Source organism: Alphaproteobacteria bacterium (assembly GCA_030739735.1).
GTDB lineage: Bacteria > Pseudomonadota > Alphaproteobacteria > UBA7887 > UBA7887 > UBA7887.
On sequence record JASLYQ010000010.1, the window covers coordinates 1 to 57,671 of the forward strand.

The 57,671-nt window shown below is 60.5% G+C and carries 55 protein-coding genes and 2 tRNA genes; 10 read left to right on the top strand and 47 right to left on the bottom strand.

Going from position 1 to position 57,671, the window contains the following annotated elements; all coding sequences use genetic code 11:
* The first annotated feature begins 433 nt into the window (after positions 1-433).
* From QF629_06525 to QF629_06535, 3 genes are all read left to right on the top strand, one after another.
* Positions 434-3,223: a calcium-binding protein gene (locus QF629_06525; GenBank protein ID MDP6013185.1), complete on the top strand. Its 2,790-nt coding sequence runs from the start codon at positions 434-436 to the stop codon at positions 3,221-3,223.
* A gap of 178 nt (positions 3,224-3,401) precedes the next feature.
* Positions 3,402-5,105, top strand: coding sequence for a type I secretion system permease/ATPase (locus QF629_06530; GenBank protein ID MDP6013186.1), 1,704 nt, complete (start codon positions 3,402-3,404; stop codon positions 5,103-5,105).
* Between the two features lies 1 nt (position 5,106).
* Positions 5,107-6,432 carry an HlyD family type I secretion periplasmic adaptor subunit gene (locus tag QF629_06535; GenBank protein ID MDP6013187.1) on the top strand — a complete coding sequence of 442 codons (1,326 nt, stop codon included), beginning with the start codon at positions 5,107-5,109 and terminating at the stop codon, positions 6,430-6,432.
* An 88-nt stretch (positions 6,433-6,520) separates the two neighbouring features.
* Here the strand turns inward: QF629_06535 and QF629_06540 are convergent, their stop codons facing one another.
* Genes QF629_06540 through dctP (QF629_06560) form a run of 5 tightly spaced genes read right to left on the bottom strand, consistent with a single transcriptional unit; the run spans position 6,521 to position 11,115 of the window.
* Positions 6,521-7,318 (bottom strand): aldolase/citrate lyase family protein, encoded by a 798-nt coding sequence (locus tag QF629_06540; protein ID MDP6013188.1) that lies wholly within the window; start codon positions 7,316-7,318, stop codon positions 6,521-6,523.
* The gene (locus tag QF629_06545; protein MDP6013189.1) at positions 7,305-8,252 is read right to left on the bottom strand and encodes a sugar kinase; all 948 of its coding nucleotides are present in this window, start codon (positions 8,250-8,252) and stop codon (positions 7,305-7,307) included. The genes QF629_06540 and QF629_06545 overlap by 14 nt, the downstream gene beginning before the upstream one ends.
* Complete coding sequence (locus QF629_06550) at positions 8,249-8,842, bottom strand: bifunctional 4-hydroxy-2-oxoglutarate aldolase/2-dehydro-3-deoxy-phosphogluconate aldolase (protein ID MDP6013190.1); 594 nt, start codon at positions 8,840-8,842, stop codon at positions 8,249-8,251. The genes QF629_06545 and QF629_06550 overlap by 4 nt, the downstream gene beginning before the upstream one ends.
* Before the next feature lie 14 nt (positions 8,843-8,856).
* Positions 8,857-10,008, bottom strand: a complete 1,152-nt coding sequence (locus QF629_06555) for an iron-containing alcohol dehydrogenase (GenBank protein ID MDP6013191.1) — start codon at positions 10,006-10,008, stop codon at positions 8,857-8,859.
* 24 nt (positions 10,009-10,032) lie between these two features.
* Positions 10,033-11,115, bottom strand: a complete 1,083-nt coding sequence (gene dctP / locus QF629_06560; protein ID MDP6013192.1) for a TRAP transporter substrate-binding protein DctP — start codon at positions 11,113-11,115, stop codon at positions 10,033-10,035.
* On the opposite strand from dctP (QF629_06560), the gene QF629_06565 reads away from it, so the two are divergent.
* Positions 11,114-11,395, top strand: a complete 282-nt coding sequence (locus tag QF629_06565) for a hypothetical protein (protein ID MDP6013193.1) — start codon at positions 11,114-11,116, stop codon at positions 11,393-11,395. The genes dctP (QF629_06560) and QF629_06565 overlap by 2 nt on opposite strands.
* A gap of 255 nt (positions 11,396-11,650) precedes the next feature.
* Here the strand turns inward: QF629_06565 and QF629_06570 are convergent, their stop codons facing one another.
* The 10 genes from QF629_06570 to QF629_06615 form a co-directional block, all read right to left on the bottom strand.
* Positions 11,651-12,652, bottom strand: a complete 1,002-nt coding sequence (locus QF629_06570) for an NAD(P)-dependent alcohol dehydrogenase (GenBank protein MDP6013194.1) — start codon at positions 12,650-12,652, stop codon at positions 11,651-11,653.
* A gap of 31 nt (positions 12,653-12,683) precedes the next feature.
* The gene (gene gatB, locus QF629_06575) at positions 12,684-14,129 is read right to left on the bottom strand and encodes an Asp-tRNA(Asn)/Glu-tRNA(Gln) amidotransferase subunit GatB (GenBank protein ID MDP6013195.1); all 1,446 of its coding nucleotides are present in this window, start codon (positions 14,127-14,129) and stop codon (positions 12,684-12,686) included.
* Positions 14,126-15,610, bottom strand: coding sequence for an Asp-tRNA(Asn)/Glu-tRNA(Gln) amidotransferase subunit GatA (gatA, locus tag QF629_06580; GenBank protein ID MDP6013196.1), 1,485 nt, complete (start codon positions 15,608-15,610; stop codon positions 14,126-14,128). The genes gatB and gatA overlap by 4 nt, the downstream gene beginning before the upstream one ends.
* Complete coding sequence (gatC, locus tag QF629_06585; GenBank protein MDP6013197.1) at positions 15,610-15,897, bottom strand: Asp-tRNA(Asn)/Glu-tRNA(Gln) amidotransferase subunit GatC; 288 nt, start codon at positions 15,895-15,897, stop codon at positions 15,610-15,612. The genes gatA and gatC overlap by 1 nt, the downstream gene beginning before the upstream one ends.
* A complete protein-coding gene (locus QF629_06590) occupies positions 15,873-16,181 on the bottom strand; it encodes a hypothetical protein (GenBank protein MDP6013198.1) in 309 nt (102 codons plus the stop codon). The genes gatC and QF629_06590 overlap by 25 nt, the downstream gene beginning before the upstream one ends.
* A gap of 149 nt (positions 16,182-16,330) precedes the next feature.
* The gene (locus tag QF629_06595; protein MDP6013199.1) at positions 16,331-17,068 is read right to left on the bottom strand and encodes an ABC transporter ATP-binding protein; all 738 of its coding nucleotides are present in this window, start codon (positions 17,066-17,068) and stop codon (positions 16,331-16,333) included.
* On the bottom strand, positions 17,065-17,829 hold the full coding sequence (locus QF629_06600) for an ABC transporter ATP-binding protein (protein ID MDP6013200.1): 765 nt from the start codon (positions 17,827-17,829) through the stop codon (positions 17,065-17,067). Before QF629_06600 ends, QF629_06595 begins: the two co-directional genes overlap by 4 nt.
* A complete protein-coding gene (locus tag QF629_06605) occupies positions 17,826-18,638 on the bottom strand; it encodes an ABC transporter permease (protein ID MDP6013201.1) in 813 nt (270 codons plus the stop codon). Before QF629_06605 ends, QF629_06600 begins: the two co-directional genes overlap by 4 nt.
* Entirely contained in the window at positions 18,635-19,660 is a 1,026-nt protein-coding gene (locus tag QF629_06610; GenBank protein MDP6013202.1) for an ABC transporter permease, read from the bottom strand. The genes QF629_06605 and QF629_06610 overlap by 4 nt, the downstream gene beginning before the upstream one ends.
* Positions 19,644-21,209: an ABC transporter substrate-binding protein gene (locus QF629_06615; GenBank protein MDP6013203.1), complete on the bottom strand. Its 1,566-nt coding sequence runs from the start codon at positions 21,207-21,209 to the stop codon at positions 19,644-19,646. Before QF629_06615 ends, QF629_06610 begins: the two co-directional genes overlap by 17 nt.
* 63 nt (positions 21,210-21,272) lie before the next feature.
* Between QF629_06615 and argE the strand changes: the two genes are divergently transcribed.
* On the top strand, positions 21,273-22,436 hold the full coding sequence (gene argE / locus QF629_06620) for an acetylornithine deacetylase (GenBank protein ID MDP6013204.1): 1,164 nt from the start codon (positions 21,273-21,275) through the stop codon (positions 22,434-22,436).
* Here the strand turns inward: argE and QF629_06625 are convergent.
* The 4 genes from QF629_06625 to ftsE are packed head-to-tail and all read right to left on the bottom strand — an operon-like array spanning position 22,402 to position 25,240.
* Positions 22,402-23,139 carry a lysophospholipid acyltransferase family protein gene (locus tag QF629_06625; GenBank protein ID MDP6013205.1) on the bottom strand — a complete coding sequence of 246 codons (738 nt, stop codon included), beginning with the start codon at positions 23,137-23,139 and terminating at the stop codon, positions 22,402-22,404. The two genes, argE and QF629_06625, sit on opposite strands and share 35 nt — an antisense overlap.
* Positions 23,139-23,705 (bottom strand): YdcF family protein, encoded by a 567-nt coding sequence (locus tag QF629_06630; protein MDP6013206.1) that lies wholly within the window; start codon positions 23,703-23,705, stop codon positions 23,139-23,141. Before QF629_06630 ends, QF629_06625 begins: the two co-directional genes overlap by 1 nt.
* Positions 23,706-24,575, bottom strand: a complete 870-nt coding sequence (locus QF629_06635; protein MDP6013207.1) for a cell division protein — start codon at positions 24,573-24,575, stop codon at positions 23,706-23,708.
* Positions 24,576-24,577: 2 nt separating this feature from the next.
* On the bottom strand, positions 24,578-25,240 hold the full coding sequence (ftsE, locus tag QF629_06640; protein MDP6013208.1) for a cell division ATP-binding protein FtsE: 663 nt from the start codon (positions 25,238-25,240) through the stop codon (positions 24,578-24,580).
* Between the two features lie 162 nt (positions 25,241-25,402).
* Here ftsE and QF629_06645 point away from each other — a divergent pair, with 162 nt between their 5' ends.
* A complete protein-coding gene (locus QF629_06645) occupies positions 25,403-26,155 on the top strand; it encodes a DUF3426 domain-containing protein (protein MDP6013209.1) in 753 nt (250 codons plus the stop codon).
* Positions 26,156-26,162: 7 nt separating this feature from the next.
* On the opposite strand, the gene QF629_06650 is transcribed toward QF629_06645, so the two are convergent.
* From QF629_06650 to argH, 4 genes are read right to left on the bottom strand one after another with little or no spacing between them, the layout of a single operon-like run.
* Entirely contained in the window at positions 26,163-28,619 is a 2,457-nt protein-coding gene (locus QF629_06650; protein ID MDP6013210.1) for a TIGR02302 family protein, read from the bottom strand.
* Positions 28,616-29,893, bottom strand: coding sequence for a diaminopimelate decarboxylase (gene lysA / locus QF629_06655; protein MDP6013211.1), 1,278 nt, complete (start codon positions 29,891-29,893; stop codon positions 28,616-28,618). The genes QF629_06650 and lysA overlap by 4 nt, the downstream gene beginning before the upstream one ends.
* Entirely contained in the window at positions 29,893-29,997 is a 105-nt protein-coding gene (locus QF629_06660; protein MDP6013212.1) for a lipoprotein, read from the bottom strand. The genes lysA and QF629_06660 overlap by 1 nt, the downstream gene beginning before the upstream one ends.
* Positions 29,994-31,418 carry an argininosuccinate lyase gene (gene argH, locus QF629_06665; protein ID MDP6013213.1) on the bottom strand — a complete coding sequence of 475 codons (1,425 nt, stop codon included), beginning with the start codon at positions 31,416-31,418 and terminating at the stop codon, positions 29,994-29,996. Before argH ends, QF629_06660 begins: the two co-directional genes overlap by 4 nt.
* Before the next feature lie 39 nt (positions 31,419-31,457).
* On the opposite strand from argH, the gene QF629_06670 reads away from it, so the two are divergent.
* Positions 31,458-32,036, top strand: a complete 579-nt coding sequence (locus QF629_06670; GenBank protein ID MDP6013214.1) for a TlpA disulfide reductase family protein — start codon at positions 31,458-31,460, stop codon at positions 32,034-32,036.
* Between the two features lie 41 nt (positions 32,037-32,077).
* Here QF629_06670 and QF629_06675 read toward each other — a convergent pair whose 3' ends face one another.
* The 10 genes from QF629_06675 to QF629_06720 form a co-directional block, all read right to left on the bottom strand.
* Positions 32,078-32,707 (bottom strand): glutathione S-transferase, encoded by a 630-nt coding sequence (locus QF629_06675; protein MDP6013215.1) that lies wholly within the window; start codon positions 32,705-32,707, stop codon positions 32,078-32,080.
* The gene (thrH, locus tag QF629_06680) at positions 32,707-33,351 is read right to left on the bottom strand and encodes a bifunctional phosphoserine phosphatase/homoserine phosphotransferase ThrH (protein ID MDP6013216.1); all 645 of its coding nucleotides are present in this window, start codon (positions 33,349-33,351) and stop codon (positions 32,707-32,709) included. The genes QF629_06675 and thrH overlap by 1 nt, the downstream gene beginning before the upstream one ends.
* A 37-nt stretch (positions 33,352-33,388) precedes the next feature.
* Complete coding sequence (locus tag QF629_06685) at positions 33,389-34,297, bottom strand: SAM-dependent methyltransferase (protein MDP6013217.1); 909 nt, start codon at positions 34,295-34,297, stop codon at positions 33,389-33,391.
* Between the two features lie 18 nt (positions 34,298-34,315).
* Complete coding sequence (locus QF629_06690) at positions 34,316-34,495, bottom strand: hypothetical protein (GenBank protein ID MDP6013218.1); 180 nt, start codon at positions 34,493-34,495, stop codon at positions 34,316-34,318.
* Between the two features lie 195 nt (positions 34,496-34,690).
* On the bottom strand, positions 34,691-35,977 hold the full coding sequence (locus QF629_06695; protein MDP6013219.1) for a TRAP transporter large permease: 1,287 nt from the start codon (positions 35,975-35,977) through the stop codon (positions 34,691-34,693).
* Complete coding sequence (locus QF629_06700) at positions 35,974-36,408, bottom strand: TRAP transporter small permease subunit (GenBank protein MDP6013220.1); 435 nt, start codon at positions 36,406-36,408, stop codon at positions 35,974-35,976. The genes QF629_06695 and QF629_06700 overlap by 4 nt, the downstream gene beginning before the upstream one ends.
* A gap of 50 nt (positions 36,409-36,458) precedes the next feature.
* The gene (dctP, locus tag QF629_06705; GenBank protein ID MDP6013221.1) at positions 36,459-37,526 is read right to left on the bottom strand and encodes a TRAP transporter substrate-binding protein DctP; all 1,068 of its coding nucleotides are present in this window, start codon (positions 37,524-37,526) and stop codon (positions 36,459-36,461) included.
* A 291-nt stretch (positions 37,527-37,817) separates the two neighbouring features.
* Complete coding sequence (locus QF629_06710; protein ID MDP6013222.1) at positions 37,818-38,156, bottom strand: DUF1491 family protein; 339 nt, start codon at positions 38,154-38,156, stop codon at positions 37,818-37,820.
* Position 38,157: 1 nt separating this feature from the next.
* Positions 38,158-38,313 (bottom strand): hypothetical protein, encoded by a 156-nt coding sequence (locus QF629_06715; protein MDP6013223.1) that lies wholly within the window; start codon positions 38,311-38,313, stop codon positions 38,158-38,160.
* 579 nt (positions 38,314-38,892) lie between these two features.
* Positions 38,893-39,804, bottom strand: a complete 912-nt coding sequence (locus QF629_06720; protein ID MDP6013224.1) for an SDR family oxidoreductase — start codon at positions 39,802-39,804, stop codon at positions 38,893-38,895.
* Positions 39,805-40,244: 440 nt separating this feature from the next.
* Between QF629_06720 and QF629_06725 the strand changes: the two genes are divergently transcribed.
* Positions 40,245-41,315, top strand: coding sequence for an LLM class flavin-dependent oxidoreductase (locus tag QF629_06725; GenBank protein ID MDP6013225.1), 1,071 nt, complete (start codon positions 40,245-40,247; stop codon positions 41,313-41,315).
* Between the two features lie 404 nt (positions 41,316-41,719).
* Here QF629_06725 and QF629_06730 read toward each other — a convergent pair whose 3' ends face one another.
* The 9 genes from QF629_06730 to QF629_06770 all read right to left on the bottom strand — a co-directional run bounded on the left by QF629_06730 (position 41,720) and on the right by QF629_06770 (position 51,734).
* Positions 41,720-42,139 carry a DUF995 domain-containing protein gene (locus QF629_06730; GenBank protein ID MDP6013226.1) on the bottom strand — a complete coding sequence of 140 codons (420 nt, stop codon included), beginning with the start codon at positions 42,137-42,139 and terminating at the stop codon, positions 41,720-41,722.
* A 477-nt stretch (positions 42,140-42,616) separates the two neighbouring features.
* A tRNA-Val gene (locus QF629_06735) sits at positions 42,617-42,692 on the bottom strand.
* A gap of 92 nt (positions 42,693-42,784) precedes the next feature.
* Entirely contained in the window at positions 42,785-43,057 is a 273-nt protein-coding gene (locus QF629_06740; protein ID MDP6013227.1) for an HU family DNA-binding protein, read from the bottom strand.
* A gap of 138 nt (positions 43,058-43,195) precedes the next feature.
* Positions 43,196-45,640 (bottom strand): endopeptidase La, encoded by a 2,445-nt coding sequence (lon, locus tag QF629_06745; GenBank protein MDP6013228.1) that lies wholly within the window; start codon positions 45,638-45,640, stop codon positions 43,196-43,198.
* A gap of 120 nt (positions 45,641-45,760) precedes the next feature.
* Positions 45,761-47,029 (bottom strand): ATP-dependent Clp protease ATP-binding subunit ClpX, encoded by a 1,269-nt coding sequence (gene clpX, locus QF629_06750; protein MDP6013229.1) that lies wholly within the window; start codon positions 47,027-47,029, stop codon positions 45,761-45,763.
* Positions 47,030-47,162: 133 nt separating this feature from the next.
* Positions 47,163-47,801: an ATP-dependent Clp endopeptidase proteolytic subunit ClpP gene (clpP, locus tag QF629_06755; GenBank protein ID MDP6013230.1), complete on the bottom strand. Its 639-nt coding sequence runs from the start codon at positions 47,799-47,801 to the stop codon at positions 47,163-47,165.
* A gap of 5 nt (positions 47,802-47,806) precedes the next feature.
* Positions 47,807-49,147 (bottom strand): trigger factor, encoded by a 1,341-nt coding sequence (gene tig, locus QF629_06760; protein MDP6013231.1) that lies wholly within the window; start codon positions 49,145-49,147, stop codon positions 47,807-47,809.
* 44 nt (positions 49,148-49,191) lie between these two features.
* Positions 49,192-49,278, bottom strand: a tRNA-Leu gene (locus QF629_06765).
* An 83-nt stretch (positions 49,279-49,361) separates the two neighbouring features.
* Entirely contained in the window at positions 49,362-51,734 is a 2,373-nt protein-coding gene (locus QF629_06770; protein MDP6013232.1) for a transketolase, read from the bottom strand.
* Positions 51,735-51,884: 150 nt separating this feature from the next.
* Here QF629_06770 and QF629_06775 point away from each other — a divergent pair, with 150 nt between their 5' ends.
* Entirely contained in the window at positions 51,885-52,364 is a 480-nt protein-coding gene (locus QF629_06775; protein MDP6013233.1) for an Lrp/AsnC family transcriptional regulator, read from the top strand.
* A 517-nt stretch (positions 52,365-52,881) separates the two neighbouring features.
* Positions 52,882-53,610 carry an HAD-IA family hydrolase gene (locus QF629_06780; GenBank protein MDP6013234.1) on the top strand — a complete coding sequence of 243 codons (729 nt, stop codon included), beginning with the start codon at positions 52,882-52,884 and terminating at the stop codon, positions 53,608-53,610.
* Here QF629_06780 and QF629_06785 read toward each other — a convergent pair.
* The 5 genes from QF629_06785 to QF629_06805 all read right to left on the bottom strand — a co-directional run bounded on the left by QF629_06785 (position 53,607) and on the right by QF629_06805 (position 57,565).
* Entirely contained in the window at positions 53,607-54,503 is an 897-nt protein-coding gene (locus QF629_06785) for an aldo/keto reductase (protein MDP6013235.1), read from the bottom strand. The two genes, QF629_06780 and QF629_06785, sit on opposite strands and share 4 nt — an antisense overlap.
* Before the next feature lies 1 nt (position 54,504).
* Positions 54,505-55,233, bottom strand: a complete 729-nt coding sequence (locus tag QF629_06790) for a transporter substrate-binding domain-containing protein (protein ID MDP6013236.1) — start codon at positions 55,231-55,233, stop codon at positions 54,505-54,507.
* 58 nt (positions 55,234-55,291) lie between these two features.
* Positions 55,292-55,447 carry a hypothetical protein gene (locus QF629_06795; protein MDP6013237.1) on the bottom strand — a complete coding sequence of 52 codons (156 nt, stop codon included), beginning with the start codon at positions 55,445-55,447 and terminating at the stop codon, positions 55,292-55,294.
* Between the two features lie 88 nt (positions 55,448-55,535).
* Complete coding sequence (locus QF629_06800; protein ID MDP6013238.1) at positions 55,536-56,306, bottom strand: enoyl-CoA hydratase/isomerase family protein; 771 nt, start codon at positions 56,304-56,306, stop codon at positions 55,536-55,538.
* Positions 56,303-57,565, bottom strand: coding sequence for a malonyl-CoA decarboxylase family protein (locus tag QF629_06805; GenBank protein ID MDP6013239.1), 1,263 nt, complete (start codon positions 57,563-57,565; stop codon positions 56,303-56,305). The genes QF629_06800 and QF629_06805 overlap by 4 nt, the downstream gene beginning before the upstream one ends.
* Between the last annotated feature and the right edge of the window lie 106 nt (positions 57,566-57,671).

Sequence of the window (57,671 nt, forward strand, 5' to 3'; positions counted from 1 at the left end):
AGTGGCGCAAATATTACATCACTAAGTGGCCGTGTTCTTTCCTTGCGTACCGGCCGCTCGTCCCAGAATCTATCATTTGAAAAAATAAAACACAGCTTCTGAACTAATAATCAGTATGAAACAGTCCATCGGAACTTAACGCTAGCATGGATTAGGCGGTACCCTGGCGACGAAGTTCTGCGTGTCTTCAAAAGCGAGCACGTCGGAGTCAGATAAGGAGGTTAAATAAGGAGCTGAAACTGAGTGGATTAATAATTGTAACTAATTGATATTATGTAGAAAATATTTCATATATTCTTCTAAAAAATTTTAACAAATGTGACCACCATCACAGATAAAAACTACTTAGCTCTCCACGCTACAACTTAGAAAAATCACCTTTTTTGGATACGAAGGCGACGACTATGACTGAAATTAATGCTGGAGAATTACGATGTATATTAAAGGTACAATAAATTCTGACGTTCTTCATGGTACGGATGAGAGTGACCGCATTCGCGGTTTAAATAGAGACGACTTACTCTATGGATATCTGGGTAACGATTTGCTGTTCGGCGGTAGCGGAAACGACACGTTGTCCGGCGGTGCCGGTGCAGATGTGCTCGACGGCGGCGCGGACAACGACACCGCATCGTATCTAAGTTCTGCCACTGGGGTCATGGTTAACCTCACAAACGGAACCGGATTGGGTGGTGACGCCGAGGGGGACACACTGATCGACATCGAGAACCTCATAGGCTCGGACCGCGACGACATCCTGATCGGTGACGGGGGTAGCAACCGCCTCGAGGGTCGCGGCGGCGACGACACCTTGCTTGGCCGCACCGGCAACGACAATCTCTTTGGCGGCGACGGTGACGACCAGCTATACGGCGGCGTCGGTGACGACTGGTTAATCGGCGGCGCCGGTGCAGATGTGCTCGACGGCGGCGCGGATGAGGACGCCGTGTCATATATAAACTCGGCCTCCGGGGTCAAGGTCAGGCTCTCAGAAGGGGTCGGGTTCGGTGGTGATGCCGAGGGGGACACACTGATCAACATCGAGCACGTTCTCGGCTCACACCACGACGACATCCTGATAGGGGACACGGGCGACAACGCGATAGCTGGAGCCCAAGGCGACGACGATCTCTATGGTGGCGATGGCGACGACACGCTGCACGGCGGCGAATTCAATGGCGATCCAGTTACCAACTGCGGTCTAGGAATATGGTTCAACGGATGGTTTGAAGGATCGGGCGACGACACTCTCTGGGGTGGAAAGGGCGACGACACGCTCTATGGCGCCGACGGTAACGACCACCTTTATGGTGGCAGCAGCGACGACAAGCTCTATGGCCATACCGGCAGCGATCATCTCTATGGCGGCGCCGGCAACGATCTGCTGAAAGGCCAGTCCTCTGTCGACGAACTCTATGGCGGCAGTGGCGACGACAAGCTCTATGGCGACTGGGGCTGGGCAAGTCCTGGCAACTGGGGCTTTGCGGAACAGACTTTTCCGACCGGGCAAGAAGAGTGCGTGCCCATTCCCCCGGAGCATTGGCCCGATGCGCCGCCGTGCGGATGGGCACCAGATGGCGCCCCGGACTTTCTGGACGGCGGTCCTGGCAACGACTACCTCTCCGGTGGATGGAGGCAAGATCGGCTGTACGGTCGCAGCGGCAACGATTTTCTCGATGGTGGCACGGGAACAGACTTTCTCTCCGGCGGTCAGGGCGACGACGTACTGGTCGGCGGCCAACCAAATAAGTGGAACTGCTCCGATGCTAGCGACTTTCTCTTCGGTGACGCCGGCCGCGATACCCTCTATGGCGGCGGCGAGGCGGACTATCTCTTTGGCGGCGATGGCGGCGATGAGATTTGGGGCGGAACCGTCAACACCGCGGGAGACGAATACCACGGGCCTAGCGGCAATGACTGGCTGGTTGGTGGCCGCGGCGATGACTGGCTCAATGGTGGTGATGGCAACGACCGGCTATACGGCGGTCTTCTGCCTAGTTGGCATAAGAGCTTGGTCTACAGCATGGCGCCATGTGACCAATACTTTTTTGCGACGAAGGGAATTTTGACCTGGGCCACCGAATTCTGGCTCAAAACTCCCCAAGGCCAGTGGTGGAGCAATAGCACCGACCCGCAAACTATCGAGTTGCTCGAATCCGTAGAGGCGGGCGAGATGGGGCTTTCCAACTTCGGCTACGATTTCTTTTCCAAGCTAAAGGATGAAACTCAGCAGTACGAGTACGCCCTCAACGCTGATACTGGCACCTACGTAATCGAGACGAGCGATGAGTTGGATGGCGACGACACCCTCCTTGGCGGCACCGGCAACGACACCCTCTATGGCGGCAGCGGCAATGACGATCTCCATGGCGGCGCCGACGACGACACCCTCTATGGCGGCAGCGGCAGCGACTATCTCTATGGTAGCGATGGCAACGATTTTCTAAGGGGCGAGGCGGGTGCGGATATACTCGACGGCGGCGCGGATTTCGATGCCGCGTCGTATCTTTGGTCGCCCTCTGGGGTCACGGTTAACCTCACAAACGGGACCGGGTTCGGTGGTGACGCAGAGGGGGACACACTGATCAACATCGAGGAATTCTTCGGCTCGGCCCACGACGACTTTCTGTTCGGGGACGCAGGCGACAATATTCTCCATGGCGGCGGCGGCGATGACTGGTTGGTCGGAGGCGCGGGTGCAGATGTGCTCTATGGCAACGGCGGTACCGACGCCGCGTCGTATCTAGGTTCAGCCTCCGGGGTCAAGGTCGAGCTCTCAGGGACCGGGTTCGGTGGTGACGCAGAGGGGGACATACTGAACACCATCGAGAACCTCATCGGCTCGGACCACGACGACAGCCTGCTAGGGGACGAGGGTAGCAACCGTCTCGAAGGCCGCATCGGCGACGACACCCTGCTTGGCGGCGACGGCAACGATCGGTTAATCGGCGGCGTGGGTGCAGATGTGCTCGATGGCGGCATCGGCAATGACCTGTTCGTGTTCGCCGACGGCGACGGTCAAGACACGATCTACGGCTTCGTCACGGGCGCGCAAAGCGATGATGTCATAGATCTCTCCAGCCACTCAGGTGCGAATGACTTCGGCGATATCGTCGCGACCCAGGTCGGGTCCGATACCTTGATCAACCTCGGTGCCGATTCGATCACGCTCATCGGCGTCAGCGCCGACGATCTACACGCCAGCGATTTCGGTTTTGCGTAGGCGTTGTCGCGGCCGTGGCCGCGGCTCTTAGGGAAATCGGCGTCTCGCCACCCTAATAAGACTGCTTTGTGACAGCCGTCACTCCTCCATCACGCCTTTTGGCATATCTACTGGTTGGTCAAGACAACAAGGCGCCGCACGGGGCGGTGTCAGAATGTTCTACAATACGAGTGACACTATGATTAAATCGGCAAACCCAATTCTGAAACAAGCGTTGTCGGCATGCTACAGCGGGTTCGCGGCGGTGGTCGTATTCAGCCTGTTCATCAACGTCCTCATGCTGACAGCGCCATTGTACATGCTTCAAATCTTCGACCGAGTGATTGCAGCTAGGAGCGAAGATACGCTGCTGTACCTGACGCTGATCGCGGGGGTCGCACTACTGACGCTGGCGGCGCTCGAGATGAGCCGCACGCGGATTATGGTGGGTTTGGGCACGTGGCTCGATCAACGCCTCAGTGGTACGGTGCTGGAGGGCAGTATCGGGAAGAGCGTGGCGGCAGCCGGTACACCATCGATCCAAGGGTTGCGCGATTTGTCCACTATTCGCACATTCCTGACCGGCTCTGAGATGTTCCCAATTCTAGACTCTCCATGGACGCCCATTTTCATCGCCGCGATCTTCATGATGCACCCGATTCTTGGTTGGCTATCACTCGGCGGCGCAATCGTCTTGTTTGGGCTCGCTATCGCCAACGATTTGGCAACACGGAATCTGCTGCGTCGCTCTGGTGGCGCCTCGTTCACGGCGCTGCGCCAGGCTGAGTCGGCAGTGCGCAACGCGCACGTGATCGAAGCAATGGGGATGATGCCCAACCTGGTCGGACGTTGGCACGCCAAGAACACCGAAATGCTCGACCTCCAGGCACGAGCGAGCAGGCGCGCAGGCGCTATCACGGCGACGTCGAAGTTCATCCGCCAGTGCCTACAAATCAGCGTCCTAGGGACCGGCGCGTGGCTGATGCTGGGAGGCGAGATCACCGCAGGCATAATGATTGCCAGCTCTATCCTGATGGCGCGCGCGTTGGCGCCGATCGAGCAAGCAATCGGGTCATGGAGGTCGGCGATCGCCGCACGCGGCGCTTACGAGCGGGTGCGCGATCAGCTGGCCACGACACGGGTACGCGGAGCCAAGATAACGCTGCCACGCCCAGAGGGACGCCTCAAGGTCGAGGGGGTGACGTTCTTCCACCCGGATGGAGTGGCACCCACACTCGGGGGTGTCTCGTTCGAGCTTGAGCCGGGCGAAGCTTTAGGTCTAGTGGGGTCGACGGCAGCAGGTAAGTCGACGCTGGCGGCCTTGTTGGTCGGGATCGCCAAGCCGCGCCTCGGCCACGTCCGGCTCGACGGAGCGGACATGGCTGACTGGGCGGCCGAGGACCTCGGGCGTCACATCGGCTATTTACCGCAGGACATCGAGCTTTTCGCCGGCACGGTGCGCGATAACATCGCGCGTATGGGCGAGGCGGACCCGGAATCGGTGATCTCGGCGGCCCAGCTCGCAGGTGTCCACGAATTGATCCTGCAGTTGCCGTCGGGCTACGAGACGGAAATCGGCGAAGCCGGAGCCGTGCTATCGGGTGGCCAGCGCCAGCGTATCGCGCTCGCGCGCGCTGTATTCGGCCATCCGCGTTTTGTGGTGCTGGACGAGCCCAACGCTAGCCTAGACGCGGCCGGTGAGGAAGCATTGATCAACGCAATTGCTGCGCTGAAGAAGCGCGGTGCGACGGTGGTCGTGATTGCCCACCGTCCTAGTATTCTGCGCCATGTCGACAAGGCGCTGGTGCTGAGAGCGGGCGCCGTCGAGGCGTTTGGTCCGCCAAGCCAAGTGCTGTCGACGGTCACCCGCGCTCAGCCTGCTACGAGCGCACAGGGAGCATAAGATGTCGGATGTTTTACGAAAGACCGGTTTGCCCGTCGATCAGGGAACAGGCGTTAGGGGAGCAATCCTAGCGGGATCGGCCATCATCGCTTTGTTCTTTGGTGGCCTCGGGATATGGGCGGCGGTGGCACCACTCGAGAGTGCAGCAATTGCACCAGGTTCGGTGTCGGTAGACACTAACCGAAAAACGATCCAGCACCTTGAAGGAGGCATCGTTGGCACGATCTTGGTTCGCGACGGGGAGGTCGTGCGACAGGGGCAGGTGCTAATCCGACTCGATGTGACTAGCCCGCTTGCGACCCTGGATTTACTAAAGGACCGCCGTCTCGCAGCGCAAGCGCTGAAAGCGCGCTTAATTGCAGAACGCGATGGCAGAGCCGAAATCCAGTTCCCAGATAATTTAATGAAACAGATCAGCGAACCCAAAGTGAAAGAAACTTTGGACGGCCAGATCAACATCTTCCAGGCGAGACTAAGAGCGAGCGCGGGCCAGATTAAGATCCAAGAGCAGCGCATCGCACAGATCTTGGAGGTGATCGTGGGGTTACAGGGTCAAATCCGTGCCGAGGACACGCAGCAGAACCTAATCGAGAGCGAGATCACCGATGTGAAGATGCTGTTCGACAAGGGGCTTGTAAGGAAGCCGCGGCTATTGGAGCTGCAGCGCCGTTTCGCCGAGATAGAAGGCAACCGAAATCTCCACCAGGCTGAGATCGCACGCGCCAGGGAGAGAATTGGCGAGGCCCAAACCCAGATCACCGAAATCCGAACGAACTTGCTGAACGAGGTGGCGATCGAGCTACGCCAGGTGCAGACCGAGCTGTTCGACCTCGCCGAGCGTATCCGGACGGCAGATGATGTGCTGGGGCGAACCGACATCCGGGCGCCACTTTCCGGCACGGTCGTCGATCTCCAGGTCCACACGCGGGGTGGCGTGATCGCGCCGGGCGCGGCGCTGATGGACATTGTGCCGTCAAACGAGAAGCTGGTGATCGAGGCCAATGTAGATCCGATCGACATAGACGTGGTGTACCCCGGTCTCGAAGCGCAGGTCATGCTAACAGCGTTCTCTATGCGGAACGCTAAGCCTCTCAAGGGTCTGGTTACATCGGTTTCGGCCGACCGGCTAATCGACGAGCGCACGGGTCAAGCATACTACCGGGCGCGTATTGAGTTGACCGAGGATCCGGCCAAGGCATTTGAAGGGGCAACGCTCTATCCCGGCATGCCGGCCGAGGTCATGATAATCACCGGTGCACGCACAGCACTCGGCTACATCTTCAAGCCGATCTCAACCAGCTTTAATAGGGCCTTCCGGGAGCAGTAGCGCGTTTTGAATACGATGAAAGCAACCAGGGGACACCGAGTTCTGACCAATTCGGTATCCTCAGGAAATTCCGGAGTCATAGCTCAAGTCACAAGGTTTCTATCAACTTGCGCATGTCTTCGCCGATCTTACGCAAGGCCGCCTGGTAGATAAAACGATCCCATCCGATGCAGAAGTGGCGTACTCCGAGGTCAATATACCGCTTTGCTTGCTCGACCGTACCGATTTCAATGCGTGGCGCCACGCCGAATTCCAGCGACTTGGCTATCACTAATTCCTCAAATGGTTTGACCTCTGGAGTTCCCATCATCCCTGGCTGGCCACGCGAAAAGCCGAAGTCGCCTGCGCCCCATTGAGTCATATCGGCACCCTTCTCGCGCGCCATGGCCAACACCTCGTCGATGTTCTGCACGGCCATGTCCTTCTCGATCATGATCAGGAACAGCACCGCCGCCAGCGCATTGGTATAGGCGTTAGGCTGATAGCTGGAGAGAGCTGGCCGACGCAGCTTGAGGCCCATATGGCCGCCAATATCCGGCGTGTCCGCCCGTATGTAGCGGTGGCAGGTGGCAACGTCTTCAGCACTGCGAATATCAGTGAATAGGATAGCCTGAAAGCCGGCGCCGAGCGCGGCCTGAGCCCAAAAGCCCTGTGCCTCCTGGTCGAGCTTTATCATCAGCGGCAGGTTCGCACACTGACCGGCCCGCGCCATGTGATAGAGCGTCTGCATGTCGAATACAGAATATTCGGCACAGTATTCGCCGTAGTCAAACAGCTCAGAATCGCCGATGATTTCTGGAATATCAGGATCGTTGGAAAGGAAATGTGTTCCCATCGTCGGCTCATTGTTATCGAGCTTCTGACGTATTGTGTTAGGTAGCATCATCACCGGATCTCCTTTTCAACATTGCCTCTACTTCGGCACGCCGCGGGATCGGGGCAACCGCACCATATCCCGTGGTCGACAGGGCAGCCGCCGCATTGGCATAGCTCGCCGCAGCCAGGCTGTCCGCTCCCCGCACTGTCTCCGCAAGAAAGGCGCCGTCGAAGGTATCGCCGGCGCCGGATGCATCCACCGCAACGACGGTGCGGCTCGGCAAGTGTCGGCCCCCCTCACCCGTCGCCAGCAGAGCACCGTCCGCACCCATTTTCACCACGACGGTGCTGACCTCCAGGCCGAGATAGAACGCGGCGATGGCCTCGGCGGAACCGGCGCCGGTAAGTTGGCGGCCTTCCTCGAGATTGGTTAGCACGTAGTCCGCTCCGGCAAGGGCTGCGTGGATGACGGTACGGGCACGCGCCAGAGGCCACAGGGACAGGCGCAAATTAGGATCGTAAGAGACCCGCGTCCCGGCCGCCTGCGCGATCTCGATGGCGCGGAAGACCGTATCGCGGGCGCTTTCGCTGATCGCCTGGCTGATACCGGAAACATGCAGGATACTGGCCCCGGCGATGAGGCTGTGCGGCAAATCCTCAGACCCCATGCGGCTCGCCGCCGAGCCCATTCGCAGATAAGTGAAGCGATGGCCATCTGAGCCGTGGTTAATGAAATAGACCGCGGTATGCGCCGTCTCGTCACGCTTGACACCAGTGGTGTCGATCCCTTCGCACTGCCACAGGTCGATGAACGAGTCGCCGAAGGTGTCCGTGCCGAGTGCCGTGATATAGCCGACGGTCGCCCCCTGCCGGGCCGCTGCGATGGCGCAGTTGGAGGTATCACCGCCATGCCCTGCCAGGTAGTGGCCAGGCGGTCCATCGGGAAGCTGGCTAAACTCGGCCATCGGCTCACCAAGACAAACAATGGCGGGTGTCCCGCTCACGGCAGCCTGGCGAGCAGGTCGCGGGCTGCCGCCATCATGTCATCGCGCGCCCCTGCCGTGAGCTTGCCACCAACACCGACAAAGGCCGCCCCGGCCGCCAGCCAATCGGCGATATCCTCCGCACCGATGCCACCGGTCGGCACCATCTGGATTTTCGGAAAGACAGACCGTAGGGCCTTGAAGTGCGAGAGCCCAACGGTCGAGGCCGGAAAGATCTTGACCGCGTCCGCACCCGCATCTAGCGCTGCCTTAACCTCGCTCGGCGTCAAGGCACCCAACAGGCAGGCCGCGCCACGCATATGGCACAAGGCCGGCAACTCCGGCACGACGCAGGGTGAAACCAGAAAGCGCGCGCCGGCGTCAAGGCAGCGTTCCGCATCAGCGACATTCATGACCGTGCCGGCGCCGACCAGTGTCTCACCGCGCTTGGTTAACTGCTCGATTAGGCCCACCGCGCCGGGCACTGTAAGGGTTATCTCGAACACCGACAGCCCAGCCTCGGCCAGCCAGCCCACCGCTCTAGCCGTCGCTTCGGTGCTCGACAGGCGTAGGACAGGAACCAGCCGCGCCTCGCCGAGCGCGAACAGCACTTCTTCGGGTGTCGTCAGAACGCGGCCTGATAGATCTCGAGCGCGTCGTCGTAGCCGACCTCGCGCGGATTGTTGACCAGCAGGCGCTGCTGCTTCATGGCGTCCTCGGCCATCATTGGCAATTGGTTGTGGCTGATGCCCACGTCACGCAAGCAACTTTCGATGGCCAGATCATTAATTAGGATCTCGAAGCCCGCAGCGAGACGCTCGGTCATGGCATCGCCGCTAGCCTCAATGCCAGGAATGGCAATGCCAGCGATCTCGGCATACTGACTTTCAGCGACCGGGGCGTTGAAGCGCAGTACATGCGGCAACACGAGCGAGTTGGAGAGCCCGTGCGGCACGTGGAAATGCCCGCCGATGGGATAGGCCAATGCGTGCACCGCCGCGCACGGTGCGTTGGCGAACGACATGCCGGCGAGCAGTGAGCCGAGCAGCATGGCGGCACGCGCCTCCCGATTGCCGCCATCCTCGCAGGCTGTGCGGATATTGCTGCCGAGCAGCGACAACGCCTCACGCGCGAGAGCATTCGATACGGGGTTCTTCTTGAACTTAGTGGTATAGGCTTCGATGGCGTGCACCATGGCATCGATACCCGTGGCGGCCGTCACCTTGGACGGCAGGCCTAGGGTAAGGTCCGCATCCAGCATGGCATAGTCAGCGTAGAGAATGGGCGAGACAACCCCCATCTTGGTGGCCTCTCCCGTGGTGACGATGGCAATCGGCGTCACCTCTGAACCCGTCCCCGCCGTGGTAGGCACCTGAATTAGTGGTAACCGCTCACCGCGCGCATTATTCACACCATAAGCTTCTGACAAGGGCTGGTCCGAGCGAGCCAGGAAAGACGCAAGCTTGGCCGTATCCATGGAGCTGCCACCGCCGAAGCCGATAACCGCCTCCGCCTCGCTTTCGCATGCCAGAGCGCCCGCTTCCAGCACCGAGGCTTCCGGCGGATCGGCCTCGACCTTATCGTAGAGCGTAACCGTCACACCGGCATCGTCGAGCCCCGACAGCATCGCCTCAAGCAGGCCAAGCCCCTTGATGCCCGGATCCGTCACCACCAGCACGCGCTCGGCACCGATCTCCTTGATCAGTTCGCCAATACGGGCGCTAGAACCCGGCTCCGCCCGAATGGTCTTGATGGTTTGAAACTGGAAGCCTTCCATGCCTCGCCTCTTGTATTCTTGCGCTCAGCCAGCGGCACGCCTGTTGAGATAGCCCATTTCGCTGTATGCCGCATTGCCAATCATGCGACCACGGAACGCATTCCAGCTTTCGAATACCCGTTGGCCGATTTCGGTCTTGGCGGCTGTCTCGCGCAACACATCCTCGGCATTGGAAAGCATCAGAGAGATTACCTCGTCCGGGAAGTGGCGCACGTCCACATCATGCTTCTCGATCAAGGTTTGCAATGCCGTTGCGTTGAAGGCGGTGGTCTCAAAAATCATGCGGCCGTTGTCTTCGGCCGCCGCAGCCTGGACCATGGCCTTCAGGTCGTTCGGTAGTTCTTCGTAGGCCTCGTTGTTCACGAGCAGCGAGATCGCTGGTCCTGGCTCGTGAATGCCGGGGCCGTAATAGTACGGCGCCACCTTGTAGAGACCGAGCGCGAGATCGATGTACGGTCCGGCCCACTCGGTTGCATCGATAGCGCCGGACTGCAATGCCGGCAGCACCTCAGAGCCTGGCATATTGACTGTGATCACGCCGAGACGGCTGAATACCTCGGCACCTAGGCCCGGAATGCGCATGCGCAAGCCGTCGAGGTCGGCCGGTGAATTGATCTCGCGGCGAAACCAGCCGCCCATATTGGGACAGCCCGAGCCGGCAAGAAACGCGCGTACGCCGAAATCCGCATTGAGCTCGTCCCATAAGGCTTGGCCGCCGCCGCTAGTAATCCAGGCGCAATGCTCCTGTGGCGTCAGACCGGCCGGAACTGAGCAGAAAAAGGGGATCGCGGAGTGTTTAGCGATCCAGTAATAGGGCGCGTCATGCCCCGCCTCGGCTATGCCCTCGCGCACGGCATCGAAGACCTCGAAGGCGGGCACCAACTCGCCTGCGGCATAGAGCTTGATCGTCAGACGGCCGCCAGACATCTCGCCAATGCGATCGCAGAGGCGCTGGGCACCGACACCGATAGCCGGCATGTTGCGCGGCCAACAGGTCACCATCTTCCACTGGATGCGGCCTTGAGCAATGGCTGGCGCAGCTAATGGTGACGCCGCCGTGGCAGCGGATCCCACTGCGGCCCCTTTGATGAATGTGCGGCGCTTCATGGCGTGTTCCTCCCTGCTGGCTGCGGTCCCCGCAGACCTGCGATCAGTGATTGCGAAGAGACATCAGATTGGCGACGGCGTTGTCGACCTCCTTGCTGGTCAGCACAAGCCGCTTGCTGGGCCAGTGCAACGTCTCGATACCATCGCAGCTACGTCACAAGGTGTAAGTGTCCTCTTCCTTGGCAATGGTCATGAATTCAGGCACAGCCTCTTCGGCTTTGGCATGACAGCCGGCTCAATTCTTTCCGACGAATTTACTGTCCACCAGCGGATCGCATGACATTAAGGCGGAGACGGCGGCGCCCCCACATCAATGCCAATACTTTCACGGCCACTCTCATCATTGCCGGTCTCCCGATATGCCTGACGGCACGCATCATAGCCGGGCCGGCCGATGCCGCAAAGTTCCCAAAAGCGCCGTGGCGCCGCTATTTCCGCCCACGGGAGAAATGATCATGACCGCAAGCATCCGCACTATTGTCACCGGCTCCCATCCGGTGCCCAACTAGCTGGCCCGACCGGGCCGCGTAAGCTGTCAGAAGCTTATCACGATCTTGCCAAAATGCCCCGCCGCCTGCATGGCGTGGTATGCGGCAGGCGCGTCATCAAAAGCCAGGGTTTGGTCAATCACCGGCTTTAGTTCATGCGCCGCGATCGCCGTGTTCATACGTCGAAACATAGCTTTGCTGCCAACATAGATGCCATGCATTGTCAAAGACTTGCGCATGATGGCAACCGGATTCATTTGGCCGCTCGTGAGAATGCCGATCAGCGCCACATGGCCGTCGACGCGTGTCGCCTCGACCGAGCGCTCGAGCGTACCGGCGCCACCGACCTCGACGACGTGATCGACGCCACCGCCGCTCATCTCCACCACCGTGCTGTGCCATTCCGGCGTCTCGCGATAGTTCAGCGTCTGCCATGCCCCCATCTTGCGGGCATGAGTGAGCTTCTCGTCACTGCTCGATAGCACGATGGCGCGCGCGCCGTACATGACACAGAACTGAAGGGCAAAGATCGAGACCCCGCCGGTGCCGAGCAGTAGCACCGTCTCGCCGGCCGTGACCTGCCCCTTCTCGACCAGCGCATGCCAGGCGGTGAGGGCCGCGCAGGGCAAGGTCGCCGCCTCCTCGTAAGACAGATGATCCGGGATTGGCAGCACGCCATCGGCCGCCAGAACAACCTCCTCCGCCAGCATGCCGTCCACCGCGCCACCCATAGCGCTTGCCATGGCAGTGGCGTTGATCGCACCGTCCACCCAGGCCTGAAAGAAGCAGCCCGCGACACGATCGCCCACGCTAACACCGCCAACACCCTTACCCACCGCCGTGACCTCACCCGCACCATCGGAATTAGGAATGCGCGGAAAAGTCACGCCGCGCGACACGGGATCGCTGACGATCATCAGGTCGCGATAATTGACCGAGTTTGCCCGCACCCGTACCCGCACCTGACCCGGCCCTGGCTTCGGGATCGGCCGCTCGGCAACTGTCAACGCATCTATGCCGTCGCCCGACTGGATCTCATAGGCTCGCATGGAACACTCCCATAGTTGCTGTCTCGACTTCTCACTCGGAGAGTTTGCGCCGCAGAATCTCATTGACCGTACCCGGGTTGGCCTTGCCCTTGGTCGCCTTCATGACCTGCCCCACGAAAAAGCCCATAAGCTTCTCCTTGCCGGCCCTGAACTCAGCTACCTGGCCTGGGTTGGCGGTCAGCACCTTGTCGACCTCGGCTTCGATAACACCGGTATCACTTACCTGCTCCAGGCCTTCCGCGGCGACGATCTCCGCCGCATCGCGACCACTTTCGAACATGATCTCGAAGACCCTCTTGGCAATACTGCCGGATATGGTTTCGGCCGCAACGAGGTCGAGCAGACCGCCCAGGGTGTCAGGCGTGATCTTGGAGTCAGCGATGTCTTGACCCGAGGCGTTCAGCGCGCGGCCAAGCTCAACACGGATCCAGTTGGCCGCTAACCGCGCGTCGCGGCCCGCTGCAACGGCCTCAAAGAAATCCGCTCGCTCGCCATCAGCGACCAGCATCACCGCATCGTCCGGTGCGAGACCGTAGTCGGCCATAAAGCGTGCCTTGCGCGCGTCGGGAAGCTCGGGCAGTTCTGCGGCCAGACGCGCCACGCGCTCCTCGCTGAGCACCAGCGGCAGCAGATCGGGATCGGGAAAATAGCGGTAGTCGTGCGCATCCTCCTTCGAGCGCATGGAGCGCGTCTCGTCGCGGTCGGGGTCGAAGAGCCTTGTCTCCTGCGTAATCGTGCCGCCGTCCTCGAGAATGGCAATCTGCCGTGCCGCCTCGATCTCGATGGCGCGCCTAAGAAAACGGATCGAGTTCAGGTTCTTAATCTCGCAGCGCGTGCCCAGCTCGTCGCCCGGCCGGCGCACTGAGACATTTGCGTCGGCGCGCAGCGAGCCCTCCTCCATGTTGCCGTCGCAGGTGCCAATACTGCGCAGGATGGCGCGCAACTTGGTGACATACAGCCCGGCCTCCTCGGCGCTGCGCATATCCGGTTCCGAGACGATCTCCATAAGCGGCACGCCAGACCTGTTGAGATCGACGCAAGTGCTGTTCGGATGCCTATCATGGATGCTCTTGCCGGCATCCTGCTCAAGATGCAGCCGCGTGATGCCGATGCACCGCTCGCTGCTATCCTTCATATCGATGCCGATCTCGCCGTGGCCAACGATGGGGCGGCTGAATTGGGATATCTGATAGCCCTGTGGCAGATCTGGATAGAAATAGTTCTTGCGGTCAAATATGGAGACACGATGGATCTCGGCACCCAAGGCAAGGCCGGTGCGTACTGCCTGATCGACGACATGATCGTTGATCACCGGCAGCATGCCGGGCATCGCAGCGTCGACTAGCGACACTTGTGAATTTGGCTCGCCGCCAAAGGCGGCCGCTGCGCCGGAAAACAGCTTTGATCCGGAGACCACCTGGGCATGAACCTCGAGCCCGATAACGAGCTCCCATTCACCCGTGCGCCCCTCCATCATGGTGCGCCTCCATCGACGGTGAAACCGGGTGTTGCAGAGAAAGCGGCGCGACTCTCCAGGGCCTCAGCACCGCGCAGCAGCGTCTCTTCCGCAAAGGGCTGGCCGATCAGCTGCAAGGCGAGCGGCAGGCCGTCAGCCGACAGTCCCGCCGGCAGCGATATCGCCGGCAGGCCAGCCAGACTCGATGGGACCGTGAAGACATCATTCAAATACATGGCAAGCGGATCGTCCGCCTTCTCGCCGATAGCAAACGCCGTGAACGGCGTGGTCGGTGTCAGGATAAGATCGACCTTGCCAAAGGCTTTCGTGAAGTCGTGTGCGATGAGGCTACGTACCCGTTGCGCCCGCAAGTAATAGGCGTCGTAATAACCGGCCGACAACACATAAGTACCGATAAGGACGCGGCGGCGCACCTCCGCCCCGAAGCCCTCTCCGCGTGTCCTCTCATATTGGTCTATAAGGTCTTCGCTCTCGACCCTGAGGCCGTATTTAACACCGTCATAGCGTGCCAGATTCGACGACGCTTCGGCGGGTGCAATGATGTAGTAGGCGGGTAACGCATATTTCGTGTGCGGCAGGGAGACATCGACAATTTCCGCCCCGGCATCGCGCAGCCAATCGATTCCATTTTGCCACAGGACATCGATTTCCTCAGCCATGCCGTCGACACGGTATTCCCGTGGCACGCCAATCTTGAGCCCGGCCATACCGCCGCCGAGCGCCGCCTCGTAGTCGGGCACCGGATGATCGACGGAAGTCGAATCCTTCGGATCGTGACCGGCAATGGCACCAAGCGAGATCGCGGCATCGCGCACACTGCGGGTGATCGGTCCTGCCTGGTCGAGGGAGCTGGCAAAGGCGAGGATGCCCCAGCGCGAACAGCGCCCGTACGTGGGCTTGAGCCCAACCACACCACAGAATGCAGCGGGTTGGCGGATCGAGCCGCCGGTATCCGTACCAAGCGCCACCGGAACCGCACGCGCCGCTACCACCGCGGCCGAGCCGCCGGAGCTTCCGCCCGGCACTAGCGCGCGATTATCGCCGGTACGCTGCCAGGGATTCTCGACCGGCCCATGATAGCTCGTGGTGTTCGACGAGCCCATGGCAAATTCGTCGAGATTGGTCTTGCCGACGCTGATCGCCCCGGCAGCAGCAAGATTGGCTGTCACCGTCGACTCATAGGGCGGTACGAAGCCGTCCAGAATATGGGAGCCAGCGGTGGTGGCAACGCCGTCAGTGCAGTACAAATCCTTGATTGCCACCGGCACGCCATCGAGTGGGCGCGCCACACCCGCAGCGCGGCGCGCATCGGCCTGCTCGGCTGCCGCAAGCGCCTGCTCACCCGTTATCGTGACATAGGCGTTGAGCGGCGCGACAGCCGCTGTGGCCTCCACATGCGCCCCCACCAGCTCGGTCGCCGACATGTCGCCCGCGGCAAGACCGTCGCGCATCTCCACCAGACTGAGCCCGACTAGCGCCATTATTCGATGACCTTTGGCACAAGGAAGAAGCCGTCCTGGCTCTGCGGTGCGTTCGCCGTGACGCGCTCGGCGTAGCCACCATCCGTTACCAGGTCTTGGCGAGTCGGAAGAGCCATGTCGACAACACTGGTCATCGGTTCGACGCCTTCGACATTGACTTCCGAAAGCTGCTCGACCCAGCCGATAATGTTGGAAAGCTCGGCCGCCAGGCGGTCGAGCTCATCATCGGCGACACGGATGCGCGCCAATTTTGTAATATGGGTCACGGTCGCCCTGTCGAGCGCCATCGTTTCTCTCCATCTTGAAGATATATGGCCGCAGCTCTATCACCCGTAGCAAGCCGTGGGCAAGCGCGACTATTCGGCACCTTCCAGGCGGCGTGTTTCAGCGGTGGCTTCGGCTCGCTCCGCCAGCGCAGATCATTCTGGATGGCGACCAGCGCCGGTACCACGATCAGCACCAGCATCGTCGTCGCCAAAAGACCGAAAATAATGATCAGCGCCATGGGCTTGAAGAACTCTGCCTGCAGGCTTGTCTCCGATAGCAACGGCAAGAGGCCGCCTATGGTCATCGACGGGGTCAGGATGACTGCGCGCTAGCCCACAGCACCCACTACAGCGACACCGATCAGAATTAGGAGAATGACGATCTTGCGTAATCTATAAATAAAGAAACTCATAACTTTTTCAATCTAGTAAATAGAAGTACTAAGATATTATTTCAATCAAAATTCTCACCGCGACTGGCAGCGAGAAGCGCTTGGGTATACGGCGCAAGCCCTTCTCCAGAACGCAAGGCATCGCAACTCACGCTCTCGATCAAGCGCCCGCCTCGCATCACCGCAACGCGTTCGCACAATTCGGCGACCACTGCTAGGTCATGGCTGACCAGCAGGTAAGTGAGGCCGCGCTCGGACCGCAGGCGCGCTAGCAAGGTTAATATTTCGGCTTGGGTAACCACGTCGAGGGCCGATGTAGGCTCATCTAGCAGAAGTAACGGCGGCTCAAGCATCAAGGCTCTCGCAATGGCGACGCGCTGACGCTGACCGCCCGAGAGCTGGTTGGGGTAGCGCGCGGCAAAGGCCCCATCGAGCCCGACCTGCGCCAGGGCCTCGGCCACCCGCCGTTCACGATCGCCTATGCGATGCACGGCCAGTGGCTCGCCCAAGCACTCGTCGATGCGGTGGCGAGGATTGAGCGAGCCATAGGGATCCTGGAAGACCATTTGTAGTGTGCGCGGCAGCATGCGTGGACGATGGGGATCGCGCTTGCCACCATTGATGACGATGCGACCACGCCAATTGCGTGCCAGCCCAGCCACGGCGCGCAACACAGTGGTCTTGCCGCAGCCGGATTCACCGACCAGCCCCAGGACCTCGCCGCGCGCTACATGGAGCGACAACTCGTGCACAGCCGTCACATCCTGATAGTTGAGCGAGAAGCCCTCGATCTCGATCATGGCGTTGCCAGCAGCTTCGGCGCGGCATCCAGTAGTGCGCGCGTATATGGGTGTGTTGCTTCGTCTAGCTCGGACAGTGTCTCGACCACCTTACCCTCGCGCATGACCAACACGCGGTCGCAGAAACGGCCGACCAGGGACAGGTCGTGACTGATCAGGATCAGACCCATACCGCGGGCCTGGACCTGGCCATCCAGCTCGGCCAGCACGCGCTCGCGGGCGATGATGTCAAGGGCTGAGGTGGGTTCATCAGCTATCAGCAAAGCCGGATCTGGAGCTAGCATCATGGCGATCATGGCGCGCTGGCCGAGCCCGCCCGAGAGTTCGTGCGGATAGGCCTGCCAAACCCGCGCCGCATCGCCCACATGCACGGATTTCAGTAGAGCCAGCCCAGCTACGCGCGCGCCAGAGCCGCGAAGGCCACGATGGCGACGCAGTGTCTCGCCAATTTGCGCACCGACGGTCATGACAGGGTTCAGGGCATGCCGGGCGTCCTGGAGGATCATCGCCAGACGATCGCCGCGCAAGCGAGCAAGCTCAGAAAGCAACATCTCGCGGCCTTGCAAGGCTAGATGCTCGACCGACACTGACGCATGCGACCCGAGCATGCCCATCAGCGCCCGTCCCACGCTCGACTTACCGGCGCCTGATTGCCCAACAATTCCGAGTTTCTCCTGCCCCAAGGAAAAGCTCACATCCGCGACTACGGGCGCTGCGCCATAATCGACGGTGAGCGCTTTAACTTCAAGCAACGTGCTCATGTCCGCGGATCCAGCACATCGCGCAAGCCATCGCCAAGCAGATTGAAGCCGAGGCTGACGAAAACGATGGCAAGTCCCGGTACTGTCGCGACCCACCACTGATCGAATAGATATTCGCGACCCGCTGCGATCATCGCCCCCCACTCTGGCGTTGAAGGCGGAACGCCGAGACCGAGAAAGCCGAAGCCAGCGACAGTGAGAACAATTCCGGCCATGTCGAGCGTTATACGAACGACCAGTGAGTTAACACACATGGGCATAATTTGTCGACGAACGATGCGCCATGTCGAAGCACCTTGTAGGCGCGCTGCAGCAACAAAATCGCTGTCGCGTATACTCAACGTCTCGGCCCGAGCAACGCGGGCGTAAACAGGCCATGCGGTGACAGCGATCGCCAGCACCGCATTCTCTAGCCCGGCGCCGAGTGCTGCTGCCAGCGCCAAGGCCAGAATCAGACGTGGAAAGGCAAGAAAAATATCCGTGAGCCGCATCAGCGCGATATCAGCCCAGCCGCCGAGCATCCCAGCGAGACAGCCGAGAACGAAACCCAGCGGTGCCGCCGTCACAGTCACCAACACGATGATGAGAAGCGTCGTGCGGGCACCCCATAGCATGCGCGAGAGGATGTCGCGACCTAGCTCGTCGGTGCCGAGGGGATGCCCGCCGCCCGCCGCCATCAAACGCGAATCTAGGTTTTGTCCCAAGGGATCATAAGGGGCTAACCAAGGCGCGAACAGCGCTGCCAATACCAATATGCCAACGATGACGATGCCGACCGCAGCTACCGGATTGCTGAACAGCGCCCTCATGACACGCGCGGGTCCAGCAGGGTGTAAAGCAGATCGGCGATCAGGTTGAGACCGAGGAAAACCACGCCGATGACAAGCGTGCTGCCAAGCACCGCGTTCATATCAGCATTGAGCAGAGAGTTAGTCATATAGCTGCCAAGGCCGGGCCATGCGAACACAGTCTCGGTCAAGACCGAACCTTCGAGCAGAGCGCCATAGGAGAGTGCCACCACCGTGACCAATGGAACAGCCGCATTGGCGAGCGCGTGACGCCAGACCACGCGCGCTTCGGACATGCCCTTGGCGCGCGCTGCCAGCACATATTCCTGGCCCAGCTGCTCGACCATCAGGCTGCGGGTCATGCGCGCAATGTAGGCCACGGAAAAACTGCCCAAGACCAGAGCCGGCAAAGCCAGATGCGACAGGGCATTGCCGAGGATAGCCCACTCACCATCGAGCGCAGCATCGAACAGCAGCAGGCCTGTGACCGGTGCAACAATGTCCTCGTAGTAGACATCGATGCGGCCCGGGCCAGCGGCCCAGCCAAGATTGGCATAGAACACCAGCAGCACGATCATGGCGAGCCAGAATGCCGGCGTCGAATAGCCGAGCAGGGAGACCACGCGCACGAGATGGTCAGGCCAACGCCCACGCCGGCTTGCCGCCAATACACCAGCGGGCACGCCGAGCGCGATGCCAATCATGATGGCTACGGTCGCAAGCTCCATCGTGGCGGGAAAATAGCGGACGATATCGTCCACCACCGGACGGGTGGTGACGACGCTTGTACCGAAGTCGCCCGAAAAGATACCTTGCAGGTAGAGCCCGAACTGTATGGCGAGAGAGCGGTCGAGCCCCATCGCCACTTTGGCAGCGGCATAGGTCTCGGGGCTTGCGCGGTCGCCGACCACCGCCAGGACTGGGTCGATTGGGATCACCCGGCCAATGATAAAGGTCACCACAAGGAGCCCGAACAGCGTGAAGGCAACACCGGCAAACTGCTGCGCCGCTGCAGCCAGACGGCGCTTACTTACTGATGCCATGGTACAGCGTCTGGTCGCTGGTGAGACCCGCCGTAAAACCTTTGACGCCAGCCGTAAGCGCGATCAGCTCATTCTCCTGGAACAGCACGATGAAAGGCGAATCCGCCTGGATGCGGCGTTGCAGCTCACCATAAATCTTGGCGCGGCGCGCGGTGTCCCGCTCCAGCACTGCCTGCTCGGCCAACGCCGTTATCTCAGGAATCTCCCAGCCGTTGCGCCAAGCTAGCGTACGCTCGCGCGCGTCGTCGCTGTTGTCGGGATTGCGGGCGAAGGTCGAGGCATTGGTGTGCGGATCGAGATAGTCGGGTCCCCACTGGCCAATAAAAATCTCGTGGCGGCGAGCGCGGTAGCGGGTCAGAACTTGCTTGCCTGTTCCGGGCAGAATCTCCACGGCCACGCCGGCCTCGGCCATCGACGCCTGTATCGCCTGGGCCACCAGCATCATCACCGGGTCGGAACGCACATCCATACCGACACTGAAGCCGTCGGCCAGACCGGCCTCCGCTAACAACGCCTTCGCCTGCGCTGGGCGATAGGCAAAGGGGCGCTCTTCCAACGCCGCGAAAAAGCCCTTCGGCAGAAAACTCTGATGTGCGCTGGCGCGGCCGGCAAGCAGCGTCGCCGCAATAGCTTCGTAGTCGACCAACTGTCGCAAGGCTCGGCGCACCTCCGGGCGGCCGAGCAGAGGATGGCGTTGGTTGAGTGCCATGTAAAATAGGCGCGCCCGTGGCACGGTGAGCACACGAATGTTCTCATCTTTCGCCAGCGCCGCGATCTGGTCAGGCCCCAGATTTCGTGCAGCGTCAATATCGCCGGCTTCCAGCAGCAACCTTTGCGTGGCAGGTTCGCGAATGTCGCGCAGGACCACGCGCTTGAGCGCCGGTTTGCCGCCGGAATACTCAGGATTGGCGTCGAGCAGCAGGTACTCGCCCGGCTGCCAGCGCTTCAGCGTAAAGGGCCCGGAACCCGCGGCGTGACTGCGCAACCAATCCGACTTCCTGCCAGCGACTGCTTCTCGGTCCACCACGGACGCGATCCCCGCAGAGAGCACATTCAATACCAGAGAGGGTGCATAGGCACGGTCCAAGCCGAGCACAAATCGTCGCGCATCGAGCGCCCGAATCCGATCCTGCACCGACGCCGCCGTCAGCCCCAGTTGGGTGAGGATGAAGCTCGGCGCCTTGTTAAGAGTCACCCCGCGCCGCAGGGAAAAGACGGCATCCGCCGCCTCGATGGACCTGTCGCCGGGAAATGTCAGGTCGTCGCGCAGGGTGAACGTGAAGACACGTCCATCATGACTCACCTGCCAACTTTCCACGATCTCGCCGACCGGATTGGCGGGATCGTCCGGGTTGGCACGGAACAGGCGCTGATAGAGGTTGGCGTTGATCTCCATGCCCGAGAACTCGAAAACCTCGGCCGGATCTAGGCTCACCAGATCGTCCAACGCCTTTGCCATAACGAAAACGGAGCGCGGCGTGCCAGCCACCGCAGGAGAGACGGCGGCCAGCAAAGCGAGCACGAAAAGCAGGTGGCGTGACTTGGGCATAGGCCGTCTCTATAGTCTCGCGCTCTCCGCCATCCGGCGCAACACCTGCACCCTTGGACATTGATGACTGGTCAAATCCTCAGCCCCACCGAGATGATCGCCCGCCTGGTGTCGTTCGATACCACCAGCCACAAGTCGAACCTGGCGCTGATCGACTTCGTCGCTAACTATCTGGCCGGCCACGGCATCGAATCGACGCGAATATTTGACGACGAAGGCAGGAAGGCGAATCTGTTCGCTACCATCGGCGACGAAGCCGATGGCGGCATTGTGCTGTCGGGACATACGGACGTGGTACCGGTAGATGACCAGGACTGGACTGACGACCCCTTCATCATGGTTGAACGCAACGATTGCCTGTTCGGGCGCGGCACCGCCGACATGAAGAGCTTCATTGCGGTCGCCCTTACCGCGGTGCCCGATCTCATCGCCGCGCGGCCGCGTATTCCCGTGCATCTTGCGCTCTCCTATGATGAGGAGGTGGGCTGCCTCGGTGCGCCGCGGTTGGTCGAACTGCTCAAGGCGGCACCTTTCACACCCATGGCGGTGATTGTCGGCGAGCCGACCCTGATGAGGGTCGTTGACCGCCATAAGAGTGGCAATCGTTTCGTAACGGAAGTAACTGGGCGCGAGGCCCACTCTGCCCACACCGACAAGGGCGTCAGTGCGAATCTTGTTGCCGGCCGCCTGATCGCCTTCCTCGACGGTCTGATGCGCCAAGCCTGGACCCGCCGGGACGACGGCTTTGACCCCCCTTACGACACCTTGCATGTGGGCGTTGTCGAAGGCGGCACGGCAAGCAACATCCTGGCGCGGCGCTGCCGCTTCATCTGGGAGGTTCGCAGCCTTCCCAGCACGGATCTGGAGCGCGAGTTCCTGGCACCTTTTCAGACCTTCATCAACGACGAAGTGTTGCCGGAAATGCATGCCGTCGCACCCGAGGCGAATATCGTGACGCAAGCGACCGTGTCCATGGAAGCCTTGGCGCCAACGGTCGATTCGCCTGCCGAAGCCCTGGCCCGCAAGCTCGCCGGCTTTAACGGCCCTACCGGTTCCGTGTCTTTCGGCACCGAAGGCGGCCTGTTCGCCGGCGGCGGCGTTCCGACGGTGGTTTGCGGGCCCGGCAGCATCCTGCAGGCGCACAAGGCCGATGAATATATCGATATGTCTCAAGTCGAAGCCTGCATCACGTTTATGGAGCGCCTGGTCGATCACGTTCGGCGCTGAGGGCTTCCTCTTCCAGCGCACGGGTTTCGCCCTCGATCACAGCCTCAAGCCGACTCATAAATGCCGTGCGATCAAGTCCCGGTGGAATCGGCTCGAGTGCGCTAAGAATGAGTCGCCGCGATCGCTTAAGGAAAGCCCGTCTCCCCCAGGTCAGCCCGGAGTTGACCGCCACCGGCACCACGGGCACGCCAAGATGGCGGTAGAGCGCTGCCACGCCTGGATGGTAGGGCTGGCTCTCACCCGGCGGCACGCGCGTCCCTTCCGGGAAAATGACGGGCTGCCGGCCACCTGCCACCGCCGCCTCGACATCGTGCAGCATGGCTTTCAGGGCGCGTGGGCCGGTCGCGCGATCGACCGCCACCTGCCCCGTTTTGACGAGATACCAGCCAAAGAAAGGGATCCAGGTCAGTTCGCGCTTCAGAATGAAGCAGGGATCCGCGATGATGCGGTTGAGCGCGATGGTCTCCCAGGCTGATTGATGCTTGCAAGCTACTAGGCACGGGCCCCGCAAACGCGCCGTGCCGCGCACCTCGATGTTGGCGCCGACAACGTGGCATAGCAGGTAGTCCACAGCCCAGGCCCAAAACCGGACCGTGCGCAGAAAGATCTGCCGCGGCAGCAGCAACGCCGGAAACAGCAAAAGAGCCAGCAGTATCGTGAGGCCGAAGAAGCTGAGATTAAAAAGGAGAGACCGGATAAGCATCAACGAATAACGAAGCGCGACAGCAGATATTTGCCATATTCGGAGACCAGCAGCATCAGCGTGCCGGGATGGCGCCACCAATCGCGAAGGGGCACGCTATCAGGAAACACCGGATGAGCGATAAGGGTAATCTCAGGCATCGCACGGTGAAACTCCAACAGGCTGCGCGGCATGTGATAAGCGGCGGTAACCAGTCTCAGGCTGCCGTAGCTCTGCTTCGACATCCATGCGGCCGTCTCCATGGCATTGCCCCGAGTATCGTCCGCCTCATGGCCCAGAGCGACGCGCGCGACGTTGTCACTGCCACCATCGGCCCGAGCCACGCGCAGTAACTCCTCGACATCGACGCCGCGGTAGACGCCCGAGACGAAGAGTTTATCACCGAGGCCCCGCTCCAGTAGTTCCAGCCCTTCGACAAGGCGTCCACTACCGCCCGTGAGCACAATGATGGCATCGCTCTTTTGATCCGGAATACTTACCGCTGTCGGCAAACCGGTAACGAATCGCGCCAGGCCGATTGTGCCAACCAGTAGTAATGCAAGAATGCTGAGACTAACAAACCGCATTCAAGGCATCCTGGCCAGAGAGCGTAGCACCGTCAGCCGCGCTGAATACATGGCAATGATGCCGGTAAGAAACGGCAACACTACCAGAACGGATAACCCAAAAATACCAAGCGAAAGCTCCGGCAACAACGGCGCATCGATACGACCGCCGACATGGCTGAGGCCGAAGAGTGCGGCAAAGGCGAACAACACGCCGCAAGTGCCACCGCGCAAACCCAACCACAGGGCATGGCGCTGAAAATGGCGCGCGATATAGTGATCGTTGGCGCCCAGAAGATGCAGCAGCTCAATCATGGAGCGCTGCGCCGCCAGGCCCGCACGGGTTGCAAAGATAACCGTGAGCACGCCGACGCCGGCAATCAGTAGCAACATGGCCCCCGCAACCAGCTGGGCCAGACGCGCCAAGTCGATAAGCCTTTCGACCCAGGCCTTGCCGGTATCGAGAGAGGCCTCCGGCACTACGTTGGCAAGCCTGGCACTAACTTCCTGCCAATCAACCAAGGCCCTGGGGACGACGGATACATCAATCAGAACCGGCAACGGCAGATCGGCTGGCAGGTTGTCCTGGCCGATCCAGGGCTCAATAAGTGCGGCAACGCGCGCGGGCGGTATTGGCTCCGCCGTTTCGATACCGATGGTGCGCTGCATCACTTCGAGCGCATCGTTCACCATCGCCGTATCGGCAGTAGCGGGAAGCTCGATCGTGACCACCGCAAAATCGCCTGACTGCCAATATACGATAGCATGCTCGAGTGACATAAGCGCAGCCACAGCCAAGGCCGCGAAGAACGTCTTGAGGCCAATTGTCCAAGGCAAGAAGAGGTTGCTACCTTCGCGGTCAAATGATAGCGGCGGGACCACCTGAGCCATTACTATAACGCCTCACTGACGAGACGCCCGGCAGAGAGGTGCAGCCGCGAATGACCGCGGTCACGCGCCAACGCCTCGTCGTGAGTGGCGATCACGACGGAGGTATCGAGCTCGTTCAGGGCCTCGAAAAGACGCATCAAACGCTCTCCATTGGCCGCATCTACATTGCCAGTAGGCTCGTCCGCCACCAACAGCATGGGCCGTCGCACCACGGCTCTGGCGATGGCCAGGCGCTGCTTCTCGCCGCCCGAGAGGGTTGGCGGGTAAGCCTCCATGCGATCGCCGAGACCGACCCAGTCGAGCAATTCCTCCACCGGCGCAGTAATCTCCGATTCGCGTGTACCCACCACATGCAACGGTAGTGCCACATTGTCGCGCGCCGTGAGATCGTCGAGTAGGCGAAAATCCTGAAAGACTACACCGATCCGCCGCCGCAGGCCGGCAAGCGTATTACGGTCAGCGGAAACCACATCCTCGTCAAAGACGCTTATCAGGCCCCGTGACGGCCGGTGCTCCAGATAGAGCAGGCGAAGCAGTGACGACTTCCCCGCGCCACTGGCGCCCGTAAGAAAATGGAAACTCCCTTGCTCCAGAGTAAAGGAGATGTCCTGCAACACTTCCGGACCAAGACCGTATCGCATGCCGACATTCTCGAAGCGGACCACCTCGCGCGGCCTCCCCCACCGACCAAGCAGAGGGCCAGAGTCGCACACACGCCGGACCCCAGTCCAGAGCTCAGCAGCTGCCATCTATCGGAGCCCAAGAAAAGCGGCTATGATCGCGCTGCTTTATGCCGGCTGAGGAGACAATCTCGCCGGAGAAATGACATGATTCTGAGCTGTCCTTCTTGTTCCACCCGGTTTTTCGTTGTTGACGAGGCGTTCGCCAGCGGCGGTCGCAGGCTGCGCTGCAGCAAATGTAAACACGACTGGTTCGAAGAAGCGCCTGACGCCACCGAAAAGGTTGTGGCCGTGGCTAGCCAGGAGAATGCGAAGGACGATATCGACGCCACGTTTGGCAAGGTGGCCTCTGACGAAGGCTCGGACGACAATATGCCACCGGTTGGAATCATCGGCGGCGGCGCAATTCGCGCAAGCCAAAACGGCGGCGGCTCCTGGATCAGCTGGCCAGCCCTGGTCAGTATGCTCGTCGCCCTGATAGCAGGGTTGGCACTGCTTTCGGATAGCGTTATCGCCACTTGGCCGCCTGCAAAACAGCTTTATGCCATGGTCGGCCTGCCCATCACGGAGCTCGGCGAAGGGTTGGAGATTCGAAATATCGAAGCTCGATTCGAACCCGCTCCCAATGGCTCGCGGCTGATTATCCTCGGCGACGTCGTCAATATCTCAAGCCACGCCCGAACCGTGCCGATGGTCCGCGTGGTACTACGCGACGACCAGGATACGGACCTGGGCGGTTGGCTCTTCCAAGCCACCGATCTCAAGATGATGCCCTCGGAGACGGTCTCCTTCCGCACAATCCACGAATCGCCGCCGAATGCGGCGAGGGATGCGGTCTTGGGCTTTACGGAGACGCCAACCGAAGCGGCGCCATCGCAGGAAAGCTCACCAGCTCAGTAACTTTAGCTCAATACCAGCGCAGCAATCTCTGAATGTAATCACGCTCGTCCTGCGAGCGGCTGCGCTCGCCCGAGCGGCGATATAGCTCGTCGAGGATCTCACGGCTACGCTGCACGTCGGAGGCCTCGGGAATATCGACCCGACCGATAGCATTGCCGCGATTGTTCGGCGGCACGCGGCCGAGGGGATCGCGCCCCCCTTCGTTGGAGCGCTGGTAGCCCTGGTCGCCCGGTTGCCAGCCCTCGCCCTGGCTCATCATGCGCTCGATGATCTCGCCGGCTCCTTCTTGCAATTGCTGCAAGGCCTCGGCCTGGGAGCCGACGGCACGATCCGGGCGCCCGCCACGCAATTGTTCGCGCGCCTCGCGCATGGCGCGCTCGGCCCGGCCGAGGCCACCCGGGATAGAGCCACCTTCCTCACCGACCCCGCGCATGACGTTGCCAAGCTCGCGCCGCAGCGACTCCTGCACTTCGGCGCCGGACTCTCCTCCCCCCTGCCCGTCGTCGTCGCGCCGCCCGCGCCTGCCCGACTGCGCCTGTTCCAAGGTCTCGTTCATCAGCTGGTTCTGATCGGACATGATCTGCTGCAATTCGCGCAGAATCGGATCGCCCTCGCCGTCGCGGACTTGCGGCAGTTGGCTCTGCGATTGCAGGTTCTCAAGCATGCGCTGAAGCTCATTGAGCATTTCCTGTGCGGCTTCTGGCGCGCCGGTAAACGCCATATCACGGGCCTGGTCGATCATAGCGTGCAAGTCCTCACGATCGAGAGCGTTGGCGTTGGGATCGGTCGCCTGCATGCTCGGATCGAGCGGTGACTGGTTTTCGCCAGCCTCCGCGAGAGCCTCGAGGTATTCGTCGAGGGCGTCCTTGAGCCGCTCCATCAGCTCAGCTAGGTCTTTGCCGTCGGCGTCCCCAGCCAGGGCCTCGCGCAATGCCTCCTCCGCATCACGAAGGGCGTCCTCCGCCAGCGACAAGGCCCCGTCCTCTACCCGCAGTGCAATATCCCACAAAAGGTCGACCACCTCGCGCAAACCATCGCCCTCTTGCATCAGAAGCAGGCGCTCTGCGGCCATCGTCAGACCGAGAAAGACCACGGTATCCTCGGCATAACTCAAAGGGTCATTGGCGATATCGCCGAGTCCGATTTGCACGAGCGCGGACTGATCAGGGGATAAAGCCAAAACTCGCCGCTGCTCTACGATCGCCACCGCCACCGGATGACGAAACTCCCGCTCTGGTAGCACCATGTTCCAGACCGGCGCCTCGCCCGTCTGCCCACCAGTATCCTTGGCACGTAGGACAAAGTTGACCGGCATACCGGCCCAAGGATGAGCAGTAAGGTCGTGGTAGCTCGTACCCGCCGCTTCGGCCGGCGCCACCCCTGGAAGCGGCAGGATTAGGCTGACCGCGGTCGCTACAGGAGAGCTTGTTTCTCCGGGCCGGTCGATGTCGGCGATAACCGCCGCCAGACCGAAATCGTCACTTGCCTTATAGGCAAGAGTTAGCACGCTGCGCCGCGTTGCCTCCGGATTATCGGTCATTGTCACCGTCGGTGGCATATCATGAACGATACGTAGGCTCCACTTAGCAAGAAAATGCTTTCCCTGAGTAATCGTCAGTGAGGCATCGTCTTCGAGTGTTACATCAAGAGCGAATTCCGTATCGCTTTCCGCGGCGAACTCCGCTGCAGAACCGCCATGCCACAGCGTGGGAAGATGGCCACCACCATGCACGCGCGCCACCAGCACGCTGCCGGCAACGACGGCAATTGGCGCGCCATCCCCCTGGACCGGAGATTCGTCAACACCGATATCTCGTGCCTCGGTAAGGAAAACGGGTGCGAGACCTGTATAATCCGGCGGATCTATCCATGCAGTCAGTTTGCCCGGTCCGACCGCCGTGAAGACCGACATATCGGGCGTAAGCGCTTCGCCCAAGCGGGCGCTCAAGTGGTCACCGGCGCTCAACACTCCAACCAGCATAAGCAAGACGATGACCGCGCGCAGGGCGAAGGGATCACGCCGCCAGAGCGCGCTTTCTGGCCAGCCGACGTGCAACTTGCTGAGCAGCGTCTCCATGCGCCGGACATGACTGCGCCAGACCGCCCATGTTACTGGATCGTCCGCCTGCGCCGGGCGATCAAGCACGGTCGACAAGGGGCGATGATCGATAACGCTGACGCGCTCAAGACGACGGATGCCGGCTTCACGCGCCGGCAGCAGGAAAGCACCACGCCCGCGCCACAGCGTCCAAACGAGAGCGCCGGCAAAGGCCACGAGACCAAGCGCATGGAGCCAGCCGGGAAGATAGATCCAAAGCCCGAATACGGTAATCACCGCAAAGCCACCGATCACACCGAATCCTGGCAATAGGGCCGGCACAATACGCTCCCACGCCAGTGCGGCACGGCTTAGCGCTACCTTGCGCCGAAGTCCCGGCATGGCCGCTGGGCCACGACGCTTCACGGCGTTGTGCCTTCTTGCAACCAGTCCGGCAAGCAATCCAAGCCAAGAAGTGTCTCATATTTCATGCGCGGACGCACTTCTGCCCAGCGCTCACCGTCGATCAAAACTTCCGGAACCAGCAAACGGCCGTTATAGGTCGAGGCCATGACCGCGCCATAGGCGCCGGCCGAGCGAAAGGCGATCAGATCACCCGCGGAAAGCGGCGGCAAAGGCATCTGCGTGGCAAAGGTATCACCGGATTCACAAACCGGGCCGACCACATCGGCTGGTTCGAAGGGCACATCGGCGGTGGGTTGCGCAACCGCCGCGATGGCGTGTTGAGCGCCGTACATTGCCGGGCGTACGAGATCATTCATAGCCGCATCAACGATGATGAAACGCCGCTCTTCGGTCTCCTTCACGTAAATCACCCGTGCCAGCAAGATGCCCGCATTCCCGACAATCACGCGTCCCGGCTCCAGCACGATGCGGCAATCGAGCCCTTCGGTGAGCGCGAAGACCATCTCAGCATAAGCCGCCGGCGATGGCGGCGTCTCGTCGCCGTAAGGAATGCCAAGGCCACCACCGAGGTCGAGCCGACGAATAACATGGCCGTCGGCGCGTAAGGATTGCACGAGATCTATGGCACACTCAAACGCACGGCGAAATGGCTCAAGATCAGTCAGCTGCGAGCCGATATGCACGTCAACACCATCCACCTCCAGCCCTGGTAATGCTGCTGCAGCAGCATAGAGGGCGGGCGCTTGCCCGATGGCAACACCGAACTTATCACGGCGACGGCCGGTCGAAATCTTGTCGTGCGAGCCGGCGTCCACATCCGGATTAACACGTAGCGCGACCAGCGCCGTCGTCGACAGTGAAGCGGCAGTTTCCGACAAGGCCACCAGCTCGGGCTCGGATTCGACGTTGAAATGCGTCACCCCGGAGGACAAGGCGAAGGCCATTTCCTCGCGCGTCTTGCCGACCCCAGAATAAACGATCTTCTCCAGCGCCACGCCGGCAGCAAGCGCGCGGCGAATTTCGCCTTCCGAAACCACATCCGCGCCGGCGCCAAGCCTTGCCAGAGTGGCGATGACGGCCAAATTTCCGTTCGCCTTAACGGAATAGGCAACCAACGCGTCACGCCCGGCAAAGGCATCGGCTATGACCCGGTAATGGCGGCTGATAGTAGCGGTAGAATAACAATAGCAAGGGGTGCCTAATGCATCGGCAATGGCGGTAAGCGGCACGGATTCGGCGTGCAGCACGCCGTTACGATAGGCGAAATAGTCCACTAACGCTCGTCCTCGTTCGACGGCGACTTGGGATCACCCTTGCGGCCGCAGGCGACGATTAGTGCCGAGGCCAGCAGACCGAGGAGAACGCGGCGGCGGCTCATCGCCAACGCTTCCGCGTCCGCTCAATTGCGCCCCGCACCTGATCAGGCGCCGTGCCGCCATAGCTCACACGGCTCACCACCGACCGCGTGACTCCGAGCACCTCGAACACGCGCTCGTCTATGGCAGCCTCTACACCCTGCATGACGTCCAGGGGCAAGTCTGCAAGGTCACAATCCCGCTCCTCTGCTAGGCGCACCAGGCGTCCGGTCACACCATGGGCCTGACGGAAGGGCATGCCAAGCATCCGCACCAGCCAATCAGCCAGATCGGTCGCGGTGGTGTAGCCGACCCCCGCCATCGCATGCATGCGCGCTTCGTCGATCCGCATATCACCGATCATGCCAGCCGCCGCCCGGGTACAAAGAACAAGCGTATCAAGCGCATCGAAAACCGGCTCCTTGTCCTCCTGCATGTCCTTGGAATAGGCCAAGGGCAAGCCCTTTAGCGCCACCAGTAAAGATGTGAAAGCGCCCAAGATCCGACCGCTCTTGCCGCGCACCAGCTCAGCTGCATCGGGATTGCGCTTTTGCGGCATGATGCTGGAACCCGTGGTGAAGGCCTCACTGAGCTTCACGAAGGCAAAGCCCGGGCTCGACCAAACCACCAACTCCTCTGCCAGGCGCGATAGGTGCATCGCTGCAATGGAGGCAGCCGCCAAGACCTCCAGGGCGAAGTCCCGGTCAGAGACGGAATCGATGGAATTCTCGGTCGGCGCAGCGAAACCGAGCGCCTTCGCCGTCATCTCCCTGTCGATGGGAAACGATGTGCCGGCGAGTGCCGCGGCGCCGAGTGGGCATTGATTTAACCTGGTTCTGGCGTCGGCTAGCCGACCCCGGTCGCGCCCAAACATCTCCACGTAGGCCATCAGATGGTGGCCGAGCGTGACAGGCTGGGCCGGCTGCAAATGAGTGAAGCCGGGCATGACCGAGTCCGCATGCTCTTCCGCTCGCCGCAGCAGCGCGGCTTGCAGGTCGCAGAGCGCAGCATCACAATCTGCAATGGCCTCGCGCACCCAGAGCTTAAAATCGGTCGCCACTTGGTCGTTGCGCGAGCGCGCAGTGTGCAGCCGCTTGCCAGCTTCGCCGATAAGCTCCGTTAGCCGTGCCTCGATATTGAGATGCACGTCCTCGAGAGCAGGATCGAAGGTAAAATCGCCGGCCTCGATCTCCGCCTCGACGCTGTCGAGCCCCTCCTGGATAGCGGCGCCGTCGGCGGCATCGAGAATGCCGACGGCCACCAGCATCTCGGCATGAGCGCGCGAACCGGCGATGTCCTGAGCATAGAGACGCTTGTCGAACGCGACAGACGGGTTTATGCGAGCCATGATGTCGGCTGGCCCGCTTTTGAAGTGGCCGCCCCACATCGTCCGCGCGCTATCGCCAGCGGGCGGCGCCGGGGGGGTGTTGTCATCTTGGCTCATGGCCGGTCTCCGGTCTCGCTGGCGTGGGAGTGAATACCGATGCTAACAGGCAAACGCACAGCCCTTGCAGCACTCGCGGTCGTCGCCATCGCGGTGACAGCCATTCTCGCCGGAAAGTTCGAGGGATCAACCCCTGTGACAAGCGAATTGTTCCCGCGCCCAGCCGGGAGATTGCTCCCGTTCATCTGGCACGACGCGCCAAAACCCTTGCCCGAGATCGCCTTTGCGGCGCCTGACAAGACACCGGCAAGCTTCGGCGACTTCACAGGCGGCATAACGCTGGTCAATCTCTGGGCCACCTGGTGCGCTCCGTGCCTGCGCGAGATGCCTATGCTCGATGCGCTTGCGGGCACCGTAGAGGACCTCAAAGTCGTGGCTCTTAACCAGAACCGTGGTGGCATGGCGGTGGCCGGCCCCTTCTGGGAGGAAAAGGGCTTCGCCAATCTCGCCCTCTACCTCGACCCTACCTTCAGCGCAGCCGGAATGCTGGTTGAGCGCGGCCTGCCCCTCACTATTCTGCTCGATCGCGACGGTCAGGAAATCGCCCGCCTCGAAGGAATCGCCGAATGGGATGCCCCTGAGGTAATCGCCTATTTCCAAGTTCTAACAGCGAAGTAGTCGCAAATCTAAAATCCGATTTTAAATTTGTATGTTCCGGATCAAGCCGAAGCGGAGGGGCGAGATGAGACGCGGCCGTACCAGCCGGCGATATTGACCAACGACTCGGCGGGCTGAATCTTGATCCAGCCCGCAAAGTCGATGGCCACTAGTGCCGTAATGTCGGCAATCGAATAGCTCTCGCCAGCCACATAGGGGGTCTTGGCCAAAACCTCGTCAAGTCTCTCATAGAAACGGGACAAGCGCTCCTTGCCACGTTGGGCCAGATCCGGAATCTGCGCCACCGGATCGATACCAGGCAACGCCCGATCAGCAAAAGCTGGCACCGAGTTGCGAAAAGCCTCGCCAGCCGCGGCCATGCCGTCAAGCTCCATGCGGCGATTCCACATCTCAATGCGCGCGGCCTCCTCCGGCATGGCCCCCATCAGACACGGCTCGGGCTGCAGTCCCTCGAAATAGCGGCAGATGGCAACGGATTCAGAGATATGGCCGCCGTCATCAAGCTCAAGACAAGGCACGCCGCCCATGGGATTGCGTGCCAGAAATTCAGGCGTGTGCTGCTCGCGGTTCTGCAAGTCAATCTGCACTGTCGGCACATCGATGCCCTTCTCCGCAAGAAAGATGCGAACCCGGCGCGGATTGGGCGCCGCCTTGAATTCGTAAAGCTTCATCACTCGGTCCCCGTTCTTGCCAATGACGCCGCCGCCTCGTCGTCCCTCAGCGCCTTTTCAATCTCAGCTTTCAGGCCATCGTAGTCCTCGTGGGCCGGAAAGTGTGGAAATTCACTTCTCACTATCTCTGGCGCACGGAACAGGATACCCGTATCCGCTTGCCGTAGCATGGCGGTGTCATTGTAGGAATCACCGACGGCGACGGTACGAAAGTTCAGCGTCTGAAAGGCCTGCACCGCCTGACGCTTGGGGTCAACCTGGCGCAGCCGGTAGCCGTCGAGGGCGCCAACATTGTCGAAGGTCAGGTGGTGGCACATGAGCATGGGATGGCCGAGCTTAGCCACCAGCGGCTGCGCCAACTCGTAGAAAGTGTCCGACAGCACGGTCACCTGGCAGCGCCCATGCAACCAGTCGACAAACTCGCAAGCACCAGCCAAGGGATCGAGTGAAGCCGCGACGCTACGCAAATCCTCAAAGCCCAGGCCATTCTCACGCAACACCGAGAAACGGTACCGCATCAACACATCGTAATCGGGCTCGTCACGTGTCGTGCGGCACAGGGCTTCGATGCCGGTGCGCTTGGCCAGACCAACCCAGATCTCGGGCGTCAACACGCCCTCCATGTCGAGACAGGCTACGAACAACGATAAATCCCTTTGCAGATGAGACCGCGGAGTTCTATCAGGCCGAAACGGTTTCGACAGCCACGAAATGAAAGCCGGGGATGACACCAACCGGGACGTTGAGGTTTCGGCGCATCTTCTCGTCAAGGCTTTCTGGCGTGTCGAATGCCAGGCGACGCATCCCGTATGCCGCCAGGAAATCGTCGAGCTGCTCCGGCATGAGACCAAACTGCAGGGTCTCACCGCCGCGATCGAGCTCCGCCCGCAGTGAATCGAAGCTCTCATCCGCGTAGACGGAACGCGCCAGAAAAGTAAAGGCGAAGCGGCTGCCTATCGGCGCGTGATCGCGAACCAAGGCGAAGATAGACTCGACCTCGTGCGGGGTCAGATATTCCATCACACCCTCCGCCACAAAAATCGTCGGCAAAGTGCGATGGTAGCCCGCGCCGTAGAGACCCTCGCACACAGTTTGACGCCTGAAATCTATGCCGACGCGGCATACGCCAGTAGGCACTCCGTCGCCATCGGCGAGTACGCGGTCGCGAAAGGTAATAACGTCCTGTTGGTCAACCTCGAACACGGGCAAATCCGCGAGCTCATCGGCAAGGCGGAGTGACAGCGTGTCGCAACCGGCCCCGAAGATCACCAATTGCCGCATGCCGTCCGCCAAGGCGTCACGTACGGCTCCTTCGATCCAGGGCTTGCGGTACACGACATGGGTGATCAGGCCGTCCATGCCCTCTTCCCACTCGGCGATGAAGGTGGCACGCGCCTTGGCATCGTCGAGTGTTGCGAGCACGGGCCCAGCCTCGGCCGAAATCGCTGTGGCGAAGCGCTCAGCAAAGGGGTCCCGGAACATCTCAGCGTAAACCGGATCCTTACTGACCACGGCACAGGCCGTGGATATGAGCATGGCGCTCTTGCTGATCGGACTGTCGTCCGGTTGTCCGATTCCCCGAATAGTCATCACTCTACTCCCCGCCTTCTACCCCCCACCTACCGTGACGATCATCTGCTGTGGCGGCAAGACATAGAAGTGGTGGCTCGATCCCATGACGTACACATGACGGAACAGAAACCTGGCAAGACGCAGTTCGACACGCCCGAGGTCCGGCAGCAGCGCGCGCCTCGTCTCATCCGCTGACGACGAAAGCAGAAAATCCATGGCCAGCATCGGCCTATATTGAAAAAGCGTATCCTGCGTCAGCTTTGGTTCGTAGTCGGAAAATATCTCCTCCGGCGCCGGTGCCGCCGGGCCTCGTCAGTCGCATGGCCGGTAGGATGGCAAAGAGACAGGCGGCGATGATCGCGAGGCTACGCATAACATTCTCCATACGCCTTATGTGGTTTTACAATGCGGTTATGCGATCGCGCCTATCAACCGTGGAAACCACAGAACGAGCGCAGGGCTGAGGCTCGCTAGCACGATGACCACCAGGTGGCTGGCGAGAAACGGGGCCGATTCTTTGATCACCGCCTCGTAAGGCACTTCGGCGATGCGCGTCGCTGTCATCAGCGTCATGCCCACTGGCGGCGTGATATTGCCGAGATTCAGCGCCAGCAGCATGACCATGCCGAAATGCAGCGGATCGAATCCGAGACTGACCATCGCCGGGGCCAGCACCGGCGCGGCCACGACCACCGCCGGCAACACGTCGATGACCATGCCAAGCGCGATCAGCAAGAGATCAACGACCAGGATCTGCACAACGGGATCGGTGCTGACGAGTCGAATGGCCTCGGCCGCCTCGCGGGCCACGCCGGAGCGCGTCACGGCCCAGCCGAGCACGGTCGAGGCGCCGAGCAGCAGGAACACCACGCCAGAGAAGCTCACCGTGTTCACCAGAGCCTCGCGCAAGGCAGCGCGATCGAGGCTGCGATAGGCGAAGAGGCCAAGCGCTAGAGAATAGGCTGCTCCCAGCGCTCCGGCCTCGGTCAGGGTCGTGAGGCCGCCAAGAATGCCACCAACGATTATAATCGGAATGCCGAAGGCGGGCAGCGTAGCAATCCCCGTAACTAGGATGCGCCGTATGCGGATCTCCTCATGGCCGGCATAGCCGCGCCGCCACGACACCCAACCGCTGGCCACCAGCAGCGCGGCCGCCATCAGCAGTCCCGGCACGATGCCCGCCGCGAAGAGCTGTAACACCGAGATGTCGCGCAGCGTCGTCGCATAGACGATCATGATCACGCTCGGTGGGATAATCGGCCCGATAATCGACGAGCAGGCCGTGACCGCAGCACTGTAGGCGGCACCATAGCCCTCGCGCTTCATGGTCGGGATCAGGGTCTTGCCGATGGCAACCGTGTCGGTAACAGCCGCACCGGTGATGCCTGCGAAAAAGACGCTAACCACGATATTGACGTGGCTGAGCGCGCCGGGGAGCTTCCCAAACAGGCTGTTAGCGAAGGCAACCATGCGCTCGGTCAGTCCCGAACGATTCATAATCTCGGCCGTGAAGACGAAGTAGGGCACGGCAATCAGCACGAAGCCCGAGACCCCGGAAAAGAAGCGGTCGGCCACGATCTCGAGATAGCCTAGGCCACCGATCGAGACAGCCCCAACCAGACCGGAAACGACCATCACCAGCCCGATCGGCACGCCGACGACAAGCAGGCCCACGAAAACGCCGAGCGCCCAGCTCACAGATCAGCTCCCAGAAGCAACGAGCCTTGCACCAGGTGCACGAACAGCACCAGTCCCGCCACCGGCACCGAAGCCGTGACCCATCGCGCCGGCACCTGCAGAAAGTCTGAGACCATAATCAGTTCGTTGGAATCGACGAAGAAGCCAAAGCCGTACCAAACCAATGCCAGGCAGAAGCCGGCAACCAGAAGCAGCCCGATCGCCGAAAACTGACGTCGCACAGGCATCGGTAGTCGCGCAGCAAACATTACCATGGCAATATGCTCGCCACGCTTGAAGGCAACGGTGACGCTTAGCATCGCGATCCAGGGTAGGATCAGGCGCGCCAGAGACGTGCCCCAGGTCAGGGCGTGGCCGGTCACGATCTGCCAAGCGATGCCGTACAGCGATATGGAGAACATGATCGCGATCAGCACGCCACACAGCACCATCACCGCCCTATCCAGGCGGTCGCTGAACAATCTCAGGCGGGCGAACACGACTAGCGCAGATAAGTGTCGACACTCTGGCTTCTTAACTCGGCCCCGACGCGTTCGACTTCCGACCAAAGCGCCTCGACCTCGGCCGCAGAAATGCCAAAACCCTCGGTGATCCAGCTCTTAAAAGCGGGGCGGGTGATATCGCGCATACGCCCGCGCTCGGCGTCATCAAGCACGTGACAGGCTTCGAACTCGCGGCACGACACAGCCCAGCCCAACACCGCCTGGTGCGCGGCGATGCCATGGGCGATGGCAATCGATTCCCGTGCCGATTCGACGACGGCGTGACGGTGCTGGACGGGCAACTCGTTGAGCCAGGCCTCACTGACCATCCAGGTAATCGTGTTGTACACATGTCCGGTCCAGGTAGTGTAGTCGTTGACCTCCCACAGATTGAAGCCCAACGAGACCACCGGCGCATTGAACTGACCGTCAGCGAGCCCTGTGGTGAGCGCGGTAATCACCTCGCCCCAGGGCAGCGGCGTGGCCGAGGCCCCTAAGGCACGCATGGTGGCGATATGTGCCGGATTCTCCTCGACACGAATATTGAGGCCGGCGAAGTCCTCGACGCTGGTGATCAGGCGCTTGTTATTGGTCATGGCGACAAACCCGCCACCGTCGTCGAAGGTGCCAAGATAGCGCAGGCCGGTGTCGGCAACGCTCGGACGCATGAAGTCGGCGAACCATGCGGAATCAAAAAAGCCCCAAGCTTGGGCGTAGGAATCAAACAAGAACGGTGTGGCAACAATTTGGTAGCGCTTGTAGAACGACGACATGGCGCCGGACGAGAGCAGCGCCGACTGCACGATGCGCCCCTTCTGAGCCTGCTTGCCGGTTTCAACCTCGGAACCGAGCGCGCCGCTGCCGAATATCTCTACTATCACCTCGCCGCCCGTGCGCTCGCCCACCAAGCGGGCAAAGTGGTGCAAGGCGGGCGCGACCTCATTGTTTTCCAGGCTATCCGGGTAGAGGTGCGCGATCGTCATGGTTTGAGCGGCCTCGGCCACCTGAGCCGATACGGCGCTGCAAAGCACGGCTACGGCCGCGACGTGAATAAGGCTGCGCGACATTTTGTCCTCCATTGATGATCTGTCCGGCCACGCTAAAGTATTACAATGGCGCCGTTGGCGGCAAAGGGCGTTTTGACCCACGTAGACACTTCCGGCACCATAGCCCGCATACTGCCAGACGCCTGGCCCGGCGGGGAAAGAGAATAGCAGTAGCATGACTTGTCGCGGATACCAGCCGGCCGCCAGCCAAAACCGAGGCTAGAGCTGGGTTCGACTGCGCGAAAAGGCCGCCTCAGGAGATTGGATCCAAAACGCTGCTGGGGAGTGGATCCGCAAGCTGCAATCCGTGGCTCAAAGCAACTTTCCCTCGAACGGGTGCCAACCCTTTGCGTGCACTATCTCCACCACCCACAGATCCGGGTCGCGGTCAATAGCGCGCGCGATATACGCGTCAGCCTCTTCCTCGGTGACGCTCTCTCCGGATAGTGCCGCAATCCAGGCCCGCGCACCATCAACATCGCGCGTTTGAGAGAGCACGCGGCAACCGTTTGCACCTTGGTTGAGCTTGAGAAGCAGCATGCCACCGTGGGGGTCCCCCTTGCGCAGGACGTAGACCGGAACGGCCTCGGCCATACAGCGGCGCAAATGGGCCTGCATCCACAGCTCCGTCGGCAGGCGGGCCTCCTCCATTTTAGTTAGTGATGGCTGCCATCCAGCCGATGTTGGAGATCGGCTCGTGGGTGATGTTGACGCTGCGGGCCACAACATAGACGCCGCTCATCACACCGAGGACGACCACCGACGCATTAGTATTAGCTTGCTTAGCCAAGAAGAACGATACGGCCACACACAGAGCTCTGACAGACAATCGCGTCACGGCGTTCCTAACATTCTAATGTAGCTTAAGATGCCACCACCAGTTCGCGTCGAAAAACAAAATTAAAAATCCCGCAACGGCCGTCACCATGAAACTGCGCAGTCAATTCTCGCTTCGTTGCGGATTGTTGGCGATCTCACAGAAAGCGGGTAGGCCTACTAACCACACATTCACCTGATTATCCCTCACAACGTGGCATTCGACACAGATGTCGTCGCCGATTAAGCCACCATTCTATGGGGTTTCGATTTCCGTATTGCCGGCATGTTGAACACACCACCACCTAGGCTACGACAATTGCCGCCGTTCTCGTTCGTACGCTCCCGCTATTTTCCAAATAACTTTATCTGAGGTGTGTCGTCAATGCCTCAACTTGGATCAGATACCCCGCCTCAAACGCCCTTGTATTGCGCGCTTCCAATGCGTCGAAATGGGCTGCAACCCTCATGACAGGGCGCGCAGAAGGAAGCAATTTTCACCTATAAGACCGGACCGCCGGCAATTGCATTTTCCGGATGACAGAAGGCGACTGCTAAGGCGCCATCCCACTCAAATAGGGTCCCAACCGAAGACATTGGTTGTCACATCGAGACCATGGAACGAGGCCGAAAGCGCCGGCATCGCGTGCTCAGCGACACTCGCGGGGGTCCAGCCCTCACCACGATGGACGGAGCGCACGGGGCGCGGCTGGCTCATGAGGAAGATCTCGTTGTTGCGCACGGCAAAAATCTGACCACTGACCCCCTCTTCGCTCGCCCGGTCGCTAACCAGATAGGTGGCGAGAGGTGCGATTTTGTCCGGAGTCATCGCCTTCAGACGCGCGATTCTGGCGGCCTGGGAGTCGTCAGTGATGGGGATGGTGCCGATCATGCGGCTCCAAGCGAAGGGCGATATGCAGTTCGAGCGCACACCGAAGCGCGCCATATCCAGCGCGATCGACTTCGATAGCCCGACGATACCAAGCTTTGCCGCAGAGTAGTTAGCCTGTCCGACATTTCCGATCAGACCAGAAGTCGATGTCATAAAGACGAAAGCGCCGCCGCCTTGCTCTCGAAAACGTGTCGCCGCGGCACGGCTGACATTAAAGCTACCCTTGAGATGAACCGAGATTACGGCATCCCAGTCCGCCTCGCTCATCTTGTGAAAAATACCGTCGCGCAGAATGCCGGCATTGCTGACTACCGCATCGAGCCCCCCGAAGGAATCGACAGCTTGGGCAACCATGGCTTCGGCAGCCTCTGGATCGGTGACGCTGTCGAAATTGGCCACGGCCTCACCACCAGCAACGGCAATCTCGTCGACCACCTCAAGCGCCGGCACTTTATCCTCGCCCTCGCCCTTCTCGGTGCCGCCGAGATCATTAACGACCACACGCGCACCCTCACCTGCCATCATGATAGCCATGGCGCGGCCGATACCCCGGCCTGCGCCCGAAATTAATACCCTCTTGCCTGCCAGCATGCCGCCTTTAGCCATCGTCCTCTCCCTTGCGCAACAGCCACAGAAATCCAGCCGCAGCATTGATCCTAGTTGGCTCCGCTAACGAGTGCCAGTCGCGGGTTACGGAATATAAAATGAGGCTTTGGAGCGCTTCAGGTCGAGATCGTGGCAATCCTCGTAACCGGAGGCTATCGGCCTGCCCAAGGCGCACCTCGATTCTGTGTAGAAGCAAACAGGCTGCCGTCCACTGACAGCCACCCGCTATCGAAACGAATGAGGACCTCCTTATCACAAACGGCTGACAGGCCGACAACCGAGGGGCTAAGCTGGTACACAACGAACCGGGGATCTTCATATTGCCGTAGGAACCCGTCTCAAAACCGAATCCGTATGGATGCCCAACAGGTTGATCCACGCTCATCCAGGACCGTCGTGAATAATCCAGGCTAAGAGGGAACGTCATGCAATTCGGAATAATGTATCTGTTCAGCGAGTTTGGCAAAAAGCCGCAGGCCCAGGTATTCAAGGAATTTCTCGAAGAAGTGGAACTGGCGGAGGAGTTGGGATTCGATTCAGTCTGGCTGCCAGAGCACCATTTCTCGGTTTACGGCATGCTGGGCGATACCCTAACCCTAGCCGCCGCCATCGCCCAGCGCACCAAACGGATTAAGATCGGCACCGCCGTCGTTCTTTTATCTCTACAGCACCCGGTACGGGTGGCCGAGCAGGCCGCTCTGGTGGATTGCCTGAGCGAGGGCCGGCTGTTGCTGGGCGTTGGTCGGGCTTACCAGCCGGGCGAATTCGCTGGTTTTGGCTTGGATCCGTCTGACTCCCGCGAACGTTTCTTCGAAGCCATGGAGATCCTGCTGAAATGCTTCAGCAGCGAGACCTTCTCGCACCAAGGACAGTTCTGGTCCTGCAACGACGTGCAACTATTTCCCAAACCGGTGCAACAGCCCCATCCGCCTATGTACATGGCCGCCGTGTCGCCGCCGTCGTACCAGTTAGCGGCGCAGAGAGGCCTGTCGATCCTGCGAGCGCCCCGCTTTACTTCATTGGAATTAGTGCAGGAGCAATGGGGCGAGTACACCAAATATATGAATGACGCTGGTCGCGACCCGATGAACCAGGATCAACCAATGTTGATGCAGACCTTCGTCGCCGAGACAGAAGCCGAGGCCAAGGACACGGCCGAGCCCCATGCCATGTGGTACCATGAACTGTTTCAGAAGGTACTGCCGGGCGCGCCGGGCAAAAAGATCCACTCCAGTTACGAGATTTACGACAAAGTGCGCCAAGCCCACGCCAAGGTCACATACGAGGACCTTGCTAGTTGGGGCAGCGCCTTTGGCACTCCGCAACAGGTGGCCGAGCGTATTCTCACTTATGCTACCGAGGCCGGCGTCAATCATTGGATGGCGGAGATGAAGTTCGGTGGCATGGGTCATGAGGAGACCAAACGGTCGATGCGGTTGTTCGCGGCAGAGGTCATGCCCAGGGTGCGCGAGGTGCTGGCCGCGCAAGCAGTCTGACAATGCACCGCGTGGTTCGACCACGGTCTGATGTGCGCCATGGGCTAAGGTATTTTTCGGGAACCACGGGCAAGCCATGCCTGGGCTGGCATCGCCGCTCTTAAAGGCGACGCTCACCGTGGTGGTGGCAGTGCTCGCTGGTCAGGGCCGTCAAATGTTCGGGATCCAGCTGCGGTACGGCTGTGGCACGCTCGCAGTATGCACCGTGGCGGTGGGGGCCTCAGATTCATCGTTCTCCCTATTGAGTCCTACCGCAAGCGCTGCTGATCGGCAGCCTGTTCCAAACGCCAGACGCGAGTTCTACGAAGTCATAAAAACGGTGGCGGAAACTGGCCGCGGACCACGGAGGCAAACCCCGAGCATAGGCTGCTGGATCAAAATGGCAGAACGCGGCTTGTCGCCTGTCAAATACCGTCGGGATTTCCGACTTCTATCTCGCCAAAGGAAATGATGCGTCCGTTGTCATCGGTAAAGGTGATGACGCCCTCATTCTCGTTGACAGTAGCACACGAGCTGATCCAACGAAAATTTTCCCACTCGACGCAAAGCTGACCCAGATCGTTGACCCACCAGCGGCCATCAGATTTCGAAACGGTGCTACCAATACCGCTCAGCTCCGCCCTCACCCGGCCGTTCACCGCGTGAAACATGACATAACTGGTTTCGTCGTTAGGATTGAAGCCATAGACGGTATTGCCACGCAGCAAAGCAGTCACCTCGTCAGAGCTCAAGCGCTTCGGCCGCGCTTCGGCATTGGAGACGATGCTCGATAGTGCGACGGCCAGCAAGAGCGCTACGGTCGAAAGTTTGCTCAAGAATTTCATTATCACCGCCGTTTCCGGCCATGTGCACTGGCTCTACAATATGGCCGCGGCAGGTACGAGTTCAAGAAGCCCCGTGGACGGTGGAACCCCGCCCCACAGACCGCGACACTATATTCCCATGGCATCGTGGGAGGTCATCCGAGCCATGAGCCCGAGGTAAGATCACAGGACCGCGAACGCAGGCGCCAACCCTGGCAGGCGCGCCACGCTTTTGGGCACAACAACTTTGATCGCGTCGACCACCTTGCTCAAAACCGCCTAGCCCACAATGCCTAACCGCGCAAAACTATCTCGAACGAGAAGTAAATGACTTGCAGCACAAAAATGGTGCGCCGATTTCCACAAATGCATCCCCTATTCAAGAGAGCGCTTGAGGTGCGGCACATGTATCACCGTCTGCCCCTATACGCGACCTCTCGTCGCACCACAACTGATCGAAAGGTGACCCGAAGACGTGCGCCACCGCCGCTCACGGGGTGGTGGGCGATGACGGGATCGAACCGCCGACCTCCTCGGTGTAAACGAGGCGCTCTCCCAGCTGAGCTAATCGCCCGGCAATCAACGGGCCGCGACCGGACCCAGAAAAAATAATGCCGGCCTCCGCGAAGAGGCCGGCATGTTTCTTCTTACCGTCTCTTTTCTCAGCTAGTTGACCGCACTCTTCAGGCCTTTGCCGGCCCTAAACTTTGGCTGGTTTGAAGCTGCAATCAAGATCTTGTCACCGGTGCGAGGATTCCTACCTTGCGACGCCGCGCGACGAGTAACGCTGAACGTGCCGAAGCCGACCAAGCGTACATCTTCCTTTCTTTTTAGCGCCGCAGTAATTGTATCCAATATCGCATCAACTGCCCCTGACGCATCAGATTTCGACAGATTGGCCGCGTCGGCAACTGCCCCGATGAGTTCGTTTTTGTTCACAAGCGGGCCCCCCTATTGCTGAAACTAGACTCTCGGAAACTTGGCGGCTACAGACCGCTATCCCATTGATCACACTCTACGGCGAGCCCAACAATGCGTCAATTCAAACATCCCCTAAAACTCCTGCTAAATCCGGTTTTAATGTGTTAGGACAGAATCGTCCCCACCCTCGTCGTTATCGATCGCCACTGATGCGGCCTCCGCCTCGTCCCATTCGACGGGAACAGGCCGGCCGGTCAACGCATGCTCAAGTACTTCGCCGACCATCACCACAGGAATGATCGTGAGCTTCCGCTTCACGTTTTCCGGGATATCGGCCAAATCTTTCTCGTTTTCCTTGGGGATCAGCACAGTCGTCATTCCGCCACGTAAGGCAGCGAGCAGCTTCTCCTTCAAACCGCCGATCGGAAGCACCCGCCCGCGCAAAGTCACCTCCCCTGTCATGGCGATATCATGGCGCACACTGATTCCGGTGAGGGCCGAGACGATGGACGTAGCAATCGCGATACCCGCTGACGGACCGTCCTTGGGAATCGCACCCTCCGGCACGTGGACGTGCAAATCGCGCTTCTCAAACAAAGGCGGCTCGATGCCGAACTCGGTGGCACGCGAGCGCACATAGGAAACCGCCGCCTGCACCGATTCCTGCATCACATCACCAAGCTGGCCGGTGATCGTGCGCCGCCCCTTACCTGGCATAACCGCCGTTTCGATCGATAACAGTTCACCGCCCGTATCCGTGTAAGCAAGCCCCGTCACCACGCCGGTAAGCGGCTCGCTATCCGCCTCTCCGTGCCGGTACTTCGGCACACCGGCGTACTTCGCAAGGTTGCGCCGGGTGACCTTGACCTTATGCTCCTCACCTTCCTTGCGCGTCTCAACCGATTTGCCGTCGGCCACGGCGAGCAGGATCTCCTTCACCGCCTTGCGGGTCAGATTGGCGATCTCACGCTCGAGATTGCGCACCCCGGCCTCACGCGTATAAAGGCGAACAATATCGCGCAGCGCCTCGTCAGAGATGGACCATTCGCCGTCCTTAAGGCCGTGGCGCTCGACCTGCTTCGGGATCAGGTGGCGCCTGGCGATCTCGATCTTCTCTTCCTCCGTATAGCCGCCAAGCCGAATGGTCTCCATGCGGTCGAGCAAGGCCGGCGGAATGCGCAGCGTGTTCGCCGTGGTGATGAACATGACCTCGCTGAGATCGTAGTCGACCTCTAGATAATGGTCGTTGAAGGCCAGGTTCTGCTCCGGATCCAACACCTCCAGCAGCGCCGCTGCCGGATCGCCGCGAAAATCTGCCCCTATCTTGTCAATCTCGTCGAGTAGGAACAGGGGGTTGGAGGACTTCACCTTCTTCATGCCCTGGATGATCTTGCCGGGCAAAGAACCGATATAGGTCCGGCGATGGCCGCGGATCTCAGCCTCGTCGCGCACGCCACCCAGACTGATGCGCACGAAGTTGCGCGCCGTGGCGCGCGCGATCGATTTGCCGAGCGAGGTTTTACCGACGCCCGGCGGTCCCACCAGGCATAGAATGGGTCCGCGCATCTTCTTGGCCCTGAGCTGAACTGCCAGATATTCGACGATGCGCTCTTTCACTCGCACCAGTCCATAATGATCCTCGTCCAGGATTGCCTGGGCGCGCACCAGATCCTTCTTGATACGTGTGCGTTTCTTCCAGGGGATCGACAGCATCCAGTCGAGGTAATTGCGCACGACCGTAGCTTCTGCTGACATCGGGCTCATATTGCGCAGCTTATTGAGTTCGCTGAGCGATTTCTCTCGCGCCTCGGCACTGAGCTTAGTCTTTTCAATCGCCTCTTCCAGCTCGGCGATCTCGTCCTTGCCGTCCTCGCCCTCGCCGAGTTCTTTCTGGATCGCCTTCATCTGCTCGTTGAGGTAATACTCGCGCTGGGTCTTCTCCATTTGCCGCTTGACCCGCGAGCGGATGCGCTTCTCGACTTGCATGACGCCGATCTCGCCTTCGATCATGGCGTAGACGCGCTCCAGGCGCTCGCGTACGGATTCTATCTCAAGCAGTTCCTGCTTCTCAGCAATCTTGATCGCGAGATGCGAGGCGATAGTGTCGATCAGCCGGCTAGGCTCCTCGATCTGATTGAGCGAGACCAGAACCTCCGGCGGCACCTTCTTGTTGAGCTTGACATAATTCTCAAACTGCGAGGTGACCGCGCGTGCCAGGGCTTCGATCTCGGCCGGATCCTCCTCGTGCTCGTCCATGAGCACGGCGAGGGCCTCGAAATAGTCGTCGATACGAGTATAGCGCTCGATCGTCGCGCGAGAGCCGCCTTCGACCAGGACCTTGACCGTACCGTCTGGCAGCTTTAGCAGCTGCAGCACCGTGCCGACGGTGCCGACCGCAAAAATTTCATCGGTCGATGGATCGTCCATGCCGGCATCGCGTTGGGTGACGAGCAGAATTTGCTTGTCGTTCTTCATAACCTCTTCCAGCGCGCGCACAGATTTGTCACGGCCCACGAAGAGCGGCACGATCATGTGAGGAAACACCACGATATCGCGCAGGGGAAGAACGGGATAGAGGGTCGCAGGAGATGGTTTTGTCATCAGTCTCGCACCGTCACTGGCCCCGGCGGACACCGGAGCAATGCCGCCGACCGGTCGGCCGTGCGGGATACACTTAGGTGGCGGTAACGAGCCGATTCGTCAAGTCCGCTGCGGACTTGATTACGATGCGGTGGACTTTACATCTTCCGTGCGATCGGCATAAATCTGCAGCGGGCTCGCGCGACCCTCAACCACCTTGCGATTGATCACCACCTCCTCAACCCCGTCGAGGTCAGGCAGATCGTACATGGTATCGAGCAGAATGCTCTCCAGAATAGAGCGCAAGCCCCTGGCACCGGTCTTGAGCGCAATCGCCTTTTGCGCGATGCCGCCGAGGGCATCATCGGAGAAGGCGAGCTGCACGCTCTCCATATCGAACAAGCGTTGATACTGTTTGATCAGGGCGTTCTTGGGTAGCGTCAGGATCTTCACCAGCGCATCCTCGTCGAGATCCTCGAGGGTCGCGATAACCGGCAGGCGGCCGACAAATTCTGGGATCAAGCCAAACTTGAGCAGATCCTCAGGCTCGATACGACGCAGAATCTCGCCCGTTTTGGCTTCCTCCTTGGCGCGCACATCAGCGCCGAAGCCGATTGAGGTGCCGCGGCCGCGCTGTGAGATGATTTTGTCAAGGCCCGAGAAGGCACCACCGCAGATGAACAGAATATTGGTAGTATCGACCTGCAGGAACTCCTGCTGAGGGTGCTTGCGGCCGCCCTGCGGCGGCACGCTGGCGATAGTTCCTTCCATGATCTTGAGCAGGGCCTGCTGCACGCCTTCGCCCGAGACGTCGCGGGTGATCGACGGATTGTCGGACTTGCGGCTGATCTTGTCGATCTCGTCGATATAGACGATGCCGCGCTGTGCCCGCTCGACGTTGTAGTCGGCGGATTGCAGCAGCTTGAGGATGATGTTCTCGACATCCTCGCCGACATAGCCGGCCTCGGTCAGCGTCGTTGCGTCGGCCATAGTGAAGGGCACGTCGAGGATGCGCGCCAGCGTTTGTGCCAGCAGCGTCTTGCCGCAGCCGGTCGGACCGATCAGCAGAATGTTCGACTTGGCTAGCTCAACATCGTTGTTCTTCGCGCCATGGGCCAGGCGCTTGTAGTGGTTATGCACAGCCACCGAGAGCACGCGCTTGGCATGGTTCTGGCCGATCACGTAGTCGTCGAGGATAGTGCAGATATCGATCGGCGTCGGCACGCCGTCACGCGTCTTGACGAGGTTGTTCTTGTGCTCCTCACGGATAATGTCCATGCAAAGCTCGACGCATTCGTCGCAGATGAACACGGTCGGTCCCGCGATGAGCTTGCGCACCTCATGCTGGCTCTTACCGCAGAAAGAGCAGTAAAGCGTGTTCTTCGATTCGGCGTCGGTTGGCTTGTTCATATAGATCTCAACGCTAGTCGCGTGCGCGAATCGCCGATGCTAGACGCGGCATACACCAAACAACAACCATAGACTGAGTGCACGGTGCCGCAAATGCAAAATCGTACTGGAGTGGTTGCGTCCAAGCCACACCTCAGCTCCCAGAATCCTCTTCTTCCGGCGTCGGGCGGCTGGTGACGACTTCGTCGATGAGCCCGAACTCCTTCGCCGCCTCTGGCATCAGGAAGCGGTCGCGCTCCATCGCTTTTTCGATGTCCGTGAGCTTCTGGCCGGTATGGCGGGCGTAAATCTCGTTGAGTCGGCTACGCAGCGCCAAGATCTCCTTGGCATGTATTTCGATATCTGTGGCCTGACCCTGAAAGCCGCCGGAAGGCTGGTGAATCAAGATACGCGCGTTTGGCAGTGAGTGGCGCATGCCAGGAGTTCCGGCGGCCAGCAGCAATGACCCCATGGACGCAGCCTGGCCAATGCACAGGGTCGAGACAGCCGGGCGGATGTATTGCATGGTGTCGTAAATCGCCAGGCCCGAGGTGACGACGCCACCCGGCGAGTTGATATAGAGGGCGATGTCCTTGGTTGGGTTCTCCGATTCAAGATAGAGCAGCTGCGCCGTGACCAATGATGCCACCAGATCATCAACCGCGCCCGTAACAAAGATGATGCGCTCCTTGAGCAGGCGCGAATAGATATCATAGGCCCGCTCGCCACGGTTGGTCTGCTCCACCACCATGGGCACCAGCGCGTTCATAGTGGTCTCGATGGGATCCCTCATCGTCTCTACTCCGCTTTCGCGTCAGCGTCCTCTGGATCGGCAAAGAGTTCTTCCCCAGTCGCCGCCTTTTCCTCGACATTGGCCATCTCGATAATGAAGTCGATCACCTTGTCCTCATAGAGCGGCGCCTGCAACTCACTCATGGCCTGCTGATTGCTGCGGAAATAGTCGAAGACCTGCTGCTCTTGGCCAGGATGGCGGCGGGCCTGGTCCATGACCGCGCGGTTGAGTTCTTCCTGGGGCACGACAATCTCGTTGCGCTGGCCAATCTCAGACAGCAGCAGGCCCAGACGGATGCGGCGCTCAGCGATGTGGCGGTATTCCTCGCGCGCTTCCTCCTCGGTCTCGTCCATGTCGTCCCAGGTCTTGTTCTCGTGCTCCATGTCGTGGGTGATCTGTTGCCAGATCGACTCGAACTCCCGCTCCAGCATGCCCGGCGGGACTTCGAAGTCGTGCTCCGCGGCAAGCTTGTCAAGGATGTCCCGCTTGAGGCGCGTGCGCGAGGCAGTGCCGTAGTCGCGATCAATCTGATCGCGCACGGCCGTACGCAGGGCAGCCAAATCGTCGAGCCCCATGCGCTCGGCGAGCGCATCATCGACCGCAGTTTTCTTGCGTTCGAGAAGTTGATGCACCTTGACCTCGAAAACCGCGTCCTTGCCAGCCACGGCCTCGCCCGGATAGTCCTCCGGGAAGGTCACCGTGACCTCGACATCATCGCCAACCTTGACGCCGATCAGTTGCTCCTCGAAGCCTGGCACCAGAGAATTCGAGCCGATCTCGATTTGGAACTCCTCAGCGCTACCGCCCTCGAACGCCTCGCCATCAATACGGCCGACGAAGTCGATGCGCAGGGCGTCGCCTTCAGCCGCATCGCGCACTTCCTCGACAACCTCGAAGTCCTTCTGCTCGTCAGCAATCTTCTGTACCGCCTCGTCGACGGTGTCGTCGCCCACCTCGACCTTGAGACGGGTGACCTCTATGCCCTTGAAATCGCCGGGCTCGATATCGGGCAAGGTCTCCAGCGACAGAGTGTATTCGAGGTCGGCACCGTTCTCGAACTCGCCCATGTCGACCTCGGGTTTCATTGCCGGGCGCACGCTATGGTCCATCATGGCCTGTTCTGACGACTTGTTGATCGCCTCGGACAGCACCTCGTCCATCACCGCCTTTTCGAAACGCTTGCGTAGCAACGCCAAAGGCGCCTTGCCAGGCCGAAAGCCCTTGATTTCCGCGGTTTCCTGTATAGTCGACAGCTTCTCGACGATCTGCGACTCAATCTCGTCGGCGGGCACGATCACCTTGTATTCGCGCTTCAGACCCTCCGAGAGTGTTTCCGTTACCTGCATGACGAACTCTGTTGTGATTGCCGAAAAGACGACCCCTAGGCGTATGGTGCGGGCGAAGGGACTCGAACCCCCACGGCCTTACGGCCACCAGGACCTAAACCTGGCGCGTCTACCAGTTCCGCCACGCCCGCCGACACCGGAGCCAGGCCGACCCCCGCACCTGCGGGAGGGCGCGCAACATGTAGCCCTTCGTCGGGCGAAGACCAAGCAAAACTTACAGGCGGGACAGACAGGCCTGAGCCGCAGCATCGATGATGGCGTCTTTGTCGACGCCGTGGACACGGTAAAGGTCGGACAGGTTGCCCGACTCCCCGAAGGAGGAGACGCCGAGTGGCTGCACGCGATGACCGGCCACCGAGCCGAGCCAGGCCAAAGTCGAAGGATGCCCATCGAGAACTGTCACCAACGCCGCATTCGGCGCCAGATCAGCGAGCAGACGCTCGATGGGCGCGACGACCGTGCTCTCGCCGGACTGACGGCCGCGTCTTGCCTCCTCCCAACCGCGATATAGGCGGTCAGCAGATGGCACGGCGAGCAAGCCTACTCCCGGTATATCCCCGGCGATCGCAGCATGGGCCTCAACCACCTGAGGGGCCACGGCACCGCAATAAATGATGGCAATCTCCGTGCCCAACTCCGGCGCAACCTGCCAGTAGGCGCCGTCAAGCACCGCACTAGCGTCCATCTCGCGCTTGGGCTGAGCGATCGATCGGGTCGAAAGACGCAGATAGACGGAACCGCCATCATCATCCTGAATATGATCAAAACTCCAACGCATTATAGTGGAAAGCTCATCCACAAAAGCAGGTTCAAAATAGGTTAGGTTCGGTTGCGCAATGCCCATCGGTGGCGTGCCCAGGGACTGATGCGCACCACCCTCGGGCGCCAAGGTTATGCCGGACGGCGTGCCGATCAGCATGAAACGGGCGTCCTGATAGCAGGCGTAGACCATGGCGTCCTGGCCGCGCGCGATGAAGGGATCGTAGAGCGCGCCGATGGGCAGCAACCGCGTGCCGAACATCTCCGCCGACAGCCCCAGCGCGGCCAGCGTGAGGAACAGGTTGTTCTCAGCGATGCCGAGTTCAATATGCTGCCCCGTGGGTGATGCCGTCCAGCGCTGGGCCGAGACCACCTGCTCAGCCCGGAAGATATCGGCACGCTCGTGGCGGTCGAAGATCTGGCGTTGGTTAACCCAGCCGCCGAGATTGGTCGACACAGTGACGTCGGGCGAGGTTGTAATGAGGCGTCGAGCCAGCGCACTGTCACCGCGGCCGATGTCGTTGAGAATGCGACCGAAGGCCTCCTGGGTTGAGGCCGTCTCCTTCACAGAAACCTCCAAGCTATCGGGGACCGCCACTCGTGGCGCGGCGAAGCGTCGCCTTACATCCGCCGCAAACGGCGCCGCATCGATCGCTGCCTGCAAGACCCCCGGCGCCAGGTTGAGCCCGGCAAACCGCTCCCACTCCTCACCGTCGCCAATGGCGTTCATGGCCTTGAAGTGCGCCATCTGCTCCGATGTCATGAGACCGGAATGGTTGTCCTTATGGCCTTCCAGGGGCAGCCCCTTACCCTTGACCGTATAGGCGATGATAGCCTGGGGCCGGTCGCTCTCAGCAGCCTTTGCGTATGCTTCGAGCACGGTTTCCAAATCGTGGCCCGCGAGATTGGTCATCAGCGCATGCAGGGCATCGTCATCGTGATCGTCGAGCAGCGCCTTGATGCCGGCAGTATCGCCGAGATCGCGCCTGAGATGCTCGCGCCAGGCGGCGGCGCCCTTGAAGGTCAGCGCCGAATAGAGTTGGTTCGGGCAGCTGTCGATCCAGTCGAGCAACGCCTCGCCACCCGGACGCGGCGCCTGAGCCTGCAAGAGTTTGCCGTACTTGATGGTTTGCACGTCCCAGTTCATCGACGAGAACAGCCCGTCGAGCCGATTGAACAGACGATCGGTGACAACGCTATCGAGGCTCTGGCGGTTGTAGTCGATGATCCACCAACAGTTCCGCACGTCGTGCTTCCAACTCTCCAGCAGGGTCTCGAAGACCACGCCTTCGTCGAGTTCGGCATCGCCGAAGAGTGCAATCATGCGCCCGTCGTGGGACCAGTCCTCGTGCTCCAGGCCGTGCAAGCGGAGATAGTCCTGGGTCAGCGAAGCGAAGACTGTCATAGCACCACCCAAGCCCACCGAGCCGGTGGAAAAATCCACGTCGTCCTCATCCTTGGTGCGCGAGGGATAGGGCTGGGCGCCGCCGAAGCCACGAAAACGTGCCATCTGGTCTTGTGTCTGCCGACCGAACAGATACTGAATGGCGTGGAAGACCGGGCTCGCATGGGGCTTAACCGCGACACGGTCCTGGGGCCTCAGCGCGTGGAAATAGAGTGCCGTCATCAACGTCGCCAGCGAGGCCGAGGAAGCTTGATGGCCGCCCACCTTCACGCCATCCTTGGTCTCGCGGATGTGGTTGGCGTTGTGGATGATCCACGACGACAGCCAGACCACCTTGCGCTCAAGTTCTCGCAGCGCCCCTATATGGGGCGTGGTCTCGATGGTGGTGGCAGGGGAAGCGACGGCGGCAACCGGCGGGACCATGTCAAATCTCCGGTGTTTCGGCACGCCGAAATGGTATCATTTTTGGTTCTGCAAAGAATTGCGCAGTGCGTGCACTTACTCCATGATTATAGCAGTTTATGCCAACATTCATTATAGTTACGGCATTTCATGCCAAAGAGAGTCCGTAATATGCCTCGTGCCGACCTCGACGCCATAGACCGCAAGATCCTCACCGCCCTGCAGGAGCGCGCGCGCATGCCCAATGTGGAATTGGCTGGCGCCGTCGGTCTCTCGCCCTCGCCCTGCCTGCGCCGCGTGCGTGCGCTTGAAGATTGCGGCGTCATCCGCCGCTATGCGACCTTGGTCGACCAGTCGGCAGTGGGGCTACCGGTTAGCGTTTTTGTCAGCGTCTCTCTGGAACGCCAAATCGAATCGGCCTTAGATGAATTCGAGGCTACAGTCAAAGCTCGCCCCGAGGTCATGGAATGCTACCTCATGACTGGAACCGCCGACTATCTTCTACGAATTGTTGTATCTGATTTAGAGGCTTACGAGCGTTTTCTAAAGGAACATCTAACCCGAATCTCTGGCGTCAGCAGCATCCAATCCAGTTTCGCTCTCAAACAAATCGCCTATCGCACGGCGCTGCCACTCGACGCATCTGAATAGACCACCACTTCAAACTTCTCCTCGCAAGTCGGTGCACAAAATAGCCCGTGATGAGGTCGTACTCCGCATCGCTGGTTCGGAAATTGTGGTGCCACTTTCGTTGCGCGCAGGCAGCCGCTGTTTATACGCGTCATCCGAAAAGTCGTGATAATGCAGGTGAAACGAAACGCGGGGCTGCTCGAAAATGCCGCGCCTCTGAGCGCATTAGTTTTTGTTGTTTGCTGAAAATCAAGGACGACGAATAGCGCTACGCGCGACAACGCTGCCACATGTGGCCCCTTACCCTGCGCAGCCTTTCAGAGCAGCGGACATAATTCTCAAGTATCGATATCTCACCGGATTAAAACGCAGACGCCCAACCATCTTCGCTGATCAGCACTGTTTCGGGCACTGTGGCCGACCGCCGAACCAATGCCGACATACCTGCGCCGATCTTGCTGCAAAAGAGTTGGAGGGCTGGTTCCACGTTGTCGGTCATAGGGATATAGTGGTCACAGAGTTCGATGGAAGATGGTTTGTGAGCGATATAGCAGGAATCAAGGCATTCACTTTTGATGTCGGTGGCACGGTGCTGGATTGGCACAGCGGCACCAGCGCCGCCCTCAAATCGTGGGGTGATGCACGTGGTGTCACACTCGACTGGCCCGCAGTTGCCAACGAATGGCGACGGCAGACGCTCCGCGAAATGTTGGGGCCGGAGCAATCTGGGTTGCGCGTCGGCGCTTTAGCCAACCTCAATATCGACGGCGTGCACAAGGCTTTGGTGGGCCTTGCCATAGAAAAATTTGGCGGTCCGACACCGAGCGACGACGAGGCACAGACACTTGCTATGGCTTGGCACGACAATCCGCCGTGGCCGGATTCAAGCCCAGGGATACAGCGACTGAATACGAAGTACATAACTGCCACGCTGACCATTCTCAGTGTCTCACTAATCGTTGATGCCTCGCGGTCAGCTGGTTTTCACTGGGACGCGGTGATTAGCTGCGAGATGCTCGATGTCTACAAGCTAAATCCCAAGGTCTATCGGGAGGGCGCGCGCCTGCTAGGCCTCGACCCGGCTGAGATCGTCATGGTCGCGGCGCACGACATGGATCTAAACGCCGCACGCGCGCAAGGTTTCCGCAGCGCTTTCGTGGCTCGTCGCGCCGAATGGGGGGGCAACACCCCGACACCGACCTGCGCGGACCATCACGACTTCATCGTCGACAGCCTCGAAGAGCTGGCGGATCAAGTGGGGACTTAATCGCCCGAGACAAAATCGACGTGGCCGAACAAAGCGTCGAGACGTGCCATGGTGTCCGCGGCCAACGGCGGAGCCGCCAGTGAGGCAACGTTCTCTGCCAGGTGATCGGGATTACCTGTACCGGTCAGGATGACACTGTCCGGCGCGCATTGCCGGCAATAGCGGTAACCCGCGTCGACCAAGGACTTGGCGCCGCCGTCACGCACGATATCACGCAAACCCCCAGCGTCGATATCGACCAGCCCCGCCAGCAGTGCGTCAAGTGCGCGAGGATCGCTCAAGGCGCGACGCACAGCGAACATGATCAGTGTCGCCACGCCGGTCTCCCTTGCTGGCGCCAAAACGCGTCTGGCGGCCGAAGGATTGAATAGATTGAAGCCGGCCATCATCATCTCAAAGCCGCCCTCGATGAGCGCCCGTTGCAGCATCTCGTGGCTCATATCGGTGCGGAAGTTCTCGCTGATGGCGATGTGGCGGATCTTGCCCTGCTCACGAAAGCGCTGCAGCACCGGGAGCTGGCGCTCGCGCGCGCGTTCATAGCGTTCGGGCCGCACCCCGTGCAGGTGGAAGATATCGATATACTCGGTACCGAGCGCACGCAGGCTCTCTTCCAGACTGCGCGCGAGCGCGGCGGGATCGTCCAGTGCGTGGGACTTGGTCGACACAATCACTTTTTCGCGGTGTCCGGCGATGCCCTCACCGACGATGCTCTCCGTGCCATAAGCCGCAGCAGTATCAAAAAAGGTGATGCCGAGGTCGAGGGCGCTTCGCACCAAGCACACGGACTCGGCGCGGCTCGCGCCCGTGCCCATACCAAGCCGGCTCGCGCCGCCGCCGCCGAGGCCAACGACGCTAGCCTCGAGCCCGGTGCGCCCGAGAGTGACTTTCTTCATGTCAGGCGGGCGGCGCCACCAGCAGCCGGCCCTCGATGCCGTGGCGCGCGATCAGCCCGCTGACCAGGCCGCTTGCCTTGGCCTCCTCAACGAAGTCGCGCAGGAAGGTGGTTGCGGCCGTGTTCTCCTTCGCCGTGCCGATCGACTGCTGCACGGCGGTAAAACAGCCGTCGAGAACCTTGGCACCGGGCATCTCTTCGACATCACTCATCAACACCGGGCGAAGGCCTGCTAGCACGTCGAGCTTTTCCGCCACGAACAATTCACGCGCCGCCGCTAGCCCTTTGGCACGCAGCAGCTCAGCATGCTTCAGGTGGCGCGTCAGATAAAGGTCGTAGGCACTGCGCGCCGAGATGGCGATACGCACACCCTCGCGGTCTATCTCGTCAATGCTGGAGTAGGGTGAACCCACCGGCACCAGATAGGTTGCCTCGATCTCCACATAGGCTGGCGAGAAGGCGATCTTCTCGGCCCGCGCCGGCTCGTGCGCGATAAGCCCGATATCCCAGAGATCGCTACCACCAGCATCCGCCAGTTCACCCGGCGATGGAAAGGTGACAAATTGCACGTCCACATCAAGACGGTCCGCAATCGCTTGTGCCATATCCGGCGCCACGCCGATCGGCCCGCCATCCAGCGCGCTGTCGCTAACCAGCAGGAAATTAGAAAGATTGATGCCCGCCCGCAAAGTGCCGCTGGACGCGAGTTCTGATGCAGCGCCGTTAGTCATGACCATTTAACCTATCGAAGTTTAAGATGGCCGCAGTCTACGTCGCCCGTGCCAGTGGTCAAAAGGTATCGAAGACGCCGGTGCGATCAAGGCACTTTCTGGCTATGACCTCGTTACCCGCAATCTGCCACCAGCTGCCCGCTAACGCGAACCAAACGGGCGGCTCGGCAGCGACCATGTCGCCCTTACTGTAGGTAGCGGAGGGCGCCAGCACATTCAAAGCCCCGCAAACGCACCTTCTGCCACCCACCAAGCGACAATACGCCCAGCCAGCAGCACATTGGAAAAGGTGATCGGCTCGCTCACGTCTTGCCGACCAGTTTCTCCCGCCTCGCCTCGGCGTGTTTGCGGTTTTCCGGATCGCGCGCCATGAGTAAAATCTGATCCTGGTCGAGGTAGAGACTGTTGGGCATGGCAAAATGCCGGTTCACCGATTCCTTGACCATCTGCTGGGCGATACGCGGACGCTCGCAGATCTCCGCCGCGAGTTCACCCGCCGCCGCCATGGGATCGTCGGCAATCATTTCACAAAGGCCCCAGGCGAGCGCCGTCTCGGCATCAACCTTGCGGGCCAATGCACCGATCAGCTTGGCGCGGGCGGAGCCTACGAGATTGCCTATACGCGGCAGGCTGTTCCAGGAATAGTTGATCCCGAGATCAACTTCAGGTGCCTGAAACCAGGCGTTACTACCCATGATGCGGAAATCGCAACTGACCGCTAGCGACATGGCACCGCCAATAGCAGGGCCGTTGACCACGGCGACAGTAAGCGGACGCAAGCGCTCCCAGGCGGCACACATGTCCGCACCGAGCCGCACTAGACGCCGCGCCTCCGCCATCGACGCACCGTCGCCAAAGCCCTCGCGCTCGTCAAGATCAGCGCCAGCCGAGAAGGCGCGCCCGGCGCCGGTGACCAGCACGCAGGAGAGGTCGTCGCGCTCATCGAGCGCTTCCGCCACCTGCCTCAGCTCGCGCTTCAGCGCGTTGCTCATGGCATTGAGCTTCTCCGGTCGGTTAAGGGTTACGATGGCAATGCCGTCGGCATCGCTCACGGTCACGGTTTCGAATGTCATTCCTTGCCTTTCAGAAGCGATCGCACACGCGCCGACGTGGCAATCTCACCGCTGCCCGCATAGGCCTCGTGATTGCTGTCAATCTCATCGAGCTTGTAGACGTAGTTAACCATCATGCCCAACGAGCGATCGAGGCCAGCCGTCGAGGTATCAGCGCTCGGCGCCAGGCGCTCGACACGCGCGCCATTGGTGAGGTGGAAATGGGCCACGGGATCGGCGGCGCGACCGCGGCGCTTCTCACGCAACAGGTAGTGCGCCGCCCCGACCAGAAGCGCCGCCTCATCGTCAGGTTCTCCCGCTTCCGTCTTCTCCAGCCAGCGGCGCAGGCCTGGGATCGGCGATAGTGTCGCGAATATCTTCAGCCCCGGGAACTCCGCGCGCAACAAATCGACAACCCGTTTGATGAGAAAGTTGCCAAAGCTGATTCCGGCAAGCCCTTGCTGAGCGTTAGAGATCGAATAAAAGATGGCAGCATCAGCTTCTGCGGCATCAAGCGGCGGTGGCGCTTCGTCCAGCAACGCCGCCATGTCGCCCGCGAGGCCCGTGGTCAGGGCAACCTCGACAAAGATCAGCGGCTCGTCAGGCATGCGCGGGTGAAAGAAGGCGAAACAGCGGCGGTCGGAATCGAGGCGGTTCTTGAGGTCGCTCCAGGAGCGGATCTCGTGCACCGCCTCATAGGCGATCAAGCGCTCGAGCAGATTCGCCGAGGAGTTCCAGGTGATACGCCGCAACTCTAGAAACCCAACATCGAACCATGATGCGAGCAGATCCTTTAGCTCGCTATCGATCACTTTTCGCACGGCCTCGCCCAGCGGCAGGTGGCGCAACTCAGCCCGTAGATCGATGAGGAACTTGACGCCACCGGGTAGGCCGCCAAGCTGGCGGAATAAGGCCGCGCGTGGCGCCTCCAGCGCCTCGCGCAAGGCGGCCTCGGCGCCGGCTACGCCCTGTAATTGCAAGCGCGCTGCATTGTCGAGTCGTCGCCTATCCAGGCCAAAGTTATTTCCAAGCAGTCCGATAAAGCGAGCGCGACCGTCTTCGTCGAGACACAAATAGGCCTCACTCAACTCTGCAGCGCGCGCTAAGGCGGAGACGGCACCGCCGCGCGCTTCCAGACACTCGCATATGGCCGCTTGCAGGCGCCGCAGATCATCATCGCTTAATCCCGGCGACAAGGAGTTGCCTAAGCCCCTTCCGCGCCCGGTCGCCAGACGGTGCAATCGCCGCAAGGTGCGGTCAAGGAAGGTCCTATCAGACATGGCTAATTTCAAGATGCGCTAATAATGACCCATTTGATGGCCCGAGGCGGGTTCTCGGGTAGAAGCGGCGCACCAAACTCTTAGTCCACGAAGAAAATTGTGTGCT

Bases quoted from the DNA above. Each gene is read 5' to 3' on its own strand.
- QF629_06525 (MDP6013185.1), top strand. From the start codon at position 434: ATGTATATTAAAGGTACAATAAATTCTGACGTTCTTCATGGTACGGAT.
- QF629_06530 (MDP6013186.1), top strand. From the start codon at position 3,402: ATGATTAAATCGGCAAACCCAATTCTGAAACAAGCGTTGTCGGCATGC.
- QF629_06535 (MDP6013187.1), top strand. From the start codon at position 5,107: ATGTCGGATGTTTTACGAAAGACCGGTTTGCCCGTCGATCAGGGAACA.
- QF629_06540 (MDP6013188.1), bottom strand. From the start codon at position 7,318: ATGATGCTACCTAACACAATACGTCAGAAGCTCGATAACAATGAGCCG.
- QF629_06555 (MDP6013191.1), bottom strand. From the start codon at position 10,008: ATGGAAGGCTTCCAGTTTCAAACCATCAAGACCATTCGGGCGGAGCCG.
- QF629_06565 (MDP6013193.1), top strand. From the start codon at position 11,114: ATGGCGTGTTCCTCCCTGCTGGCTGCGGTCCCCGCAGACCTGCGATCA.
- dctP (MDP6013192.1), bottom strand. From the start codon at position 11,115: ATGAAGCGCCGCACATTCATCAAAGGGGCCGCAGTGGGATCCGCTGCC.
- QF629_06570 (MDP6013194.1), bottom strand. From the start codon at position 12,652: ATGCGAGCCTATGAGATCCAGTCGGGCGACGGCATAGATGCGTTGACA.
- gatB (MDP6013195.1), bottom strand. From the start codon at position 14,129: ATGATGGAGGGGCGCACGGGTGAATGGGAGCTCGTTATCGGGCTCGAG.
- gatA (MDP6013196.1), bottom strand. From the start codon at position 15,610: ATGGCGCTAGTCGGGCTCAGTCTGGTGGAGATGCGCGACGGTCTTGCC.
- gatC (MDP6013197.1), bottom strand. From the start codon at position 15,897: ATGGCGCTCGACAGGGCGACCGTGACCCATATTACAAAATTGGCGCGC.
- QF629_06590 (MDP6013198.1), bottom strand. From the start codon at position 16,181: ATGACCATAGGCGGCCTCTTGCCGTTGCTATCGGAGACAAGCCTGCAG.
- QF629_06595 (MDP6013199.1), bottom strand. From the start codon at position 17,068: ATGATCGAGATCGAGGGCTTCTCGCTCAACTATCAGGATGTGACGGCT.
- QF629_06600 (MDP6013200.1), bottom strand. From the start codon at position 17,829: ATGAGCACGTTGCTTGAAGTTAAAGCGCTCACCGTCGATTATGGCGCA.
- QF629_06605 (MDP6013201.1), bottom strand. From the start codon at position 18,638: ATGAGGGCGCTGTTCAGCAATCCGGTAGCTGCGGTCGGCATCGTCATC.
- QF629_06610 (MDP6013202.1), bottom strand. From the start codon at position 19,660: ATGGCATCAGTAAGTAAGCGCCGTCTGGCTGCAGCGGCGCAGCAGTTT.
- QF629_06615 (MDP6013203.1), bottom strand. From the start codon at position 21,209: ATGCCCAAGTCACGCCACCTGCTTTTCGTGCTCGCTTTGCTGGCCGCC.
- argE (MDP6013204.1), top strand. From the start codon at position 21,273: ATGACTGGTCAAATCCTCAGCCCCACCGAGATGATCGCCCGCCTGGTG.
- QF629_06625 (MDP6013205.1), bottom strand. From the start codon at position 23,139: ATGCTTATCCGGTCTCTCCTTTTTAATCTCAGCTTCTTCGGCCTCACG.
- QF629_06630 (MDP6013206.1), bottom strand. From the start codon at position 23,705: ATGCGGTTTGTTAGTCTCAGCATTCTTGCATTACTACTGGTTGGCACA.
- QF629_06635 (MDP6013207.1), bottom strand. From the start codon at position 24,575: ATGGCTCAGGTGGTCCCGCCGCTATCATTTGACCGCGAAGGTAGCAAC.
- QF629_06645 (MDP6013209.1), top strand. From the start codon at position 25,403: ATGATTCTGAGCTGTCCTTCTTGTTCCACCCGGTTTTTCGTTGTTGAC.
- QF629_06660 (MDP6013212.1), bottom strand. From the start codon at position 29,997: ATGAGCCGCCGCCGCGTTCTCCTCGGTCTGCTGGCCTCGGCACTAATC.
- argH (MDP6013213.1), bottom strand. From the start codon at position 31,418: ATGAGCCAAGATGACAACACCCCCCCGGCGCCGCCCGCTGGCGATAGC.
- QF629_06670 (MDP6013214.1), top strand. From the start codon at position 31,458: ATGCTAACAGGCAAACGCACAGCCCTTGCAGCACTCGCGGTCGTCGCC.
- QF629_06675 (MDP6013215.1), bottom strand. From the start codon at position 32,707: ATGAAGCTTTACGAATTCAAGGCGGCGCCCAATCCGCGCCGGGTTCGC.
- QF629_06685 (MDP6013217.1), bottom strand. From the start codon at position 34,297: ATGACTATTCGGGGAATCGGACAACCGGACGACAGTCCGATCAGCAAG.
- QF629_06690 (MDP6013218.1), bottom strand. From the start codon at position 34,495: ATGGATTTTCTGCTTTCGTCGTCAGCGGATGAGACGAGGCGCGCGCTG.
- QF629_06700 (MDP6013220.1), bottom strand. From the start codon at position 36,408: ATGGTGCTGTGTGGCGTGCTGATCGCGATCATGTTCTCCATATCGCTG.
- dctP (MDP6013221.1), bottom strand. From the start codon at position 37,526: ATGTCGCGCAGCCTTATTCACGTCGCGGCCGTAGCCGTGCTTTGCAGC.
- QF629_06710 (MDP6013222.1), bottom strand. From the start codon at position 38,156: ATGGAGGAGGCCCGCCTGCCGACGGAGCTGTGGATGCAGGCCCATTTG.
- QF629_06720 (MDP6013224.1), bottom strand. From the start codon at position 39,804: ATGCTGGCAGGCAAGAGGGTATTAATTTCGGGCGCAGGCCGGGGTATC.
- QF629_06725 (MDP6013225.1), top strand. From the start codon at position 40,245: ATGCAATTCGGAATAATGTATCTGTTCAGCGAGTTTGGCAAAAAGCCG.
- QF629_06730 (MDP6013226.1), bottom strand. From the start codon at position 42,139: ATGAAATTCTTGAGCAAACTTTCGACCGTAGCGCTCTTGCTGGCCGTC.
- lon (MDP6013228.1), bottom strand. From the start codon at position 45,640: ATGACAAAACCATCTCCTGCGACCCTCTATCCCGTTCTTCCCCTGCGC.
- clpX (MDP6013229.1), bottom strand. From the start codon at position 47,029: ATGAACAAGCCAACCGACGCCGAATCGAAGAACACGCTTTACTGCTCT.
- clpP (MDP6013230.1), bottom strand. From the start codon at position 47,801: ATGAGGGATCCCATCGAGACCACTATGAACGCGCTGGTGCCCATGGTG.
- tig (MDP6013231.1), bottom strand. From the start codon at position 49,147: ATGCAGGTAACGGAAACACTCTCGGAGGGTCTGAAGCGCGAATACAAG.
- QF629_06770 (MDP6013232.1), bottom strand. From the start codon at position 51,734: ATGGTCCCGCCGGTTGCCGCCGTCGCTTCCCCTGCCACCACCATCGAG.
- QF629_06775 (MDP6013233.1), top strand. From the start codon at position 51,885: ATGCCTCGTGCCGACCTCGACGCCATAGACCGCAAGATCCTCACCGCC.
- QF629_06785 (MDP6013235.1), bottom strand. From the start codon at position 54,503: ATGAAGAAAGTCACTCTCGGGCGCACCGGGCTCGAGGCTAGCGTCGTT.
- QF629_06790 (MDP6013236.1), bottom strand. From the start codon at position 55,233: ATGACTAACGGCGCTGCATCAGAACTCGCGTCCAGCGGCACTTTGCGG.
- QF629_06800 (MDP6013238.1), bottom strand. From the start codon at position 56,306: ATGACATTCGAAACCGTGACCGTGAGCGATGCCGACGGCATTGCCATC.
- QF629_06805 (MDP6013239.1), bottom strand. From the start codon at position 57,565: ATGTCTGATAGGACCTTCCTTGACCGCACCTTGCGGCGATTGCACCGT.